The 57,512-nt window shown below is 63.8% G+C and carries 52 protein-coding genes (1 of these 52 running past the window's edge); 32 read left to right on the forward strand and 20 right to left on the reverse strand.

The genetic code is table 11. The features are described 5' to 3' along the window. The 7 genes from H7687_RS15190 to H7687_RS15220 form a co-directional block, all read left to right on the forward strand. Nucleotides 1-1,509: VCBS domain-containing protein (locus H7687_RS15190; protein ID WP_198424644.1), on the forward strand; the 1,509-nt coding region annotated here is incomplete at its 5' end. A 204-nt stretch (nt 1,510-1,713) separates the two neighbouring features. Beyond that, on the forward strand, nt 1,714-3,366 hold the full coding sequence (locus H7687_RS15195; RefSeq protein WP_183348884.1) for an AAA family ATPase: 1,653 nt from the start codon (nt 1,714-1,716) through the stop codon (nt 3,364-3,366). 1 nt (nt 3,367) lies between these two features. Then, nucleotides 3,368-4,090, forward strand: a complete 723-nt coding sequence (locus H7687_RS15200) for a general secretion pathway protein GspB (protein ID WP_183348886.1) — start codon at nt 3,368-3,370, stop codon at nt 4,088-4,090. Between the two features lie 86 nt (nt 4,091-4,176). Beyond that, nucleotides 4,177-6,366: an SF1B family DNA helicase RecD2 gene (gene recD2, locus H7687_RS15205; RefSeq protein WP_183348888.1), complete on the forward strand. Its 2,190-nt coding sequence runs from the start codon at nt 4,177-4,179 to the stop codon at nt 6,364-6,366. A 41-nt stretch (nt 6,367-6,407) separates the two neighbouring features. Further along, entirely contained in the window at nt 6,408-7,109 is a 702-nt protein-coding gene (locus H7687_RS15210; RefSeq protein ID WP_183348891.1) for an aspartate/glutamate racemase family protein, read from the forward strand. A gap of 33 nt (nt 7,110-7,142) precedes the next feature. Beyond that, complete coding sequence (locus H7687_RS15215; protein WP_183348893.1) at nt 7,143-7,685, forward strand: surface-adhesin E family protein; 543 nt, start codon at nt 7,143-7,145, stop codon at nt 7,683-7,685. 79 nt (nt 7,686-7,764) lie between these two features. Then, nucleotides 7,765-8,382, forward strand: coding sequence for a LysE family translocator (locus H7687_RS15220; RefSeq protein WP_183348895.1), 618 nt, complete (start codon nt 7,765-7,767; stop codon nt 8,380-8,382). A 4-nt stretch (nt 8,383-8,386) separates the two neighbouring features. On the opposite strand, the gene H7687_RS15225 is transcribed toward H7687_RS15220, so the two are convergent. From H7687_RS15225 to H7687_RS15240, 4 genes are all read right to left on the reverse strand, one after another. After that, nucleotides 8,387-8,656 (reverse strand): Txe/YoeB family addiction module toxin, encoded by a 270-nt coding sequence (locus H7687_RS15225; protein WP_183348897.1) that lies wholly within the window; start codon nt 8,654-8,656, stop codon nt 8,387-8,389. Next, a complete protein-coding gene (locus H7687_RS15230; protein WP_183348899.1) occupies nt 8,646-8,924 on the reverse strand; it encodes a type II toxin-antitoxin system Phd/YefM family antitoxin in 279 nt (92 codons plus the stop codon). Before H7687_RS15230 ends, H7687_RS15225 begins: the two co-directional genes overlap by 11 nt. Before the next feature lie 86 nt (nt 8,925-9,010). Continuing rightward, on the reverse strand, nt 9,011-9,439 hold the full coding sequence (locus H7687_RS15235; protein ID WP_183348901.1) for an FKBP-type peptidyl-prolyl cis-trans isomerase: 429 nt from the start codon (nt 9,437-9,439) through the stop codon (nt 9,011-9,013). 173 nt (nt 9,440-9,612) lie between these two features. Next, nucleotides 9,613-10,980: a 4Fe-4S binding protein gene (locus tag H7687_RS15240; RefSeq protein WP_183348903.1), complete on the reverse strand. Its 1,368-nt coding sequence runs from the start codon at nt 10,978-10,980 to the stop codon at nt 9,613-9,615. 248 nt (nt 10,981-11,228) lie between these two features. Between H7687_RS15240 and H7687_RS15245 the strand changes: the two genes are divergently transcribed. Both H7687_RS15245 and H7687_RS15250 read left to right on the forward strand, forming a co-directional pair. Then, on the forward strand, nt 11,229-14,900 hold the full coding sequence (locus tag H7687_RS15245; RefSeq protein WP_183348905.1) for a PAS domain S-box protein: 3,672 nt from the start codon (nt 11,229-11,231) through the stop codon (nt 14,898-14,900). After that, a complete protein-coding gene (locus H7687_RS15250; RefSeq protein ID WP_246404927.1) occupies nt 14,897-15,862 on the forward strand; it encodes a diguanylate cyclase in 966 nt (321 codons plus the stop codon). Before H7687_RS15245 ends, H7687_RS15250 begins: the two co-directional genes overlap by 4 nt. Here H7687_RS15250 and H7687_RS15255 read toward each other — a convergent pair. The 10 genes from H7687_RS15255 to H7687_RS15300 all read right to left on the reverse strand — a co-directional run bounded on the left by H7687_RS15255 (nt 15,856) and on the right by H7687_RS15300 (nt 24,890). Beyond that, nucleotides 15,856-16,437, reverse strand: a complete 582-nt coding sequence (locus tag H7687_RS15255) for a cob(I)yrinic acid a,c-diamide adenosyltransferase (RefSeq protein ID WP_183348907.1) — start codon at nt 16,435-16,437, stop codon at nt 15,856-15,858. The genes H7687_RS15250 and H7687_RS15255 overlap by 7 nt on opposite strands. A 172-nt stretch (nt 16,438-16,609) precedes the next feature. Continuing rightward, a complete protein-coding gene (locus H7687_RS15260; protein ID WP_183348909.1) occupies nt 16,610-17,281 on the reverse strand; it encodes a sulfite exporter TauE/SafE family protein in 672 nt (223 codons plus the stop codon). 91 nt (nt 17,282-17,372) lie between these two features. After that, complete coding sequence (ccoS, locus tag H7687_RS15265) at nt 17,373-17,642, reverse strand: cbb3-type cytochrome oxidase assembly protein CcoS (RefSeq protein ID WP_183348911.1); 270 nt, start codon at nt 17,640-17,642, stop codon at nt 17,373-17,375. Further along, nucleotides 17,635-20,046: a heavy metal translocating P-type ATPase gene (locus H7687_RS15270; protein ID WP_246404945.1), complete on the reverse strand. Its 2,412-nt coding sequence runs from the start codon at nt 20,044-20,046 to the stop codon at nt 17,635-17,637. Before H7687_RS15270 ends, ccoS begins: the two co-directional genes overlap by 8 nt. 5 nt (nt 20,047-20,051) lie before the next feature. Beyond that, nucleotides 20,052-20,507, reverse strand: a complete 456-nt coding sequence (locus tag H7687_RS15275; RefSeq protein ID WP_183348915.1) for a FixH family protein — start codon at nt 20,505-20,507, stop codon at nt 20,052-20,054. 143 nt (nt 20,508-20,650) lie between these two features. Beyond that, nucleotides 20,651-21,874 (reverse strand): 4Fe-4S dicluster domain-containing protein, encoded by a 1,224-nt coding sequence (locus H7687_RS15280; RefSeq protein WP_183348917.1) that lies wholly within the window; start codon nt 21,872-21,874, stop codon nt 20,651-20,653. Next, nucleotides 21,871-22,362 carry a c-type cytochrome gene (locus H7687_RS15285; RefSeq protein ID WP_183348919.1) on the reverse strand — a complete coding sequence of 164 codons (492 nt, stop codon included), beginning with the start codon at nt 22,360-22,362 and terminating at the stop codon, nt 21,871-21,873. The genes H7687_RS15280 and H7687_RS15285 overlap by 4 nt, the downstream gene beginning before the upstream one ends. 76 nt (nt 22,363-22,438) lie before the next feature. Beyond that, nucleotides 22,439-22,609, reverse strand: a complete 171-nt coding sequence (locus tag H7687_RS15290) for a cbb3-type cytochrome c oxidase subunit 3 (RefSeq protein ID WP_183348921.1) — start codon at nt 22,607-22,609, stop codon at nt 22,439-22,441. Nucleotide 22,610: 1 nt separating this feature from the next. Continuing rightward, nucleotides 22,611-23,474, reverse strand: coding sequence for a cbb3-type cytochrome c oxidase subunit II (locus tag H7687_RS15295; RefSeq protein ID WP_183348923.1), 864 nt, complete (start codon nt 23,472-23,474; stop codon nt 22,611-22,613). 12 nt (nt 23,475-23,486) lie between these two features. Further along, on the reverse strand, nt 23,487-24,890 hold the full coding sequence (locus tag H7687_RS15300; protein ID WP_183348925.1) for a cbb3-type cytochrome c oxidase subunit I: 1,404 nt from the start codon (nt 24,888-24,890) through the stop codon (nt 23,487-23,489). Between the two features lie 541 nt (nt 24,891-25,431). On the opposite strand from H7687_RS15300, the gene H7687_RS15305 reads away from it, so the two are divergent. Then, nucleotides 25,432-26,088 (forward strand): hypothetical protein, encoded by a 657-nt coding sequence (locus H7687_RS15305; RefSeq protein WP_183348927.1) that lies wholly within the window; start codon nt 25,432-25,434, stop codon nt 26,086-26,088. A 5-nt stretch (nt 26,089-26,093) separates the two neighbouring features. On the opposite strand, the gene H7687_RS15310 is transcribed toward H7687_RS15305, so the two are convergent. Next, entirely contained in the window at nt 26,094-26,261 is a 168-nt protein-coding gene (locus H7687_RS15310; RefSeq protein ID WP_183348929.1) for a hypothetical protein, read from the reverse strand. 167 nt (nt 26,262-26,428) lie between these two features. Here H7687_RS15310 and hcp point away from each other — a divergent pair, with 167 nt between their 5' ends. Next, nucleotides 26,429-28,075 carry a hydroxylamine reductase gene (gene hcp, locus H7687_RS15315; protein WP_183348931.1) on the forward strand — a complete coding sequence of 549 codons (1,647 nt, stop codon included), beginning with the start codon at nt 26,429-26,431 and terminating at the stop codon, nt 28,073-28,075. Between the two features lie 131 nt (nt 28,076-28,206). On the opposite strand, the gene H7687_RS15320 is transcribed toward hcp, so the two are convergent. From H7687_RS15320 to H7687_RS15335, 4 genes are all read right to left on the reverse strand, one after another. Beyond that, entirely contained in the window at nt 28,207-29,577 is a 1,371-nt protein-coding gene (locus H7687_RS15320) for a cbb3-type cytochrome c oxidase subunit I (RefSeq protein WP_183348933.1), read from the reverse strand. Beyond that, the gene (locus H7687_RS15325) at nt 29,574-30,290 is read right to left on the reverse strand and encodes a c-type cytochrome (RefSeq protein WP_183348935.1); all 717 of its coding nucleotides are present in this window, start codon (nt 30,288-30,290) and stop codon (nt 29,574-29,576) included. Before H7687_RS15325 ends, H7687_RS15320 begins: the two co-directional genes overlap by 4 nt. Nucleotides 30,291-30,731: 441 nt before the next feature. Further along, a complete protein-coding gene (ric, locus tag H7687_RS15330; RefSeq protein WP_183348937.1) occupies nt 30,732-31,463 on the reverse strand; it encodes an iron-sulfur cluster repair di-iron protein in 732 nt (243 codons plus the stop codon). A gap of 192 nt (nt 31,464-31,655) precedes the next feature. Then, nucleotides 31,656-32,075 (reverse strand): bacteriohemerythrin, encoded by a 420-nt coding sequence (locus H7687_RS15335; RefSeq protein ID WP_183348939.1) that lies wholly within the window; start codon nt 32,073-32,075, stop codon nt 31,656-31,658. 328 nt (nt 32,076-32,403) lie between these two features. Here H7687_RS15335 and H7687_RS15340 point away from each other — a divergent pair, with 328 nt between their 5' ends. After that, nucleotides 32,404-33,357 (forward strand): divergent polysaccharide deacetylase family protein, encoded by a 954-nt coding sequence (locus H7687_RS15340; protein WP_183348941.1) that lies wholly within the window; start codon nt 32,404-32,406, stop codon nt 33,355-33,357. A 159-nt stretch (nt 33,358-33,516) separates the two neighbouring features. Here the strand turns inward: H7687_RS15340 and H7687_RS15345 are convergent, their stop codons facing one another. Then, complete coding sequence (locus H7687_RS15345; RefSeq protein WP_183348943.1) at nt 33,517-34,890, reverse strand: ParA family protein; 1,374 nt, start codon at nt 34,888-34,890, stop codon at nt 33,517-33,519. 512 nt (nt 34,891-35,402) lie between these two features. Here H7687_RS15345 and xseA point away from each other — a divergent pair. The 20 genes from xseA to lon form a co-directional block, all read left to right on the forward strand. Then, nucleotides 35,403-36,779, forward strand: coding sequence for an exodeoxyribonuclease VII large subunit (gene xseA, locus H7687_RS15350; RefSeq protein WP_183348945.1), 1,377 nt, complete (start codon nt 35,403-35,405; stop codon nt 36,777-36,779). 76 nt (nt 36,780-36,855) lie between these two features. Further along, entirely contained in the window at nt 36,856-37,083 is a 228-nt protein-coding gene (locus H7687_RS15355; protein WP_183348947.1) for an exodeoxyribonuclease VII small subunit, read from the forward strand. Between the two features lie 49 nt (nt 37,084-37,132). Then, complete coding sequence (locus H7687_RS15360) at nt 37,133-38,017, forward strand: polyprenyl synthetase family protein (protein ID WP_183348949.1); 885 nt, start codon at nt 37,133-37,135, stop codon at nt 38,015-38,017. Then, nucleotides 38,018-39,955: a 1-deoxy-D-xylulose-5-phosphate synthase gene (gene dxs, locus H7687_RS15365; protein WP_183348951.1), complete on the forward strand. Its 1,938-nt coding sequence runs from the start codon at nt 38,018-38,020 to the stop codon at nt 39,953-39,955. After that, nucleotides 39,948-41,177 (forward strand): peptidase MA family metallohydrolase, encoded by a 1,230-nt coding sequence (locus tag H7687_RS15370; RefSeq protein WP_183348953.1) that lies wholly within the window; start codon nt 39,948-39,950, stop codon nt 41,175-41,177. Before dxs ends, H7687_RS15370 begins: the two co-directional genes overlap by 8 nt. Nucleotides 41,178-41,251: 74 nt before the next feature. Further along, nucleotides 41,252-41,629 (forward strand): holo-[acyl-carrier-protein] synthase, encoded by a 378-nt coding sequence (locus H7687_RS15375; protein WP_183348955.1) that lies wholly within the window; start codon nt 41,252-41,254, stop codon nt 41,627-41,629. Then, nucleotides 41,630-43,204, forward strand: a complete 1,575-nt coding sequence (locus H7687_RS15380; RefSeq protein ID WP_183348957.1) for an NAD(P)H-hydrate dehydratase — start codon at nt 41,630-41,632, stop codon at nt 43,202-43,204. Nucleotides 43,205-43,206: 2 nt separating this feature from the next. Beyond that, complete coding sequence (locus H7687_RS15385; RefSeq protein ID WP_183348959.1) at nt 43,207-43,656, forward strand: CBS domain-containing protein; 450 nt, start codon at nt 43,207-43,209, stop codon at nt 43,654-43,656. An 8-nt stretch (nt 43,657-43,664) separates the two neighbouring features. Further along, nucleotides 43,665-44,126, forward strand: a complete 462-nt coding sequence (gene tsaE / locus H7687_RS15390; RefSeq protein ID WP_183348968.1) for a tRNA (adenosine(37)-N6)-threonylcarbamoyltransferase complex ATPase subunit type 1 TsaE — start codon at nt 43,665-43,667, stop codon at nt 44,124-44,126. Nucleotides 44,127-44,403: 277 nt separating this feature from the next. Further along, nucleotides 44,404-45,621: an aspartate kinase gene (locus H7687_RS15395; RefSeq protein ID WP_183348970.1), complete on the forward strand. Its 1,218-nt coding sequence runs from the start codon at nt 44,404-44,406 to the stop codon at nt 45,619-45,621. Nucleotides 45,622-45,847: 226 nt separating this feature from the next. Continuing rightward, on the forward strand, nt 45,848-47,434 hold the full coding sequence (gene cimA / locus H7687_RS15400; protein ID WP_183348972.1) for a citramalate synthase: 1,587 nt from the start codon (nt 45,848-45,850) through the stop codon (nt 47,432-47,434). Further along, the gene (locus H7687_RS15405) at nt 47,434-47,988 is read left to right on the forward strand and encodes a ComEA family DNA-binding protein (RefSeq protein WP_246404931.1); all 555 of its coding nucleotides are present in this window, start codon (nt 47,434-47,436) and stop codon (nt 47,986-47,988) included. Before cimA ends, H7687_RS15405 begins: the two co-directional genes overlap by 1 nt. 153 nt (nt 47,989-48,141) lie before the next feature. Continuing rightward, nucleotides 48,142-48,297, forward strand: a complete 156-nt coding sequence (locus H7687_RS15410) for a hypothetical protein (RefSeq protein ID WP_012529698.1) — start codon at nt 48,142-48,144, stop codon at nt 48,295-48,297. A gap of 314 nt (nt 48,298-48,611) precedes the next feature. Beyond that, nucleotides 48,612-49,022 carry an RrF2 family transcriptional regulator gene (locus tag H7687_RS15415; RefSeq protein ID WP_183348976.1) on the forward strand — a complete coding sequence of 137 codons (411 nt, stop codon included), beginning with the start codon at nt 48,612-48,614 and terminating at the stop codon, nt 49,020-49,022. A 136-nt stretch (nt 49,023-49,158) separates the two neighbouring features. After that, nucleotides 49,159-50,502 carry a cytochrome ubiquinol oxidase subunit I gene (locus H7687_RS15420; protein WP_183348979.1) on the forward strand — a complete coding sequence of 448 codons (1,344 nt, stop codon included), beginning with the start codon at nt 49,159-49,161 and terminating at the stop codon, nt 50,500-50,502. A gap of 9 nt (nt 50,503-50,511) precedes the next feature. After that, complete coding sequence (cydB, locus tag H7687_RS15425; RefSeq protein WP_183348981.1) at nt 50,512-51,540, forward strand: cytochrome d ubiquinol oxidase subunit II; 1,029 nt, start codon at nt 50,512-50,514, stop codon at nt 51,538-51,540. Nucleotides 51,541-52,060: 520 nt separating this feature from the next. Beyond that, the gene (tig, locus tag H7687_RS15430) at nt 52,061-53,368 is read left to right on the forward strand and encodes a trigger factor (protein WP_183348983.1); all 1,308 of its coding nucleotides are present in this window, start codon (nt 52,061-52,063) and stop codon (nt 53,366-53,368) included. Nucleotides 53,369-53,376: 8 nt separating this feature from the next. Further along, complete coding sequence (clpP, locus tag H7687_RS15435; protein WP_183348985.1) at nt 53,377-53,976, forward strand: ATP-dependent Clp endopeptidase proteolytic subunit ClpP; 600 nt, start codon at nt 53,377-53,379, stop codon at nt 53,974-53,976. Continuing rightward, nucleotides 53,973-55,226 carry an ATP-dependent Clp protease ATP-binding subunit ClpX gene (gene clpX / locus H7687_RS15440; RefSeq protein ID WP_183348987.1) on the forward strand — a complete coding sequence of 418 codons (1,254 nt, stop codon included), beginning with the start codon at nt 53,973-53,975 and terminating at the stop codon, nt 55,224-55,226. Before clpP ends, clpX begins: the two co-directional genes overlap by 4 nt. A 9-nt stretch (nt 55,227-55,235) precedes the next feature. Beyond that, on the forward strand, nt 55,236-57,512 hold the 5' portion of the coding sequence (gene lon / locus H7687_RS15445; RefSeq protein ID WP_183348989.1) for an endopeptidase La. The gene runs 144 nt beyond the window's last position; the window shows 2,277 of its 2,421 coding nt (coding positions 1-2,277); the start codon lies at nt 55,236-55,238; its stop codon lies beyond the right edge, outside the window.

Genomic DNA, 57,512 nt, shown 5'->3' on the forward strand with positions numbered 1-57,512 from the left:
GCCGCCGACGGCAGCTACACCTACACGCTGAACAACGGTGCCGCCAATGTCCAGGCGCTGAAGGACGGCCAGGTCGTCCAGGACACATTCACCTACAGCGTCAGCGACGGTCACGGCGGCACTGCCAGTGCCACATTGACGATCAACATCAACGGCACCAATGACATTCCCATTATTGATTCCCATGGCGTGTATATGCCTGATGCTTCCTCTGAGATGACAGTGGATTATGCTGACGGCTATGCGCTCCATATTGCTGCACCGTCTGGTGTAGACTCTAATGGTTCCTTAACCATTACAGTCGACGACTTGCCGACTGTTGGTAAGGTTGGGTATATGGATGCTGGTTCTTTCCACACCGTACATTCAGGAGATGTACTCACAACATCTCAACTGCAATCTTTGTTGTATCAACCTGATGGTGTTGCTACATATAATCCCTCGAACGGGTTAGGCGTTACTGGTGCGGACAATGTCCAGTTCACCTATACGGTCTCAAACGGTTCTGTCTCCACCGAGGGAACTATAGATTTGCATACCCTGCTCGGCAGCGGCGGCTACATCGCTGAGGTGCAGGTGGGTAGCGCATCTCATCCTCTGACGTCAGGGAGCAACCAGTCTGTTCAGTTTGCAGTGGATCCCGTACTGGCATCAACGGCAGATTACTCACAGGCAGCCATTCAGCTCACCACAGACTTTAGGGACATGAACACCAAAACCCTGACTTCGCAGGTTGAGACCCAAGTCAATGTCAAACTGATCATTGACGGCCATACCTTCACGGTGGTTTCCGCTACCGACCCGGCCGTAAACTGGGAGAAAATTGCAGGAAGTGGTGGAAGCACCGACTACAATGTTGACCATGGAGCCTACTGGACCAGCGTCAACACTCATGCGCCTGCTGACGCCAATACTATTGAGAAGCACAGTATCTCATTCAACGACATCTCCGATGGAACGACTACGCTGGCGGACTACCTGACTTCTCATCCCCAGTCCCCCGGTTCCCTGTGGACTGTGGTGTACGACGACATCAAATCTGGTAACGAACAGGCCCGGTTCATGCACTTGTCCGTCGTCCAGGATGTGAGCGCTCAAAATGCTGTGACCACAAATGGGTCCACCGGCAATGATGTAATCTATGGCTCGACGTCTGATGGCGACACCCTTAACGGTGGCGCCGGCAATGACACCATTGTCGGTCGTGAAGGCAATGATGTTCTTTCTGGCGGCACAGGCCACAACACCTTGTCTGGTGGTGCCGGTGCCGACACCTTCAAAGTCTCCGGTGATGACACCATAAAAGACTTCACCGCCAATGAGGACAAGATCGTCATAGACCAGCCACATACTGATGTGCTGTTCCAGCACACAACCGGGGCCACTACTGCAAGCCTGACCATCACTAACAATGGGGCTCAGGTGGGTACGGTGACCTTTGAAAATGTCACCGATCCGACTGCTTTGCTGAACTCGTTGATCCAAGATGACCCGAAGATCCATAGCTAATCTTCAGTAACTGCTTCAGCTAAGCTGCCGCGAAAGAACTCTTTCGCGGCAGCTTTTTTGCCGGAGATCTGTCCACTTGGTAGCTGCCTTAGTGATTGTTCATTTCCGGCAGGATTCCCTTGACACTCCCGCCGCAAAAAACTATAGCTATAACCTCCACTTCACCCAACCTTCTCCCGCCCACGCCGGGCACATCGGGGAAACATGTACTGGGAATCTTTCGGCTTCAAAGAAGCTCCTTTCGCGCTTACTCCTAACCCGTCTTTCCTGTTCCTGAGCTCTCCGCACCAGGAGGCTTTCGCGCACCTGCTCTTCGCCATCGAAAACCGCGCCGGGTTCATCGAACTCTCCGGCGAGGTGGGCACCGGCAAGACCACCATCGTGCGCACCCTGCTGAACCAGCTCGACCCGCAAACCCACCGCACCGCGCTGATCTTCAACCCGATCCTCTCTCCCCTTGGATTCATGAAAGAGGTGAACGCCGAGTTCGGCCTTTCCACCGAAGGCACCGAAATCCGCGACCTGCACGCGGCGCTCAACGCCTACCTGCTCGAGGAGAACCGCGCCGGCCACACGGTGGTGCTGGTCATCGACGAGGCCCAGAACCTCTCGGTGGAGGTGCTGGAACACGTGCGGCTCATCTCCAACCTGGAGACGGAAAGCGACAAGCTGATCCAGATCGTGCTGGTCGGACAGCCTGAGCTGAACGTGCTGCTGGCCCGGGACGAACTGCGGCAGCTCGATCAGCGCATCACGGTGCGCTACCACTTAAAGCCGATGTGCTTCGAGGACACCTGCGCCTACATCCGGCACCGGATCCGGTTCGCCGCCGACGGCCGCGAGCCGCTCACGTTCTCCCCGGGCGCCTTCAAGCGCATCTTCAAGTTTTCCGGCGGCCTGCCGCGCCTGATCAACGGGGTCTGCGACCGCGCTCTGCTGCTCGCCTACACGCGCGAGTGCAAGGAGGTCACCCCGGCCATGGCGGCGCTCGCCATCGCCGACCTGCGCAAGGAATCGCCGCGCCGCAGACGGGCGCTGCAGGTCCGGGCGTTGTCGGCGGCCCTGGTGCTGTGCGTCGCCATCATCGCCGGTTTCTCGGTGGTCTCGTTCCATCTCCTCCCTGAGGAGAAGAAGGAGACCAAAGAGGTCAAGGAGTCGGTGCCGGAGGGAGCGAAACTGCCTCCCTGGTCCGCCGAGGCTGCACGCCAGGCGATCGCCGCCCAGCCCGAGCAGGACAACCTTTACGCGGCGGTGAACGCGGTGTTGGATGCGTGGCGGGTACAGCGGGTGGAGCCGGTGCCGGGACAGCCGGCCACCCTGCGCACGCTGGTCAGGCAGCGCGGCCTGGTCGCCGCCAAGTTTCCAGCCGATGTCGAGCTCTTGGGGCGGTTGGACGCCCCCGCGCTGCTCCACATCGTCCTGCCGGGAGGCGCTGAGCGGTTGGTGGCCCTGGTGGGGGTGGACAAGAACGAGGTCGAGGTCGTCCCGCAGGTCTCCGGGCGCACCAGGCTCACCCGCGCCGAACTGGCGCAGTTTTGGAGCGGCGGGACCACCGTCCTCTGGAAGGACTTCCACGGCATCGGCTCCCGGGCCAAGGGCGCGGAGAAGACCGCCGCCACCAAGGCGCTGCAGGGACTTCTGAAGCAGGTAGGCTGCTACGGCGGCCCGGTGGACGGAAAGATGAATGACCCCACCAAGGGGGGGCTGGCCGAGTTCCAGCGCCGGGAGCAGTTGACGGCGGACGGGAAGGTGGGGGCGCAGACCCTGATGCTGCTGTACCGCCGGGCCGGCGGCTACTTCCCGCCCGGACTGGCGCGGGTGCAGGGCGTGGACAGCAAACAGACGGGACGGATGTGACATGAGCCTGATACTCGATGCATTGAGAAAGATGGAGCAGGAGCGCAGGAGCAGGCGCGGTGCCGACCAGGACCTGCGTCCCGAGGTGCTGCGCTACCGCCTGGCCGCACAACCCAAGGAGCCGCGCCGCTACCCCGTGGCCGTGATCGGGGGTGTCGTCCTGCTTCTGGCCGGCGTGGGCGCGGGGTTCCTGCTCAAGGGGCATGCCCCGCAACCGGTAGCCGAAGCCCCCGTCGCCGCCCCGACACCGCAGGCGCCCGTCGCCGTGGTACCGGTGGCCCCTGCGGCGCCGGCCGCCGTGGCGCCCCCGGTGGCCGCCGCCACCGCCGCGCCGCCGGTTCCGGCACCCGTTCCGGCTGCAGCGCCCACGGTCGCACCGGTCGTTGCCGCTCAAGCTCCGGCCGCAGTTCCCCAGCCGGTTGCGCAGCCCTCGCGTAAGGCCTCCCGGGCCGCCGCGGCCCCGTCCGCGCCGGCCGACTTGCCACAGGGCGCACTCCACGAACCTGCGGCCGTCGCAGGGGGTGCCCAGGACATCACCATTTCCGGCATCGCCTACCAGGACGAGCGGCGTATGAGGCGCGCGGTCCTGAACGGCATGCTGGTCGGTGAGGGGGCGGAAGTCGGCGGCGCCCGCGTGCTCGAGATCAAGGAAACGAAGGTGAAGCTGTCGCGCGGCGGCCGCGTCTTCGAGGTCCCCTTCTCCTCCGGCCTGCAGTCCCGTTAATCCCGACATGCACCGGCCGGAGCCCTGGTAGCGTTCCGGCCTGCTATCCCTGTTCCCAATCCCCCAACGCACCACCGGGAGCCCCGATGAAAGAAAGATCACCTGCTGAGCACCCGGTCGAACGGATCGCCGGCTCGCTGGAGAGGGTTACCTTCCACAGCGAGGAGACGGGCTTTTGCGTGCTGCGGGTGAAGGTTGCCGGGCACCGCGAGCTGGTGACGGTGACGGGGAGCGCCGCCACGGTGACGCCGGGGGAGTTCCTGGAGTGCACCGGTTCCTGGCACAACGACCGCACCCACGGCATGCAGTTCAAGGCGGAGCACCTGAAGGTGGTGCCCCCCACGACGCTGGAGGGGATCGAGAAGTACCTCGGTTCGGGCATGGTGCACGGCATTGGCCACCACTTCGCCAAGGTGCTGGTGCAGGCCTTTCGCGAGGAGGTCTTCGACGTCATCGAGAACCGTCCGGAGCGCCTTCTGGAACTCCCCGGCATCGGCCGCAAGCGCATGGAATCGGTGGCGAGCGCCTGGGTGGAGCAGAAGGCGATCCGCGAGATCATGGTCTTTTTGCAGTCCAACGGCCTGGGCACCGCGCGCGCCGTGCGCATCTACAAGTGCTACGGCAACGAAGCGATCTTCAAGGTCACCGAGAACCCGTACCGGCTCGCCCTCGACATCCAGGGGATCGGCTTCAAGACCGCCGACGCCCTGGCCGCCAACCTCGGCATCGCCCGCGACTCCCTGATCCGCGCCCAGGCGGGCGTGAGACACGTGCTGCAGGAGCTCTCCGGGAGCGGCCACTGCGCCGCGGCCCGCGCCGAACTGGTGCAGAGCGCCGCCTCCCTGCTGGACATTCCCCCTGCCATCATCGAAGCCGCCATCGACGCGGAGATCGCCGAGCAGAACCTGGTCGCCGAGCCCATCGGCGGCCGCCCCTGCCTGTTCCTCACGCCGCTGCACCGCGCCGAGGTGGGCGTCGCCGCGAGCCTGTCGCGCCTCTCCGGAGGGGAGCCGCCGTGGGGGGGCGTGGTCGCCGAGGAAGCCATCCCCTGGGCGGAGAGCCACAATGGCATCACCCTGTCCGAATCGCAGCGCGAGGCCATCCGCCTTGCCCTGAAGAGCAAGGTGGTCGTGGTGACCGGCGGCCCCGGGGTGGGCAAGACCACGCTGGTCAACAGCATCCTGGCCATCATCCGCTCGCAACACCTGAGGGTTACCCTGTGCGCCCCCACCGGTCGTGCGGCCAAGCGGCTCACCGAATCCACCGGCATCGAGGCCAAGACCATTCACCGCCTGCTGGAGTTCGACCCGCAGAGCTTCGGCTTCAAGCGCGACCGGGACAACCCGCTCGCCACCGACCTCCTGGTCATGGACGAGGCCTCCATGGTCGACGTGGTGCTGATGCACAAGCTCCTCCCCGCCGTCCCGGACCACGCCGGGCTGATCATCGTGGGGGACGTGGACCAGCTTCCTTCGGTCGGCCCCGGCTGCGTCCTCGCCGACATCATCGACTCCGGCGCCGTCGCCACCGTGCGCCTCACCGAGATCTTCCGCCAGGCCGCGGGCTCCAGGATCATCGTCAACGCCCACCGCATCAACCGCGGCGAACTGCCGCTGCAGGACGAGGGGAAGGAACTGGCGGACTTCTACTTCATCCCGGCTGCGAGCGCCGAGGACATCCACGGCAAGCTGCTCCAGGTGATCACCGAGCGCATCCCCAAGCGTTTCGGCTTCGACCCGGTGCGCGACATCCAGGTGCTCACTCCCATGAACCGCGGCGGCCTGGGCACCGCGTCGCTCAACGCGGAACTGCAGGGGGTGCTGAACGGCAAGGCGGAGCCGCGGGTGACCCGCTTCGGCACCGGGTTCGCGCCGGGCGACAAGGTGATCCAGACGGTGAACAATTACGAGAAGGAAGTCTTCAACGGCGACATCGGCCGCATCGTGGAGGTGCGCCAGGAGGAGGGGACGCTGAGCGTCGATTTCGACGAGCGGCTGGTAGAATACCAGTTCGGCGAACTGGACGAGGTGAGCCTCGCCTACGCCACCAGCATCCACAAGAGCCAGGGTTCCGAGTACACGGCCGTGGTGATCCCGCTCTCCATGCAGCACTACACCATGCTGGAGCGCAACCTGATCTACACCGCGGTGACCCGGGGCAAGAAGCTGGTGGTGGTGATCGGCGAGCCCAAGGCGCTCTCCATGGCGGTGCGCACCAACAAGTCGCAGCGCAGGATGACCGACCTGGCGCGCAGGATCGGCAGCGCACCGGCGTGAAGTGCGCGCCCGATGAACATTGACATCGAAAGGAGGACGTGATGAAGACCATCGGCATGATCGGCGGACTGGGCCCCGAGTCCACCGTGGACTACTACCAGCGCATCATCGAGGCCTTCCGTGTGCCGGGGAGCCTGGCCGCACCGGAGATGGTGATCTACAGCGTGAGCCTGCAGGAGGTGATGGACCTCGCCGCCAAGCGCGAGTGGAACCATCTCGTGTACCTGCTGGTGCAGAAGGTGAGGGCGCTGCACAAGGCCGGCGCCGACTTCGCCATCATCACCGCCAACACGCCACACGTGGTCTTCGACGAGGTCCAGGCCAAGTCGCCCATCCCGCTCATCAGCATCGTCGCCGCCACCTGCGAGAGGGCGAAGGAACTGGGGGTGAAGAAGGTCGGCCTTTTAGGGACCCGGTTCACCATGGAAGAGAACTTCTTCGCACCTCCTTTCGCCGCCGCGGATATCTCTGTGGTGGTCCCCTCTGCGGAGGACCAGCGCTACATTCACGACAAGCTGATGACCGAGATCGAGTTGGGCATCATCAAGGACGACACGAGAAAGGGTTTGATCGACATCATTGCGCGGCTGGTACGTGACGAGCAGGTGGAGGCGATCATTCTCGGCTGCACCGAACTGCCGCTGATACTCAAAGACGGCGACTTCGACACGACCTTCCTCAATACCACGGCCATCCACGTCGAAAGTGTGGTGCGCTATTGCAGGGAAGGGAGGAAGTGGTAAAAGGAGCAGGGCTGCATTAATCATGGGGGGAGTATGAAATCATTATTGATCCTGGCGCTGGTACTCATTGCCTCGACCTCGTTCGCCGGGGAGAAGAAAAAGACGGCCAAGGATGCGCCGACCTCGCAATCGTTGCAGGAAAAGTGGGATGCCGACTCGTCACTGCTGAAGCTTGACTGCAGCGACAGCATGTGCGTGTACGGCGTCAAGGGCTCGGCGCAGATCGTCGACGCCGACAGCAACATCCGCTCGGCGTGGGTCGCCTTTCTCTATACCGACGAGGGGCGCAAGGCGCTCACCGGACCGCTCAAGGGGAGCTACTACAGCAAGGAAAAGTGGAATATCAACTGCAACGAGGCGACCATGAACGTCTCGTCGGTGCACTACTACGACGCCAAGGGGAGCCCGGTCAGCTCCTACGGCAACGACGAGCAGTGGAGCGACATCGTTCCCGGCAGCTTCGGAGAGACGGTCGCTGCCATCGTCTGCACCCTGGAGGATGACGGGTCCGGGGAGGACGCCCCCAGTCAGGATGTGCCGGGAGAGTCGCCTGCCCAGGAAGGCACCCCACTGTAGACCATGCCCCTCGCCGGTGCGCCAGCGAGTACGCTACTTGATGCCTTAGTATCAACCAAGCTCAGTCATTAATGGAAATATGATCGATTTTCTCACGGCAGGTCTTGTTCTGGGATGCTCGGCGGGGTTCTCGCCGGGGCCGCTTTTGATGCTGGTCATCTCCGAGACGCTCACCCACGGCACCCGCTCCGGGGTGCGGGTGGCGCTCTCTCCCATCATCACCGATTTCCCCATCATCGCCGCCACGCTGCTTTTGTTGATGAACCTGTCCGGTTATCACGGCATCCTCGGGGGACTGTCGCTGGCCGGCGGCCTCTTCGTCCTCTACACCGGCTACCACTCGCTGACGGCGCGGCCGGTGCAACTGGACCTCCCCAAGGAGCCGCCCAAGTCGCTCAGGAAGGGTGTGTTGACCAACCTGCTCAGCCCGCACCCCTACCTGTTCTGGATCACCGTGGGCGCCCCGCTTTTGACCCGGTCGCTCAAGGTCGGACCCGCCGCCTTCGTCGCCTTCATCGGCAGCTTCTACCTCTGCCTGGTCGGCGCCAAGATCGTCCTCGCCCTCGCCGTGGGGAGGTCGCGCGCCTTCATGGGGAGCCGTGCTTACCTCTGGATCATGCGCCTGCTCGGCGCACTCTTGACCTTCTTCGCGCTGCTGCTGTTCCGGGAGGGGCTCAAGCTGCTGGGGGTGGGGTAGGGGATCAGTAGTGGTAGCGTGCCTGGAGGAAGTCGATGCGGTCGTCGCTGACCAGGTACACCAGCCGGTGTTCCTGCGTGAGGCGGCGGGACCAGACGCCGGGAGAAAGATATTTGAGCGGTTCGGGTTTGCCGATGCCCTGGAAGGGGTCCCGCAGCACCGCTTCCACCAGTGACAGCGCCCGCAACGCGGTCTTTCGGTCCACCTCCACCCAGTGGCGCAGGTCTTCGCGAAACTCCGGGTGAAACACCGCCGCGCGCAGCTTAGCCGCCAAGGCCCAGCTCCGCGCGGAGAGCGTCGGTGCTTTCCGGCTCGCCTTCCCGCTTCAGGGCGCGCTCCAGCGCGGTCAGAAGCCGCTGCGCGTTCTTCGGCGAGCGCATCAGGTGCGCCGTCTCCACCAGGCTTGCCAGTTCGTCAGCCGCGATCATGGCGACGCTCTCACCGCTGCGGCGATCGATGATGACGATCTCACGGTTCTTGGTGACTTCATCGCAAAGCCCGGCGAGGTTGGCCCGGGCGTTGGTGTAGGTGGTCTTCAGCATCTCTTTCCTCCCTCGCGAGTTGTACAGGCGTACTGTACGGCAACGCCTTCCTTTTGGCAAGGGGCAAGAGGGGGGCACCGCCCCCCTCAGGTGTTCTCAATTTCCACCACGTCGATCTGCAACACGATCTCTTCGCCGGCCAGGTGCGGGTTGCGGTCCAGGTTCATCCCGCGGTCCGTGGTGACGATGCTGAATTCCGCCGTGGTCCCCTGGTTCACCACCTCGTGCTGCATCTCGGTCGCGCTGCCGCCGATGGGGGCGGCCGAGTCGCGGGAGAAGCGGGACACGGCGGAGGGGTCACGGCGTCCGTAGGCCTTGTCCGGCGGCACGGTCACCCGCTTCGATTCCCCCGCCGACATCCCCTCCAGCGCCTCCTCCAGCCCCCGCATCACCTTGCCCGCACCGACCGTGATCCGCAAGGGGTCTCCCCCCGCCGTCGATTCGACCACCTCGCCGTTTTTGCGCAGCGCCGTGTAATGCACCTGCACCGTACTGCCGTACTTTACCGTTGGCATGTGCCACCTCCGTTGGTTGTATCTTGTCACCCCCTCGGCAAAGGAGGGGACTGGCTCCGCCAGGTGCCTGTCCCCTTAGTGCTTGGAAGCTGGCTGAGCTGAAAGGTGCGTTCCGCTAAAGGGACTGGCACCTCGCGGAGCCAGTCCCTTTTGCCGACTGTCCCTTACTCGTGTCACGAGAACCGGTCCACCTCGACGTGCTCCAGCAGCCGTGCCAGGTAACGGGACTTCAGCTGCTGGCTGGCCATGACCCTCTTTACCGGCGGCAGCTTGAGGATGGCCCCGAGGATGGCCGCCATGGCGCGGTGGCTCAGGTAGGCCTGGTTGTCGAAGATGAGGTTTTGCAGCTTGCCGCGTTCGATCGCCATCAGCACCAGGCGGTGCGCGGTGTTAACCGGGGTCAGGACGCGCCGGGCCCGGCTGGTGAGCCGGATGGCGCCGGCGGGGCAGGCGCGCACGCAGACCCCGCATCCCAGGCAGAAGTCGGTGGCGACCCGCGCCCTGGGGCCGCCCCTGTCGCGACCTCCCCCCTCCGGGAAGAGGAGTTCGCCGTCGGAAATCCCCGCCCCCGGAGGGGGAGGGTCAGGGAGGGGGGAGGGGGGCTCTTCGGCATCCATGGTGATGGCGTCCACCGGGCAGACGGCGGCGCACTTGCCGCAGCCGGTGCAGCGTTGGACGGCCGTCGCCTGCACGAAGTTGGTGCTGTACATGGCGTTGGGGATGGCCAGCCTGCGGGTGGCGATAAGCCCCTCGCAGCAGCAGCGGCAGCAGTTGCAGATGAAGTTCACCCGTTGCTGCACGTTATCCGCACACTGCACCAGGTTCAGGTCGCGCGCCTTTTGCAGCAGGTCGAGCCCCTCGGCGCTTTCCACCCGGCGCGCCACGCCGCGCCGCAACAGCGACTGTGCCGCCAGGTTCAGGGTGAGACAGATGTCCAGCGGCGCGTCGCAGGCGCGCTCCACGTGCGCCATCTTCTGGCGGCAGTAGCAAAGCCCCACGGCGATGTGGCTCGCGCTCTTGATCACCTCGCTGGCCCGCTCGTAGTCCAGTACCTGGCAGGCCTTCTCGTCGGGAATGGCTTCCTCGTTCACCAGCACCCGCCCCAGTGATGTCTCGCCCCCGGCGAAGAGGTCGCGGATGAAGGCGTCCTCCACGTTGATGTAGTGGAAAAAGAGGCGGGACAGTTCCTTCTGGTCCAGGTCCGGACGCAGCCGCATCAGCGAGAACTCGAAAAAGCCCGCCATCGGGGGAGGGAGGATGTAGACCATCCTCCCCTCGCGCTCGATGTCGAGCAGCAGCGAGCGCGAGGCAAGCGTCTCCAGCCGCGCGCGTGTCTCTTCGATGGAGAGATTCCACACCCTGGCTGCCTTGGCCGCGGAGAAAGGGCGCAGCGGCAGCATGCTCATCAGCGTCGCCTCCTGCTCGCTGCACAAAAGGGAAAAGATCCTGAGCAGGAGATCGGAGTCGGGGGCCCCCTGGGGAAAGAGGTTCACCCGCCGCATCAGGCGGTGATAGCCGTCGTTGCCTCGCTGTTCTGACAAGGTGTTGCTCCTTTTATTAAAAAACGACAATGTGCCAGTATAGCAGGGTGGCAACCGCCGGCAACCTCACCCAAAGGGCCGGGCCTCCCCAAGGCTTTCCGCCAAGTTACCTTCGATATTCCTGACATCACTAATTAAAGATCCCCCCCAAGGTGCCGAATAGGAACAAAGCGGGTAACGCGGTGCCGGGCTCGAAGGCCCCGGCCGTTTGATTCGGTCCGCGTGCCGGCGAGGAGCGCTCTCTGACCATGAAGAAACTGAGCCTGACAACCAAGATGAGCCTCATGGTGTCCCTGCTGGTGGCCCTGGTGCTCTCCTTGATGACGCTGTGCGCGGCATGGTTCCTGGAACAGCAGTACCAGGAGACCGTATCGGAGCAGCAGTTTTCCATGGTCAGCTCCATGGCCGGAGAGATCGACAGCAAGATGCGCATGACCCAGCTCCAGCTCGAGGCCCTCGCCAGGAGCATTCCCCCCCGCCTCTTCACCAGCCAACCCCTGGCGCAACGCTTCCTGGAACAGCGGCCCGAGGCGCTGGCCCTCTTCGACAGCGACATCTTCATCTTCGACTCCAGGGGGAGACTGCTGGCGGTCAATCCCCTGGAAGAGCAGCTGATCGGCCGCGACTACTCCTTCCGCGACTACTTCCGTGACGCCGCCCGCAGCAAAAAGCCGGTCATATCGGAACCCTTCATCTCTACCCAGGCCCACCGCCACCCCACCGTCGCCTTCGTCGTCCCGGTGCTGGACGGCAAGGGGGAGATGCTGGGGATGATCGGCGGCATGATCGACCTGTACAAGGACAACTACCTGGGCAAGCTCGCCCACGCCCGGGTCGGCAGAAACGGTTATCTCTACCTGTTCAACGCCCAGCGCATCATCATCATTCATCCTGAGCAGCAGCGCATCCTGAAGGGCGATCTTCCCCCGGGGGGCAATCCCCTGCTGGACCGGGCCCTGGCCGGGTACGAGGGGGCCGGCGAGACGGTGACCTCGCGGGGACTGCCGGCGGTGGCCGCCTTCAAGCGCCTGAAAACTACCGGGTGGATACTCGCCTCGACCTTCCCGCTCACCGAGGCGTACGCGCCGGTGCGGGAGGCCAAGGTGCTGCTGGCGGCCGGGCTGGTGGCGGCGCTGGCAGGGAGCGTGCTGGTCTGCCTGTTGTTCATGAGACGGCTGACGGCGCCCCTGTTGACTTTCATCCGCCACGTCGAGGGAATCAGCGATGGCGATCAGGAACTGGAACCGGTAGCGATCAGGACCGGAGACGAGATCGGGACGCTGGCGCGGGCCTTCAACCGCATGATCGAGGAGTTGCGCCGGCAGAAGGAATCGGCGCGCGAACTGCGCCTGGCGATAGACCAGGCGCCGGTGACGGTGATGGTCACCGACCGCAACGGCCACATCGAGTACGTCAACCCCCACTTCACCAAGGTGACCGGTTACAGCGCCGAGGAGGTGCTGGGGCAGAATCCGAGGATCGTGAAGTCGGGATGGCATCCCCGCGAGTTCTACACCGAGATGTGGCAGACCGTCCTCTCCGGCTGCAAGTGGCACGGCGAGATGCGCAACCGGCGCAAAAACGGCGACCTCTACTGGGAGAGCGCCTCGATAGCGTCGGTCACCGGCGACGGCGGCGAGATCAGGAACTTCGTGGCGGTGAAGGAGGACATCACCGAGCGAAAGCGCGCCGAGGAAGCGCTGATCAGAAGCGACGAGCGCATCAGGCTGCTGTTGGAATCGACCGCGGAGGCGATCTTCGGCATGGACCTGCTCGGCAACTGCACCTTCGCCAACCGTTCCTGCGCCACCCTGCTCGGCTACCCCGGCACCGAGGCCCTGCTGGGCAAGAACATGCACCTGCTCATCCATCACACCGCTCCCGACGGCTCCCCCAACCCGGTGCAGGAGTGTCCGCTCTACCGCGTGCTGCGCGGGGAGCACGGCCTGCACAACGACGACCAGGTGTTCTGGCGTGCCGACGGCACCAGTTTCGCCGTGGAGTACTGGTCCTACCCGCAGCTGCGCGACGGGGAACTGGTGGGCGGGGTGGTGACCTTCTTCGACATCACCGAGAGGAAGCGGGCGGAGGAGGAACTGCGCCGCGCGACGGAGGCAGCCGAGGCGGCTACCCGCGCCAAGAGCGAGTTCCTGGCCAACATGAGCCACGAGATCCGCACCCCCATGAACGCGGCCTTGGGCATGCTGTACCTGTTGCGGCAGACCGAGCTCTCCGACCAGCAGAAGGATTACCTGGACAAGGCGCAAAGCGCTTCGGCGGTGCTGTTGCGGGTCATCAACGACATCCTGGACTTCTCCAAGATCGAGGCGGGCAGGATGGAGCTGGAGCACATCCCGTTCCGGCTGGAACAGGTGCTTGCCGACCTGCACAACGTGGTGGGGGCGATCCTGCGCGACAAGGAGATCGAACTTACCGTGGCGGCCGAGGCGGGCATCCCGGAACTGCTGGTGGGGGACCCGCTCCGGCTCGGGCAGGTGCTGCTGAACCTGACCGGCAACGCCATCAAGTTCACCGAGCGGGGCAAGGTCGAGGTCGGGGTGGCGCTGGTCGCCGTGGAAGAGGGGAGCGCCACGCTGCGCTTCTCGGTCTCCGATACCGGGATCGGCATGGACGCCAGGCAGCGCGAGGGGCTCTTCACCCCCTTCACCCAGGCGGACAACTCCACCACGCGCCGCTACGGCGGCACCGGGCTTGGGCTCGCCATCTGCCGGGAGCTGGTGCAGCTCATGGAGGGGCAGATGTGGGTGGAGAGCGCGCCCGGGCGCGGCAGCACCTTCAGCTTCATGGCCCGATTCGGACTGGCCGAGGCGGGGCAGGCCCCGCTGACCGAGGCGGAGGGCGCGGAAGATGGCGCCCTGGGCGCGCCCGGCATGCGCATCCTGTTGGTGGAGGACAACCCGATCAACCAGGAGGTGGCCCGGTTCATCCTGGAGCGGGGAGGCGTCACGGTGGAGCTTGCCCGTAACGGCGCCGAGGCGCTGTCCATGGTGCACGCCCCGGGGCCTGGGTACCACGCCGTACTGATGGACGTGCACATGCCGGTCATGGACGGACTGGAGGCGACCAGGCGCATGCGGCTCGACCCCGCGCTGGAGCGGCTCCCCATCATCGCCATGACCGCCAGCGCGCTGCCGGGGGAGCGCCTGCTCTGCCGCGAGGCGGGCATGAACGACCAGGTGGACAAGCCGATCAACGTGCCGGCGCTGTTTGCCACGCTGCGGCGCTGGGTCGGCCTCCTGCCGGGGGAAGCGGAGCCCCCGGTCGCGCAGCCGCTCCCCGCCGGCGAGGAGCTCCCCGACCACCTCCCCGGACTGGACCTGCAGCGGGCGAAGCAGCGCCTCCAGGAGGACCGGCTCCTGAAGAAGCTGCTGGTCACTTTCCACCGGGACAGCCGGGAGCTGGTGCGGCGCATCGCGGCGGCCGCCGGAGCGGGCGACCTGAAAGAGGCCCGGCGCCTGATCCACACGGTCAAGGGGAGCGCGGGGAACCTCGGCGCCATCTGGCTCGGGAGCGCCGCCGCCTCCCTGGAGCTTGCCATGCAGGGCAACGACGCCAGCCAGGTGCACGAGACCCTGGAACGGTTCTCCGAGAAGCTGGAGGAGGTGATGGCCTCCATCGAGCAGCTGGCACCGGAGCTGGGCGGGGCAGCGAAGCAGGGGGGGGCGGTGCCGGTGCGCATCGAGTGCGACGACCCCGAACAGGTGCCGGCCCTGGCCCGCACCCTGACCCGCCTGCTGGCAAGCCAGAACATGGGCGCCCTGGCGGTGTGGGAGGAGATGCGCCCCCTGTTGTCGGGGGAACTGCCGGAACGGTTGGACGCCACATTGCAGTCGCTTGATTTCGGCGATGCCGGCGCCATCCTGCGCGAGATTACCGAACACCTGGAGCTAAGGACATGAGCATGGAGGGAGCGGAAGAAGCAGGGAAAGGCAGGATTTTGATCGTTGACGACACCACGGCCAACATCGAGATCCTGTACCAGATCCTCAAGGGGGAGTTCGATGTCCTCTTCGCCAAAAGCGGTGCCGACGGCATCCGCATGGTGCGGGAGCATAGCCCGGACCTGGTGCTGTTGGACATCATGATGCCCGACATGGACGGCTACCAGGTCTGCCGCGTCCTGAAGCAGGACCCGGCCACGGCGCAGATCCCGGTCGTCTTCGTGACCGCCATGGGCAACGACGAGGACGAGACCCGGGGGCTGGAAGAGGGGGCCATCGATTACCTCACCAAGCCGATCCGTCCCGCCATCGTGGTGGCGCGGGTGCGCAACCACCTGGAGCTGAAGCACCGGGGGGACCTGCTGGAAAAGCTCAGCAGCGAACTGACGAGGAAAAACGCCGAGCTGGAGCAACTGGCACGCCAGGACGGACTTACCGGGGTGGCCAACCGGCGCCACTTCGACGAGTCACTGCGCTCGGAGATCCAGCGCGCCGCGCGTAACGGACGCAACCTGTCGCTCATCATGTGCGACATCGACCACTTCAAGAAGTTCAACGACCTCTACGGTCACTTCGCCGGGGACAAGTGCCTGCAACTGGTGGGGGAACTGCTCAGGAAGAGCTTCAAGCGGGCCGGGGAGGTTGTGGCGCGCTACGGCGGCGAGGAGTTCGCCGTCATCCTGCCCGACACCAGTGCCGAACTTGCCGGGCACCTGGCCGAGCGCTTGCGGCTGGAACTTTTGGCGCAGGCCCTGCCGCACGCCGACTCCGAGTTCGGCATGGTCACCATGAGCCTCGGCGTGGCGGGCGTACTGGTGACCCGGGAGCACGACCAGGAGTGGTTCATAACCTGCGCCGACGATGCCCTGTACCGCTCCAAGGCGGCGGGGCGGAACCGGGTTACCGTCTGGGATCAGTAGTCCACCCCGGGCTGCGGTTCGATCTCCTTGCGGTAGGCGTGCTTCACTTCCACCACCTCGCTCACGGTGTCGGCAAGCTCGATGACCACGGGATGGGCGTCCCGCCCGGTGAGCACGAGGTGCATGAGCGGCGGTTTGCGCGACAGGATGTCCAGGACCTGTTCCAGGTCGACCAACTGCAGCTGCAGGGCGTTGTTGATCTCGTCCAGGATCACCATGTCGAAGGCGCCCGAATCGATCTTTTCCAGGGCGAGCCGCACCGCGTCCTGCGCGTTGGCCCGGTGCTCGCTCCTGGGATACGGGTTGCCCAGGATGCCGCAGAACCCCTTGCCGGTGGTGTGCAGTTCCACCAGGTCGCCCAAGAGCTTCACCCCGTCCCATTCCCCCGCGTACAGGTCTCCCTTCATGAACTGGATGATGCAGACCCTCATGCCGTGCCCGCAGGCGCGCAGCGCCATCCCCAGCGCCGAGGTGGTCTTCCCCTTGCCGTGACCGGTGATGACCACGGTCAGTCCCCGTTTCAGCTTCGGTTCCAGTTTGTGAATCTCTAGCGGCGGGCTCCCCTGATTTTTCATGATGACGCCTCCCCGGCTATTCTAACCCTTTTTAAAGCAGTTACGCAAAGCACGCACAAGCAGGCGCGAAGTTCCCGAAGAAGGGTTTTATATTTACCCCCGTCTTCTCTTCGTGTTCTCAGCGGATCCTCGGCGCTCTTTGCGCAACCGATTTTAGGGTTTGGGGGGAAGATCAATGACAGCAGGCCTTGGCGAAGATTTTCCAAAGGCCGGCCACGCCCATGAGGGCGATGGCGATGCCGGCGGCGCGCAGCATGGCGTTTTTGAGGGCGCCGGAGACGGCGCTGGAGGCGGTTCCGAAACCGAGCATGACCGGGACCGTGCCCAGTCCCATGGCGGCCATGGTGGCGGCGCCGGTGACCGGGCTCCCGGTGCCGGCGGCGACCAGGAGCGGCGCATAGACCAGGCCGCAGGGAAGCAGCCCCAGCACGAGGCCCAGCGGCAGCGAGGCAACGGGGGAGGGGGCGGCGAGGGCGCGGCGCACCGGTGCGGTGAGAAAGCGCGCGCCCGTTCCTTCCAGGGTGGAGAGGTTGAGGACGCTCAGCCCCAGCGCCGAGGAGAGGCCGACCATGATCACCATGACGTTGGCCACGACCATGAACCAGCGGAACACCATCTTCATGGCCATCAGGTTGAGCGACGAGCCGATCAGCCCGGCCAGCGCGCCCAGCAGGGTATAGGTGACGATGCGGCCGGTGTTGTAAAAAAAATGGGATTTGAGCCGCGACCCCAAGGCCCCTTCCTTGTCCTTCAGGGAGATGGCGGCCACGATGCCGCCGCACATCCCGATGCAGTGGAAGCTGCCGGCCAAGCCGGCCACGAACGCCAACCAGATCTGTAGCATAGGGGGCTCCTGTAGCGAGTGAGGATGTTGGGACTGGCTCCGGGGATGGGGACTGGCTCCGCAGGTGCCTGTCCCCTTATGCCTTTAGCTGTCATCGCTGCGGCGCCGTCCTCACCGCTTCCTGCGGGGACTCCGGGTGACGGTGCGACAGGGTGAGCTCGTGCCCGTCGGCAGCGGGGACGGGCGGGTCGGGGGCAGCCTCCACAGGGGAGGGGATCGGGGTGTCGTCGTCCAGCATCCGGTGCTTGGGGCGCTCCATGTCCGTGAATTCGCCCTTCTGCACCCCCCACAGGAAGAAGAGCCAGCAGCCGCAGCCCAGGAAGAAGGAGAGAACGATCAGTGCGAAAAGGGAGTTATTCATCGGGAGTCCTCATGAGCCTGAGCGAGTTGCCCACCACGCAGACGGAACTGAGCGCCATGGCGGCCGCGGCGTAGATCGGGGTCAGGCGCCCGGTCATGGCGAGCGGGATGCCGATCAGGTTGTAGAGAAAGGCCCAGACCAGGTTCTGCCGCACCACGGCCATGGTGCGCCGCGCCATCCGGTGGGCCAGCGACAGGCGCTCCAGGTCGGGCTTGGCGAGCACCAGGTCGGAGGTCTCCAGGGCGATATCGGTCCCTCCGGCCACGGCGCAGCCGACGTCGGCGGCGGAAAGGGCCGGGGCGTCGTTGATGCCGTCGCCCACCATCAGCACCGTCGCCCCTTGCGCCTGCAGCTTCGTTATCTCCTCGGTCTTGTCCGCCGGCGAGAGCGACCCGATCCCGCGGGCCACCCCGGCGCTCCTGGCCACCTTGTCGGTGCACTCCTGGCGGTCGCCGCTTAGCAGCAGGGTGTCGATCCCCTTGCGCCGGAAGTAGGAGACCATGCCGGGGGCGTCGTCGCGCATGCGGTCCTTGAAGGTGAGGGTGCCGCAGTACCGCCCCTTGTGGGCCACCCCGACCAGCATCCCTCCCTCCGGCGACTCCAGCTCGGCGGGAATCCCCGAGACCCCCAGGCGCTCCAGGAACGGTACGCTCCCCAGCGCCACCGTCTCGCTCGCCACCCGGCCGGTGACCCCGGCTCCGGCCAGCGTCACCAGTTCGGTCCCGGCGGGATACTCGATGTCGTGCCGGGCGGCGTAGTCGCGCACCGCCCTGGCGATGGGGTGCAGCGAACCGCATTCCACCGCTGCGGCCAGCGCCAGCACCTGGCGCGGCGACATCCCGCTGCCGGCCTGGATGTCGACCAACATGGGCGCGCCGCGGGTGAGGGTGCCGGTTTTGTCGAAGACCGCGATGCTGACGCGGCTCAGTCCTTCCAGCACGTCGCCCCCCTTGAAGATCACGCCGTGCGCCGCGGCGGCCCCGGTGCCGGCGAGGATGGCGGTAGGGGTGGCCAGTCCCAGGGCGCAGGGACAGGCGATGACCAGCACCGCCAGCGCCACCATGAGGCTTGCCCCCAGCGACCGCCCCTGGCTGTAGTGCCAGCAGAAGGTGGCCACGGCGAGGGTGAGCACGGCCGGGACGAAGTAGGCGCTGACCCGGTCCGCGATGGCCTGGATGGGCGCGCGCCGGCTCTGGGCCTCCTCCACCAGCTGCGCCACCCGTGCAATGAAGCTGTCCCCGGTCTTCCTGAGACAATGCACCCGCAGCGCGCCAGTCAGGTTGGAGCTCCCCGCGATAACCTGGTCGCCCGCCTTTTTCACCCGCGGCAGCGGTTCACCCGTGGCAGCCGATTCGTCCACGTCGCTCATCCCCTCGGTCACCGTCCCGTCTACCGGAAACCGTTCACCCGGCGCCACCAGGATCAGGTCTCCCGGCTTCAGCTCCGAGGGCTCCACCGTCTCCAACTGCTCCCCCACGAAGCGCTGCGCCTGTCCCGAGCAGAGCTCCAAAAGCCTGCCGATGCCGCTGGAGGCGCGCCGCTTGGCGCCGTGCTCCAAAAGCCTCCCGGCCAGGATCAGGGTGACGATCATGGCCGCGGTCTCGTAGTAGACCTCGCCCCCGGTAAAGGTCGCGTAGACGCTGTAGCCGTAGGAAGAGAGCGTGCCGATGGCGATCAGGAGCTCCATGTTGGGCGCGCCGTTGCAGATGCCGCGCCACGCCCCGGCCAGGAAGGGCCAGCCGCAGTAGAAGATCACCGGCGTCGTGACCAGGAGCGAGAAGAGTTGCAGGTACGCCTTCATCTGCGGCTCGATCCCCTGGAAGTACCCGGCGTACAGGGCGAAGGCGTAGGCCATGAGCTGCATGGTCAGGAAGAAGGCGGTGCCGAAGCGGACCAGCAGGTCCTTGTGCACCCGCTGACCCGCCTGGCGCGCGGCGTCCTCGGTGTAAGGGCGCGGCACGTAGCCGATCTGGTCGATACGGTTGAAGATGGCGGCGGGGGTGATCCTGTCCGGGTCGAAACGGACCCGGGCCCGCCCGGTGGCGTAGTTGACCCGCGCGTCGAGCACGCCGGGTATGGCGCCGATGATCTTCTCGTTGAGCCAGACGCAGGAGGCGCAGCGGATGCCGTCGATGATGATGTCGATGACGCTCCCCTCGGTTGCGGGATAGACGAAGCGGGAGAGGTAGGCGTCCCGGTATTCCCCCTTGAAGGCCTGCGGGATCAGCCCGGTTTCCTGCCAGTCGCGCCGGCGGTAGTAATCGGCCAGCCCGGAGCCGCTGATGAGGAGGTAGGCGCCGTGGCAGCCGTGGCAGCAAAAGGAGAGCACCGCGTCCGGCATGCGCTCTTCGACCAGCATCCCCGGCGGGATGTCGGCACCGCAATGAAAGCAGGGACCGGACACGCTTCTCAATTGAAGAACACCACTTTCTGGGAGGCGACCGACTCTCCCTTGGTGAAGAGGAGTTCGCCGCGCAGTTCGCCCTGGCCGGTGACGGGCCAGGGGGCGACGAAGACCCCGGGTGCGGTTTCCGACAGGGGCAGCACCTCTTTCTCGTTGCCGTGCCTGGTCTGGAACAGCAGCTTGCCGCCGCCGACCGGGGTCCCTTTCTCGTCCTGCACCCGGACCTGCAGGTCCCTGCCGGCAAGCGAGGCCGACATGACCCAGTCCATGCCCGCGTTGTAGGCGCCGGTCTTGCTCTTGGCGTAGTCGAGCCCGTGCTGGTAGTAGTCCGGGTCGGTGACGGAGCTGCCCCGCTCGATGGAGATGAACACGGTGGTCCCCATGCCGAGCAGGAAGGTGGCGAACATGAGCACGATGGCGAGGCGCCAGCGGCAGGGAAATTTGGTTGACGGTTTTTGCATGGTTACTTCCTTCATTGAAAAGCCCCTCACCCGGCCTCCGGCCACCCTCTCCCGAAGGGCGAGGGTATGGACATGCACCTTTTCTATGATTCCAGGGGGGAAGTTACCCCTCGCCCTCCGGGAGAGGGGCAGGGGTGAGGGCGCTACTGCAGTGCTACCGGCAGCGGGCTTGCCGCCACCACTTTCCCTTCCGACACGAGCCTCAACTCCACCTGGGTCCCCGGCGGCGGCGCCGCGTTCAGCTTCAGCGCGAAGCCGATCTTCCTGTTGGCATTCGCCTCCAGCGTTATCCCCCGCACCGGCCCCACCAACTCCACCCGGTAGCCAGCAAGCGGCGCCGCTTGCAGCGAAAAGGAGCGCGCTCCCCCGCCGCGGTTCTCCAGGAAGGCGGAATAGAAGTTGACCAGCGAGCCGTCCGGCAGGCGCTTCACCTCGCCGCTCCCGGCGCGCTGCACCTTGAGGGTCGCCTCCCGGCGCGTGGTCACTCCGACCACCAGGAGCGCCACCAGCAGCAGGAGCACGCCGCCCAAAAGAAGCGCCTTCCTGTTCACCGGCCGCGACCCGTCGGCGCCCACCGGCCCGAACGTGTAGTGGATCAACCCGCCGGTGCCGCGCTTGGCGAAGACGTCGCGGCAGGCGTCCAGGCAGCGTCCGCAGTTGATGCACTCGATCTGCAGCCCGTCGCGGATGTCGATGCCGGTGGGGCAGGCTTTGACGCAGGCCCCGCAGCGCAGGCACACCCCCTTGAGCTCCGGGTCGAATTCCAGGGTGAGCGTGCCGCGCTCCATGGTCATCAGCTGGATGCGCCCGTAGGGGCAGACACTCTTGCAGAACCGGCGCCGCACGAAAGCGAGGTCGAGGTAGACCACCAGCGCCGTTGCCGCCAGCGAGATGCCCGCCACGGCCCCCAGTTGCCCGGCCGCAAGCCGCGCCAAAAACTCAGGCGGCGCGACGAAGTACCAGACCAGGTTGGCTCCCACCAGCGCCGAGAGGGCCAGGAAAGACGACTGCCTGAGCGCGGCGCGCAGCGGCGCGGGGAGGTTACGGGTGCGGCGCTCGATCCAGTCGGCGAGGTCAGCCAGCGTAGTCTGGGGACAGAGCCAGCCGCACCAGACCCTGCCAAAGAGCATGGTCACGAACAGGAAGGCAAAGACCAGGATCAGCACCACGATGAGGAGCAGGTAAAACTCCTCGATGCGCAGCTTGGCCCCGAAGAAGAGGAGCGTCCTGGAGCCCGCGTCCAGCCGCAGCAGCGACTCGCCGCCGGGACGGATAAACGGGAGCCCCAGGATGAGCAGGGTCACCAGCCACTGTACGCCCTTGCGCCAGGGGGCGATGCGCCGCCTGGTAAGCGGAACCGGTTTCAAAGCGACAGGACGTACTGGACCAGCCCCTGGATCTTGTCGCCGGAAAGCTCGTTCTTGAAGCCGGGCATGCCGCCCGGGCGCCCGTCACTGATGCTCGCGGTCACCTCGGGAGCGGTCCTGCCGTACTTGTACTTTTTGGCGGTCAGGTCGGGACCGATGCCCCCCTTGCCGTCGGCGCCGTGGCAGGAGGCGCACTTCTCGGCGAACTCCTTCTTCCCTGCCGCAGCGAGGTCGGTGCTCTTGATTTCCTTGCTGGTCGGAACCGCCTGGCCGGCGCTTCCTTTCTCCTGCTGGACGGCGAGGCGCGCCTCCTTGGCCTTCTTGATCTGGTCGAATTCCCCGTAGGAAGTCCAGCCGCTGAACAGGTAGTAGGCCATGAAGATGATCCCCCAGGTCCACAGCCCGAAGTACAGGATCCTGAACACCAGCGGAGAGCTTTTCTCCGCGCGGTACCTGATGCCGTCGTACTCTTTATTTTCGTCGGACATCGCGTCCTCCTTTGCTCACTTTTTGTTCATCCCGGCATGGGGACTGGCTCCGCAGGTGCCTGTCCCCTTCATCTTCCTAATTTTCAGGATGGTCATCCTTTTTCGGCTTGTCGTCGTCCATCATGCGGAACTTGGGCTCTTCCCCCTTGTCCCGGTGCCTCTTGCTGTAGGTGCGCGCCACGATGGCGGCGAAGGCCAGGAACAGGATGAGGGTCACCCCCAGGTAGTAGATGCTGGCGCTGTCCATATCAGTGCTTGTGCACGGACTTCAGGTAGGTGACCACCTTCCAGGTCCGCTCCTTGCCCAGCGTGTCGCCGAAGGCCGGCATGCCGCCCGCGGCGATGCCGCTGTAGATCGTGGCGAAAACCTTGGAGTCGGGCTGATCCATGTCGCGCAGGTCCGGCCCCACCTCGCCCTTCAGCTCGATGCCGTGGCACTGGGCGCAGTGTTCGGCGTAGAGCTTCTGCCCCTCGGGGAGCACGCTCATGTTGTCCTGGAACGGGTTCTTCAACTCGCCCAGCACCTCGGTCTTGCCTGTCTTTCTCCAGGGGATGTCGTTGCCCACCTTCTGCATGTAGGCGATGATGGCGTCCATCTCGCTCTTGCCCTGCAGCGCCTGGATGTCGGCCGGCGTGTAGGGGAACTTGAGCGCCTTCATCTTCTTCTCGGAGAGGCTCGTGTCAAGCGGCCGGTTCAAAAAGTCGTAGGAGGGCATGTTGGAGCGCGGCACCATGGCGCGCGGGTCCTTCATGTGCTTCACGTGCCAGGCGTCCGGGTACTTGCCGCCGATGCGGGCGAGATCGGGGCCGTTTCTGCGCGAGCCCCACAGGAAAGGCTGGTCGTAGACGAACTCGCCGCTTTTACTGTACTCGCCGTAGCGCTCGGTGTCGGAGAGGAGCGGCCGCACCGTCTGGGTGTGGCAGTTGTTGCACCCCTCGCGGATGTAGATGTCCCGCCCTTCGAGCTGCAGCGGGGTGTAGGGCTTCACCGAGGCGATGGCGAGCTTCGGGTCGTTGATCCACCGGAAGGGGAGCACCATGGTGATGATGGTGCCGACCAGGATGGTGGCGGTGGCCAGGAGCAGGAATATGATGGGCTTTTTCTCGATCATGGCGTCTCCTCCCTAGGCTCTTTGCGCCACGGCCTGGGTCTTGGCGCCGGCGATGGTCTGGTAGATGTTGTAGAGGAAGACGAGGAGCCCGGCGAGATAGATCACCCCGCCCAAGGCCCGCATGTGCCAGTAGGGGTAGAGCTCCACCATGGTCTCGATGAAGCTGTAGTGGAGGCTCCCATCCGGGTTGGTGGCGTTCAGCATGGCCGCCTGCTGCACCCCGGCGATCCACATGGTGATGGAGAAGATGAGCTGGCCGGTAAGCACCAGCCAGAAGTGGACGTTGGCGAGGCCTACGCTGTAGATCTCGGTGTGGTACAGCCTGGGGATGGTGTAGTAGATGGCGGCAAACAGCACCAGCGACACCCACCCCAGCGTCCCCATGTGCACGTGACCCGGCACCCAGTCGGTGAAGTGGATGAAGGCGGAGAAGGTGCGGATCGACTGCGACGGTCCCTGCAGCGTCTGCAGGCCGTAGAAGGTGATGCCGAATATAAGGAACTTGACCAGGTAGTTCTCACGCATCTGGTGCCACTGGCCGTTCATGGAGAAGTAGCCGTTGAAGACCGCGGCCCAGGAGGGGGCGATCAGCATCACCGAGAAGGCCATGGCGAGGGTCTGTACCCAGTCCGGCACCGGCGCCCACAAGAGGTGGTGCGCCCCGGTCCACAGGTACATGAAGATGAGGCTCCAGAAGGCGATCACGCCCATGCGGTGGCTGTAGATGGGAACCCCGGTCGCCTTGGGGAGGAAGTAGTAGAAGATGGCCAAGGGCGGCGTGGTGAGGACCATGGCCACCGCGTTGTGCCCGTACCACCACTGCACGTTGGCGTCGTTGGCGCCCGCGTAGGCGGAGTAGGACTTGGTGAGCGACACGGGGATGGAGGCGTTGTTGACCAGGTAGAGGACGGCGACCCCGACCAGGGTGGCCAGGATGTACCAGAGCGAGATGTACATCTGCTCCTCGCGCCGCTTCACGATGGTCATCACGATGTTGACCGCGAAGATGACCCAGAGCACCACCACCAGGCTCGCCACCGGCCATTCCAGCTCGGCGTACTCCTTGGAGCGGTTCATCCCCATGGCGAGCGTCACCGCGGCGAGCGCGATCACCACGTTGAAGAGCCAGAGCTGGGCCTTGGCGAGCCCCGGGCTCCACAGGCTCGTGCGCGTCAGGCGCTGGGTGATGTAGATGAAGAAGGCCATGAAGCTGCCGATGCCCCAGCCGAAGATGCCGGCGTTGGTGTGGATCGGGCGCAGGCGGCCGTAGGTGAGGTAGGGGGGGAAGTTGAGCTGCGGGAAGGCGATCTGGAACGAGATGAAGACGCCGACCAGCACGGCCACCAGTCCCCATACCATGCTCCAGATCACAAACCCTTTGACGATGTCGTCAGCGTACCCTTCCTGTTGGTTCATGCCGTCCTCCTGGAGATGAATGGATCAGTGCCGGCGGCATGTGAACGACGGGTGGTGCTGTGTCGACACCCGTCGCTCAGTCGCCGCGAGCCTATGACATAAATATCGGAACTGCCGTGATTTTGTCTGATTGAAGCAACGGGTCTGCCAGAGTAACGTCCAATGATGGTGCAATAACAAAGTGTTAGTTTAAGTTGTTATCGCCGTTTAGCAAGCGTTCCTCCTGTATACGGAGTCACTTTGGCCCAGAGGAAGGGACAGGCTCCGTCAGGTGCCTGTCCCTGGTTCCCAAGCTCCAGCTTGGGAACCACATAACGCTCCTTTCAGCTAAGCAACCTTCTCAAATCAAAGGGGACAGGCACCTGGCGGAGCCAGTCCCCCATCTCCCTTTGCGAGGGGGGGGCAGGGGGGATTTCAGAAACCTGCGCATATGCCGATAAGCAATGTATCGGGATGCCCTGTTTTGACTAAAAGTCTGTTCCCTTATCTTTGTCGATGGCGCCGGCCTCCCCTTACAGTGGCGGCCGGCCCGGAGGAGTCTATGAGTGAGGTGATTTACTACGTGGCGGCTGGAGCCACGCTGCTCGTCGTCTGGCTGGGCGCCACCTTTTGGGCCGTCAACTTTTTCATCAGGCAGGTCACCCAGCAGAGTTGCCAGGATTTCCGGGTGCGCATGCGGGGCGAGACGGAGCGCGCCCTGAAGCTGTTCCGTGAGGGGCTGTGCGAGCAGATCGTGCAGCAGGAGAACAAGTCCGACGCGCTGGCCAGGCTCTACGCCAGCCTGATCGACCAGCTGCGGCTGGGGCGGGAGTTCCTGGCCTCGCTGGGGGAAGGCGAACGCGCCCAGGCGGAGAAACAGCTGAGGACCATCAGGGGGACCGGCGAACATTTTACCGACACCTTCCAAAAACAGGGGCTCTTCTTCTCCGAGGAATTCACCAGGACGGTCAAGGACCTGCTCACCCAGCAGAAAACGGGGCAGGAGCGACTCGAAGAACTATTGCGCCGGGTGCAGCGGGAGCCGCACAACGCGCACGCCCTCGACGACCTGAAGAAAGAATGGGGGCTGTTCGAGGACCTGTTGAACAAGCTCATGGACTACGTGCGCAACGAGTTCCGCAGGCGCAACCCGGTGAGCGGCATGATGATGAAGTGGCTCAACGAAGGCCCGGCCCCCGCCGAGTCGCACGGGGGCTAGCGCTGCTACTTGTCCAGAGGTTCCGGTTTGCACAGGTGTTCCTCTTTCTTCGCCGCCCGCCCGCATTTCTTGCAGACGTAGCGCGGCTCCGCGACGATTTTCTTGAGTTCCTTCAGGTTGTCCTTTATCTCGTCCTTGTCCCACTTGCATAGCGTCTTGCTGTCCTTGCCCATGACCAGTACCTCCCTGACATTGAGAGCTATCTCTCTGTCTCAATTGTTATGTTAACTTGATTTAATTCGATTTTTGGCAGTCCCACTATTGAAATGGAAATCTTTCCAGATATAGTAAAACAGTTTTCGAAATTTCCTAGTAAGTTCAATAGAAAAGGGGGATTCATATGTCGATGTTTTGCCGTCAATGTGAGCAGGCCGCGAAGGGGACGGGATGCGAAGTAGTGGGGGTATGTGGGAAAAATCCCGAGGTTGCGGCGCTTTTGGACCTGATGATGTACGGTCTGAAGGGACTGGCTATTTACGCTGACAAGGCAAGGGAATTCGGCGCGAGCAGCATGGTCGCCGACATGTTCCTCATCGAGGGCCTTTTCACCACCGTCACCAACGTCGACTTCGATCCGGTCCAGTTGGCCGGCAAGCTGAGGAAGTGCTACGACCAGAAGGAGCAGGTCAAGGCGATGTACGAGAGTGCCTACCGCGCCAAGAACGGCGCCGCGGCTCCCGCCATCACCGACGGCCCGGCCGCGTGGGTGATCGCCGACAACCTGGAGGGGCTGGTGGCCCAGGGGCAGGCGCACGGGGTGAAGAGCCAGCACAGCGACCCCGACATCCTCTCCGCCATCGAGATCATCATCTACGGCCTGAAGGGCATGGCCGCCTACGCGAACCACGCCTACATCCTGGGCAAGACCGACGAAGAAGTGTTCGCCTTCTTCCACAAGGCGCTCGCCGCCACCACCGACGCGAGCAAGGGGCTCATGGACTTCGTGGGCATCGCCATGGAGTGCGGCAAGCTGAACATCAAGGTCATGGAGATGCTGAACACCGGGCACGTGGAGCACTACGGCCACCCGGTCCCGACCAAGGTCCAGCTCGGTACCCGCAAGAACAAGGGCATCCTCGTTTCCGGTCACGACCTGCGCATGCTCGAGGAGCTTTTGAAACAGACCGAAGGGAAGGGGATCGACATCTACACCCACGGCGAGATGCTGCCGGCGCACGGCTACCCGGGGCTCAAGAAGTACTCCCACCTCTACGGCAACTTCGGCGGCGCATGGCAGGACCAGGCCAAGGAGTTCCCGAACTTCCCCGGCGCCATCATCTTCAACACCAACTGCATTCAGCGTCCGGCCGACAGCTACAAGGACCGTCTCTTCACCTGGGGCGAGGTAGGCTGGCCCGGCGCCAAGCACCTCACCGGCTACAAGTTCGACGAAGTGATCAACAAGGCCCTGGAGTGCCCGGACCTTCCCGACGCCCCCGGCCAGGAGATCCTGACCGGCTTCGGTCACAACGCGGTGTTGGGTGTGGCGGACAAGGTCATCGAGGCGGTCAAGGCGGGAGCGGTAAAGCACTTCTTCCTCATCGGCGGCTGCGACGGCGCCAAGAGCGGTCGTAACTACTACACCGAGTTCGCCGAGAAGGTGCCCAAGGACTGCGTCATCCTGACCCTTGCCTGCGGTAAGTTCCGTTTCAACAAGCTCGAGTTCGGCGACATCGGCGGCATCCCGCGTCTTTTGGACGTCGGTCAGTGCAACGACGCCTACTCCGCGGTGCAGATCGCGCTCGCGTTGGCCGGCGCCTTCAACTGTGGCATCAACGACCTGCCGCTGTCCTTCATCCTCTCCTGGTACGAGCAGAAGGCGCACGTCATCCTGCTGTCGCTCCTTTACCTGGGCGTGAAGAACATCAAGCTGGGGCCGGCGCTTCCGGCGTACCTGTCGCCCAACGTATTGCAGTTCCTGGTCGACAACTTCAACATCGGCCAGATCGGCAGCGCCGACGCCGACCTGCAGGCGAGCCTCGCGTAGCAAACGAAAGTGGGGGGGGACCGGCTCCGCAGGTGCCGGTCCCCTTTGCAGTAGCAGCACGCAGCACCAGAGCAGATGTAGCTCCTTTAGCGCCAGGTCCGGGCAGACCTGGCGCCTTTTTTTTGCCTGCGTCAGATATTGGAGGCCGGCGTCACCACGGGTTCGGGCGCCGGGATGCTGGAGGGCTTGATGGTGAAGAGGTGGTACACGGTGATGATGACGCCGGCAAGGAAGACGAGACCGACACCGAAGGCGACCCGAAACCAGAACATCATGGTGAGGTGCGCGGTGCTGTAACCGATGTCCAGGAACCGCTCGAGATACGTCTGCAGGATCCCGGCGATGCCGAAGACGAGCCCCAGGACGAACATGCCGATGGTGGTGATCCAGAAGCCCCACTTGCCCAGCCGGTCCTGGTACTTGTTGATCCCCTTCAGGCGCGGCATGGCGAAATAGAAGATGGTCAGGTTCAGCAGGGCATAGGCGCCGAAGAAGGCGAGATGCCCGTGCGAGACGGTGATCTGGCTGCCGTGGGTGTAGTAGTTGATCGGCGGCAGCGTGTGCATGAAGCCCCAAAGTCCCGCGCCCACCAGGTGATAGATGGCGAGCCCGATGATGTAGTACCAGGTGAGCGGGTTCACGATGGGGTTTTTGCGCTCGCGCACGTGCATCCAGGTATCCACCACCATGAGCACGATGGGGAGCGGCTCCAGGGCACTGAAGATGCCGCCCCACCAGAGCCAGTAGTCGGGGGCGCCGATCCAGTAGTAGTGATGGCCGGTGCCGACGATGCCGGTGAAGAGGAACAGGCCGGTCTCAACGTAGAGCCATTTCTCCACCACCTTCCGGTCCACCCCGGTGACCCTCATGATGATGTAGGCGACGATGGACGCCGTCACCACCTCCCAGGCCCCCTCCACCCAGAGATGGATCACCCACCACCAGTAGTAGTAATCAGTGTTCAGGTTCTGGTAGAAGGGCATGCCGAACAGGTACATGAGGGCCAGAAAGGTGACCCCTCCCAGGAGCATCCACTGCAGTGCCGTGCGCACCTCGGCTTTGATGATGGTCATGGCCACGTTGGCGATGAAGATGAGCGCGGCGACCACGATGACAAAGTCCAGAGGGAGCGGGATTTCCAGCAAGGGTTTTCCCTGGGTCCAGCCGAAGAGAAAGCCCACCACGGCCGTGACCGCCGCCCCGACGAAGAGGGCGAGCTGCAGGTAGGCGAGCTTCTCGCTGAAGAGATCCCGCGCGCACTCAGGCGGCAGGATGTAGTAGGTGCCGCCCATGAAGCCCAGCAACATCCAGGCGACCAGGAGGTTCGTGTGCAGTGCGCGGGCGGTGGAAAAGGGGAAGACGTTGACCAGGTCCTGCGGCAGCGTGAAGGCGTAGTTGATGGAGAGCCACAGCCCCATGACCACCTGCAGTATGAAGAGCACCAGGGCGAGGCGGAAGTACCACAGCGATACCCGCTGGCTTTGGTATTCGACTAGCATCATTTGCTCACCTCCTTGGTCGACTTAAGGCTCAGGATGAAGTCGGCGATGATCCCCGCTGTCTGCGGGCTGACGTCCTGCGGCGGCATGGCAACCCCCGGTCGAACCGACTGAGGATTGATCATGTAATTGATGAGAGTCTGGCGGTCGTAGGTGATCCGGTTGGCGATGGTGGTGAGGTCACCGCCGACGTTGCGCCCCTGGTTTTCGAAGGTGTGGCAGCCGCCGCAGGCCTGCAGCACCAGGTGCACCTTGTCCAGCTTCTGCGGCTGGGACTCTCGCAGCTTGTAGGCCTCTACGAACTTCTCGTCCTGGGGCGGCCAGTGCCGGTTCTCGATATCGCCCACCCAGCGCAGGAAGGCGACCAGCTGTCTCGTCTCCGTCTCGCTCACGTTGAGCTGGGGCATCTTGCGGAAGGAATTTTTGTACATGACGTCGGGGTGCTGCACGATGGAGGCGATGTTGTTTTCCCCGAGCCGGTAGAACGCCTTGGTCATGTCGGGCGCGTAGTAGCCGCCAAAGCCCAGAATGGTGTGGCAGTCGTTGCAGTTGTACTTATGCCAGACCTTCTTGCCGGCAACTACTTGTTCGGTGAGCTTGTCGGTGTGGGTGAACTTGGGGGTCTGCATGTGGAAGTCGTAGGTTTGCCAGAGGAAAATCGCTGCCGAGGTGAGAGTGCCCACCCAGAAGATCAGCCGGGCTGTTTTTCCGGTCATACCGCCCTCCTTTTTGCCGTCGTTGATGAGAAAAGTTAATTTACTCTAATGATCGACAACAGGAAGGATACCGTCAGGAGGGGGTATGTCAACCGCACCGAATTAAATAAGGCCCCGAAAGGATTGTTGTCATCCGGTTTCGGAGCCTTCGGCCTAGGGGCTTTTTTGGGGGGGGGACGCTAATGTGGAGCCGGCTGCAGCGCGTTAATCATCCTTGCGCTGCCTGAGGGGGCAAAGCGAAACGGCCACCAGGGCCAGCCAGGAAAAGGCGAACATTGCTACTACGACGGTCATACGTGGGCTCCTTGGTTCACAATTCCCTCTCCCTCCGGGAGAGGGGCAGGGTGAGGGGATGCAGTTCGAGAAGCATCCCTCACCCGCCCTCCGGGCACCCTCTCCCGGAGGGAGAGGGAACCATCGGAGCGACGGTGGTAGTGAGTGCTACAGCCTGGCGGCCTTCGGGAACAGGATGTTGTTTTCGAGGTGGACATGTTTGTGCAGATCGTCCTCGAACTCTTTCAGTTTCTGATAGGTGACCATGAAGGTGTTGCAGGCGTCGGCGGGCACGGCGTAGTTCTTGGAGAGCCGGCGGATCTCGTGCACCGCGGCGCCGACCTCGTCATGCTCGTGGCCCAGTTCCGCGAGGACTGCCTTCAGCTTCCTGATCTCTTCAGGGTTGGGAGCTCCACCTTCCTTTTTCAGTTCAGTGAGCTTCCTGATGGCCGGGAACAACTGCCCTTCCTCGTTTTCCAGGTGCTGCATCAGGTCGGCCGCCACCTTTTCAAAGATTTCGGCGATCTGCACCACCTCGGGGTGGTTGGGGCCGTGCACCTGCGCGATCTTGTTGGCATAGGCGGTAATGGTCGGGACGCTCTCCTTCAGGTAGCCGTGGTGCGCGTTGACGATGTAGTCGGCCAGGAAGGGGAGTTCCCAGGCGTCGTAGTTCTGGCTGCGCTCCAGCGGGCGGGCCGAGGTCTCTTCCAGGTCGCGCTGCAGCGTTGCAAGGTCAATCCCTCTTTCGCGACAGGCCTGCGCAAGCGGCAAGTTGCCGCCGCAGCAGAAGTCGATGCCGTATTTTTCAAAGACCTGGGCGGTGCGAAAATCCCTTGCGACCACCGAGCCTACCGTTTCCACGTTGGTTTTCTCTGCAGGTTCCGGAGTTGTTTTTTCCATGGTGTCGCTCCCTTGGCGGCTCTTGTCGGAAGAGCGGCCGGTTCAGACGTTGCGGGGCGTTTTGTGCCCCTTTGAGCCCATGGTAGCACTATCGGGAGTTTAGCGTATGATCCAGATCAAAAAGTGAGAGGTTATGCGGGGTGGGTGCGCGAGCGCCGGATTGCCGGCGCTGCCGCGGAAAGGGAGCGCCGGTCAGATCCCGGGGGGGACTGCCGAGTTGATGACGAAGCGGCCGATGGCGCGGTCCATGGTGGAGATATGGTCGATGAGCCAGCTGGTGATGAAGGTGGTCATGGTGTTGACCACGCCCTGGGTGAGTCCCTCCGCCTTCAGGCGCTCTTTGAGTTGGTTGATCTGGTCGATGAAGGCGAGGTGTTTTTCGCGGTGCGCCGCGTAATCCGGGAAGCGGACCTGCTGCATCAGCTTCTCCTCTTCCTTGAAGTGCGTGACGGCGTACGCTTCCAGGAACCAGAACATGCGCATGATCTCGTCCGTATCCTGGTTGGACTGGTAGGCGTTGACGAAGGCGTTGAATTTGTCGAAAAGAAGCTTGTGTTGAACGTCGATCTCCAGCATCCCGATGCTGAGATCGTCTCTCCACTGGACCAGCATGTTCATCCTCCTGAGACAGTTGAGGGTTTTTTATACATCCTATGTATGGCTTAATCAATCTCTTTAATGTTGAGGATGGAAGGGCAGCCGACGGGGCTCCTTCCAGTTCAGCCACCTTCCCCAAGCACGAGGGGGACAGGCACCTGGCGGAGCCAGTCCCCTTTTCCCCCCTTTCTCTGTCACTCCCTTTTTGCAAAGTAATTGCAATGTCGCAGCGCATCATGCTATCTCACATTAAAACGTGCCGGCCGGCTGAAAGAGCCGGCACTGATGTCTTGGGGCGGTCGCGGCAATGCCATCTCGCGGCGACGTCCCGGTGGAGGTAGTTTTGGCAAGAAAAGGCAAGGCGGTAAACAGGCGCAAGCCTGCCCCCGGCGGCGGTGGACGCAAGCCGCTCATGGCACTACTGATTGTCGCGGTACTGATTGCTGCCGCGTTTTTCCTTCTGGAGCAGTTCAAGAAACCTGCTCCCCCCGCTCAACCTGCGCCGAAGGTGGCGACCGGCGCCACCAGGCACCAGCCGATGCCGGAGAGGCCGGCCCCGGTGCAGCAGCAGCTTTCCACCGCCCAGGCTCCGGCCGCCAAGCCGCATCCGGCAGCTCTGCCCAAGGCAACAGGTCCCGGCCGTCTCGCCATCATCATCGACGACATGGGAACCAGCATGCAGGAGTTGAAGACGCTGCAGTCGATCGGGCAGCCGCTCACGTATTCCGTCATCCCGAGCCTGGCCCATGCCAAGCAGGTGGCCGAAGGGGCGCATGCCGCCGGGGCCGAGGTGATGGTGCACATGCCGATGGAACCGGAGGGGTATCCGAAGCAGAAGATGGAGTCGATAGGGGTGCTGGTCGCCATGGACGACGGCGAGATAGCGAGCCGGATCAGGAGTTATTTCGCCACGGTCCCCCATGCCGTCGGCGCCAACAACCACATGGGATCGCGCTTCACCCAGGACGCGGGCAAGATGAAGGTGGTGCTGCAGATATTGAAGGAGAAGGGGCTTTTCTTCGTGGACAGCAAGACCTCGCCGGCCTCGGTCGGTTACCGGGAGGCGAAGGCGCTGGGGATGAAGAGTGCGGCGCGCCAGGTGTTTTTGGACAACGTGCAGGATGAAAGTGCCATCGGCAAGCAGTTGGCGCAGGCCGCCGCCGTAGCAAGAAAAAAGGGTGCGGCGATAGCAATCTGTCATCCGCACCCTGCAACCATGCGAGCCCTGAAGCTCTATATGCCCGAGCTGGCCAAAAGCGGCATCACCTTTGTCCATGCGTCGGAACTGACAAACTAGAAGCCGTTCAACGTTCGACGTTCAATGTTCGAGTGACTGCAGCGCCTTCGGTTCACCTTTATTGCTACGGCACCTGGAACGTGCAGTAGCGAGGTGGTGCTCGAAGAGGAAAACCTCCGTCGAACGTTGAACGTTGAACCTTGAACCGTTTCTGCCTCTCTAAAGCTGTGCCGCGATCCTCTTCTTGAGCTTGGCCACTTCCCGGTACTTGTCGTCCACCAGGATGGAGGCGGGGTTGTCGCCGTTCACGGGGTGAACCATCAGGAAGGCGTCGCGCAGCTGGCCTTCATACCCGGCCAGGGTCTCGGTCATGATCCCGGAGAAGCCGTCGCGCTCGGGAGCGCGGGCCAGCGGGTACTTCTTCTTCAACAATTCGCTTCCGGCCAGGTCGAAACGGTGGAAGTCGATGCTGCCGGCCTCGTCGCCGACGCCCGGGTTCAGCACGAACACCGACTCCAGCGCGGTCTGGTGGATCATCTGCCTGGTCGGGTCGTCCTGCGGCAACTGGCGCTCGATCTTGAAGATGGTCGACACCAGGAAGCCGGTAAAGCAATCGGCTTCCATGTAGCCGCTGGCGGCGCCGTCGGAGCTCTCGCAGTAGTAGGAAACCTGCGACTCCTGGCTCAACTCCTTCCCGCACACCAGGCACTGGCTCTTCAGCCCGGAAAGCCTGCCGAAGTATTCCTCTTTCTTTCTCTTGTTCTCCTCGTGCTGCCACTTGTCGTAGAGCATGGCCCGCGGCTCTTCGGTCTCGTAGAACTCGTTGAGGCAGGTCTGCCCCAGCGCCGCGAACTGGCCGTAGACGTCGGTGCCGCGCCCGTGGGTGAGGATCGGGTAGATCTTCCCTTCGGGGTTGGTGTTGAGGCTCTCCACCTTGGGGCTCTTGGAGATGAATATGTCGGAGCAGCGGAAACCGCGGTTGATGGCGAACGCCTTCAGGAGCGTCTTCTGGTCCTTGAACATCCCTTCGAACTTGATCCTCTCGTCGATGAGGCAGGGGATGAGCGACAGGCTCTTTCTGTCCAGTCCTCTCTTGTCGAACAGTTCGAAGATGTTGCGGCAGTTGTCCATGCTGGCCATGTCCTTGATGGGGACCAGCACCCGGTCCGCGGCGTAGAGCGCGTTCTGGGTCATCACGTCGAGGTCCGGGCGGGTGTCGACGATCAGGATGCCCGGGATCTCTGACATCGCCAGCAGCCGCGCCAGCACCATAGGCCCCTTGAGCGAGCCGCGCAGTTCCGGAAGGGTGGTGGAGGAGGGGATGTAGTTGACCCCGTATTGCCCGGTGTGCAGCAGGTCGCGCCCGCGGGTCTCCAGCAGGAGGTCGGCCACGGTGCCGTTCAGTTTCTGCCCCTTGATGGAGAACATCTTGTCGATGGTGAAGTGGTTGTCGAAGGAGAAGATCGACACCGGCAGATTTTCGTCCAGGGCCTTCAGGAAGATGGCGAGGTTAGTGGCGAGAGTCGTCTTGCCGACGCCCCCCTTTTCCGAGGAAACAGTTATTACATAAGGGTAATTTTTCATGGCGCGCATACTAACATCGACACGGCCGGACGGTCAACCCGTTTGACAGTGGGCGAGGGGGAGCGAAGGCGGAGGGAGAGAGTGGGAGAGGGGGACAGTGGGAGAGGGGGACAGGCACCTGCGGAGCCAGTCCCCTTTGATCTCGTTCCCAAGGTCCACCTTGGGAACGCAAAGCCTCTCGGAAGCTCCGACTTCTTTCGGATGCAAAGCTGGAGCTTTGCGCCATATGGGGTTCCCAAGCTGGAGCTTGGGAACCAGGAAATACCAACAGCATTCGCTAATACAGCCTTTGACAATGGGAAGGGGGCGAAGTCGTAGAGGGGGACAGGCACCTGCGGAGCCAGTCCCCTTGCTGGGTGGTCAAGGCGTTTGACAGTGGCGAGCGCCACGTGCTAGAAAAACTCCACAGTTATTTTCCCGCCCCCGGAGGGGGAGGGTCAGGGAGGGGGCGCGCAGCGCCTGGCACCCACTTCCCCCCACCGAGCCTCCCCCTCCGGGGGGAGGGGCGAGAAGGAGGCAAGGTGCAACTTTTCAAAGAACGCCGTGTCCTGACGGTGAGCGCGCTGACGGCGCTGGTGCGCGGCCTCCTGGAGGAGAACTTCGACCAGGTCTGGGTGGAAGGGGAGATCTCCAACCTCGCCTGCCCCACGTCCGGGCACTGCTACTTCACCCTCAAGGACCCCGGCGCCCAGATCCGCTGCGTCATGTTCCGGGGCGCCTTCCGCACCCTCAAGTTCACCCCCCGCGACGGGATGCGCGTGCTCGTGCGCGCCCGCATGACCCTGTTCGAGCCGCGCGGCGAGTACCAGCTCTCGGTCGACAGCATGGAGCCGCAGGGGATCGGCGGGCTGCAGCTCGCCTTCATCCAGTTGAAGGAGCGTCTCGCCAAGGAGGGGCTCTTCTCGGAGCTGCACAAGCGCGCGATCCCCAAACTCCCCCGCAAGATCGGCGTGGTCACCTCGCCGACCGGCGCGGCCATCCGCGACATCCTCACCGTGCTCTCGCGCCGCTTCGCCAACGTGGAACTTTTGATCGCGCCGGTCCGGGTGCAGGGTGAGGGGGCGGCCCAGGAGATCGCGGCGGCGATCGCCGACCTGAACCGCGCCGGCAACGTCGACGTCATGATCGTCGGCCGCGGCGGCGGCTCCCTGGAGGACCTGTGGGCCTTCAACGAGGAGGTGGTTGCCCGCGCCATTCATAAATCCACGGTTCCCGTCATCTCTGCGGTGGGGCACGAGATCGACTTCACCATCGCCGACTTCGTCGCCGACCTGCGCGCCGCCACCCCGTCCGCCGCGGCGGAACTGGTGGTGCAGAGCAAGCAGGAATTGACCGCGACGGTGGAGGCGCTGGACCACCGGCTCCAGGTCGCGCAACTGCGCCGGCTGGAACGCTCGCGCGCGCTGGTGACGGCGATGAGCCGCGCCATCACCGACCCCAGCCGCATCCTGGGCCACCTGGCGCAGCGGGTCGACTCGCTGGACGCCCGCCTGGTGCGGGAGGCGGGGCTGATCCTCGACGACGCCTCGGAGCGGATCGTCACCCTGTCGGCGCGCCTGGCCCGCCAGAGCCCCGCGCTCACCCTGCAGCGCAACGCCGAGCGGCTCTCGACGCTCTCGCTGCGCCTGGACCACGCCATGACCCGGCGCCTCGCCTGCGCCGCCGAGAGCGTCGGGCTCGCCACCGGGACTTTGAACGCGGTCTCGCCGCTGGCCACCCTGTCCCGCGGCTACAGCATCGCCCGCAAGCTCCCCGGCCGCTCGGTGGTCACCTCGTTCCGCCAGCTGGCCCCCGGCGACCGCCTGGAACTCTCCCTTGCCGCCGGTTTCGCCCTTTGCACCGTGGAGGAGGCTCGCGGGCAGAGTGAATCCTTGACGGCTCCAGAGCGATCGGTATAATAGGCGATCACTTTTTAATAATTAAACGCGGCGGCGCTTCTAATCCGTCGCGGCAGTACCCGGACACGAGGTTGGCATGGCCGTAGAGAAGTTCGAGACCGCACTGAAGAAGCTCGAGGACGTCGTGAAGAAGCTGGAAGGGGGCGAGCTCTCGCTCGAGGATTCCCTGAAGGCGTTCGAGGAGGGGGTGAAGTATTCCGCCTTCTGCTCGAAGAAGCTCAACGAGGCCGAGCGGCGGGTGGAACTGCTCATCAAGCAGCGCGACGGCAGCCTCGCCACCAGGCCCTTCGAAGAGGTGGAGTAGACGAACTCCCGCAAGGGGAGGGTGGATCACGATTACAAGGAAACCTGACATGGATCTTAAGGAATACCTGAAGCAGAAGTGCCAGCTGGTCGACCAGGCGCTGGAGCGCTACCTTCCCGATGCCAAGGAGCTGCCGGCATCCCTGCACAGCGCCATGCGCTACTCCGTGTTCGCCGGCGGCAAGCGCGTCCGGCCGGTGCTCATGCTGGCGGCCTGCGAGGCGGTCGGCGGCTCCGCCGATGCGGTCATGCCCGCGGCCTGCGCCATGGAGATGATCCACACCTACTCCCTGATCCATGACGACCTCCCCGCCATGGATAACGATGACTTCCGCAGGGGGAACCCGACCAACCATAAAGTATATGGTGAGGCGACCGCCATCCTGGCCGGCGACGCCCTGTTGACCGAGGCCTTCATCCTGCTCTCCAACGGCACCGGCGGCGACCCCGCGGCACGGCTCAGGGTGATCCAGGAGATCGCCGTCGCTTCCGGTTCGCGTGGCATGGTGGGCGGTCAGGTGGTCGACATGGAAAGCGAGGGGCGTCACGACGTCGACATTGCCACGCTCTCCTACATCCACACCCACAAGACCGGCGCCCTGATCCGCGCCTCGGTGCGCTGCGGCGCCATCCTGGGGGGGGCGAGCGAGGAGCAGTTCAAGTCGCTCACCCGCTACGCCGACGCCATCGGCCTCGCCTTCCAGATCGCCGACGACATCCTCGACGTCGAGGGGACCACGGAGGAACTGGGCAAGGACGCCGGTAGCGACCAGGCGAGAGGCAAGGCGACCTACCCCGCGCTGATGGGACTCGAGGCTTCCAAGGCCCGCGCCCACGAGCTGGTAGAGATCGCGCTGGACGCGCTCGCCTCCTTCGACGAGCGGGCCGAGCCGCTGCGGGCCATAGCCTCGTACATCGTGAAAAGGAAATCGTAAATGCCCAGCATCCTTGACGGCATCACCGACCCGGGTCAACTGAAGTCGCTCTCGTTGCGCGAGCTGGAGACGCTCGCCGAAGAATTGCGCGCGCGCATCATCGACACCTGCGCCGCCAACGGCGGCCACGTGGCTCCGAGCCTCGGCGTGGTGGAACTTACCATCGCGCTGCACCGGGTCTTTGATTCCCCCAAGGACAAGATCGTCTGGGACGTGGGGCACCAGGCCTACGCCCACAAGCTTTTGACCGGCAGGAAGGAGCGCTTCGGCACGCTGCGTACCCAGGGCGGCATCAGCGGCTTCCCCAAGCGGGCCGAGTCGCCGCACGACTGCTTCGACGTCGGGCACTCCTCCACCTCCATCTCCGCCGGCGTCGGCTTCGCCGTGGGGCGCGACCTGAAGAAGGGGCGCAACAAGGTGCTCGCGGTGATCGGCGACGGCGCCATGACCGGCGGCCTCGCCTTCGAAGGTCTCAATCACGCCGGCGAGTTGAACAAGGACCTGGTGGTGATCCTCAACGACAACGAGATGTCCATCTCGGAGAACGTCGGCGCCCTCTCCAACCTCCTCTCCCGCACCATCACCAGCGAGTACGTGCACCGCGCCAAGAAGGACCTGGAGGCCTTCCTGGAGGGGCTCCCCATGTTCGGCAGATCGGTGCTGAAGATCGCCAAGCGCGCCGAGGAGTCGCTGAAGACCCTGTTCACCCCGGGGATGCTCTTCGAGGCCTTCGGCTTCGAGTACATCGGCCCCATCGACGGCCACGACATCCCGAAGCTCTTGGAGACGCTGGAGAACGTGAAGCGTTTCGACGACGCGGTGCTGATCCACGTGCTGACCAGGAAAGGGAAGGGGTATCCCCCCGCCGAGGCGAATCCCTCTCTGTTCCACGGCGTGGGGCCGTTCGACGTCAAGACGGGGAAGGTGCACAAGGGGAAGGGGGGCGCCGCCTCCTACACCGGCGTCTTCGGCGAGACCATCAAGCGGCTGGCCCAGGAGGACGAGCGCATCGTCGCCATCACGGCCGCCATGCCCGACGGCACCGGCCTCACCCCCTTCGCCAAGGAATTCCCCGAGCGCTTCTTCGACGTGGGGATCGCGGAGCAGCACGCGGTCACCTTCGCCGCCGGGCTCGCCGCCGAAGGTTTCAAGCCGGTGGTGGCTCTCTACTCCTCCTTCCTGCAGCGCGGTTTCGACCAGCTCTGCCACGACGTCTGCCTGCAGGACCTCCCGGTGGTGTTCGCCATCGACCGCGCCGGCGTGGTCGGCAGCGACGGCCCCACCCACCACGGCGTCTTCGATCTCTCTTATCTGCGCGCCATCCCCGGGCTGACCGTGATGGCGCCCAAGGACGAGAACGAGCTGCAGCACATGATGGTTACCGCCCTTTCCCTGGAGGGACCGGCGGCCCTGCGCTACCCGCGCGGTAACGGCCTCGGCGTGCCGATGGACCAGATCCTCACCCCCCTTGCCATCGGCAAAGGGGAGCGGTTGCAGGACGGCAAGGACGGCGCCATCCTCGCCGTGGGCGCCATGGTCGAGCCGGCCCGTCAGGCCGCGGCGGCCCTCGCCGAAGAGGGGATCGAGGTTGCCGTCATGAACGCCCGCTTCGTGAAGCCGCTCGACACAGAGCTCATCCTCGACCTGGCCCGCACCGGCCTCCTGGTCACGGTGGAAGACAACGTGGTGCAGGGGGGCTTCGGCACCGCCATCCTGGAACTCCTCGAAGAGCACGAGGTGACCGGGGTGCGGGTGGTGCGCCTGGGCTATCCCGATGCCTTCGTGGAGCAAGGGGAACAGGCCGATCTGAAGGCCGCCTACGGCCTCGATGCCGCCGGCATCGCCCGCGCGGTCCGCGCAGCCTGCGAGGGACGCCGCGCCGCCGCGCCGGTCAAGCGCTCCGAACTGCCGGCCGTCCCGGAACAACCGCATGCTTGATCGCGCGCTGCTGCTCGCCCTGCTGTTTTGCGCCGGCACCGCCCTCGCCGCCGATCCTACCACCTATGGCACCAAGGCCCAGCAACTGATCACCAAGGGGGACTTTCCCCAGGCGCTCGAAGAGCTGAAGGCGGCGACCTCGCGCTTTCCCTATGACCTGGAGCTCAAGCGCCAACTCGCCTTCACCTACAGCGAGCTTGCCAAGCGCGACCTGCAGGCCGGCCGCTACGCCCAGGCCGCGGAAAACTTCAAACAGGCCCACGAACTGATACCCGACAGCAAGGAACTGGTCCTCATGCGCGGCATCGCCTTGTACCTCAACAAGGATTACGCCGCGGCACGGGAAGAGCTGATCCAGGCGGGGGAGGGGAGCGAGTCGCTGGTCTACCAGGGGAAGATCAGCTACGACACCGGCGACCTTCCCGGCGCACTGGAGCTGTGGCGCCGCGCCAAGGAGCTGGACCCCGCCAACAAGGTGCTGACCGGCCTGATCGAGAAGGCAGAGCGCGAGCTGCCGGTGGAATCCCGGATGGACAAGGGGTACAGCTCCATGTTCGACCTCGCCTTCGACGCCGAGCTTCCCCCCGGTCTCTCCGCCGAGGTGCTGGACGCGCTGGAAAGCGCCTACAACACGGTCGGCGCCGACCTCGGAGTGTTCCCGACCACCCGCATCCCGGTACTGCTCTACACCAGGAAGGATTACAGCAGCGTCACCGCCGGGCCGGACTGGTCCGGCGGGCTCTACGACGGCAAGATCCGCCTCCCGGTGGGCGGCATCACCAGGCTCACCCCGCAACTGCGCGCCATCATCTTTCACGAGTTCACCCACGTCGTGGTGGCCGAGCTCACCCGCGGCAACGTCCCCACCTGGTTCAACGAGGGGCTGGCCGAGATCGAGGGGCGCAAGGAGCACGTCCCCCGGTTCCCGGAAGTGCGCGGTAACCACTTGATCCCAATGGCCACGCTGTCCAAGGGCTTCACCGGCATGGCGGGCGCCGAGGCTGGGCTCGCCTATCAGCAGAGCTACCTGATGACCCGCTTCATGGTGGACCGCTACGGCTGGTACGCCGTGCAGCAGGTCCTCAAGTACCTGGGCCAGGGGAACAACATGGACGCTGCGGTCGCCAAGGCATTGTCCGATTACTCGCTGGACCTGAACGGGGTGGTGCGCGAGTGGCGCGAGTCGCTCCCCGGAGCTGTTTCAGGCGACGCGTCGCAGTGAGTGGTATAGTATCAGTAGGAGCGGCGCAACTGACTGACGAGCGCCAATCCTGAGCAACAACAGGGGAGTCTTTCTTGATTTACGGTACCGGCGTTGACATCGTGGAGATCGCGCGCTTCGACAAGTTCCTGAAGCAGGGGAACGACGCCCTGTTTCAGCGCATCTTCACGCAGGGCGAGATAGAATACTGCTCCTCGAAGAAGTTGTCGGCCCAGCACTATGCCTTGCGTTTCGCGGCGAAAGAGTCCTTTTTGAAGGCCCTCGGCACCGGGCTGCGCGACGGGCTGTCCTGGCAGGACATGGAAGTGGTCAACGATGCGCTGGGCAAGCCGACGCTGCGGCTTTCCGGGCGGGCCGAGGTGCTGTTCCGGGAGGCGGGACTTAGCTCCTGCTTTCTGTCGCTTTCGCACGACGCCGGCTGCGCCGTGGCCATGGTGGTACTGGAGCGTTAGATGAAGGTCGTGAGCGGACAGGTCATGCAGCTTATGGATCGCCGGGCCATCGGCGAGTTCGGCGTGCCGGGGCTGGAGCTCATGGAACGGGCCGGGCGCGGCTGCGCCGACGTCATCGAGGAGGCCTTCGGTGAGGGTGAGGCGAGGCGCGCCGTCATCGTGGCGGGCAAGGGTAACAACGGCGGCGACGGCTTCGTGATCTCCAGGCTGCTCGCGGAGCGCGGTTGGGAAGCGCCGGTGCTCCTTTTGGCGGCCCCCGAGGCGGTGGCGGGGGACGCCGCTGCCAACCTGGCGCGACTGGATCCCGCGACGGTGCAGAGTATGCCGCAGGGGCTCGCCGGGGCGGAGGTGTTGCTTCAAGGCGCGACGGTGATCGTGGACGCCCTGCTCGGCACCGGTATGAACAGCGAGGTCACCGGGGTCTATGCTGAGGCCATCGATCTGATCAACGCCGCCGGGGCGCCGGTGGTTTCGGTCGACATCCCCTCGGGCGTGGACGCCGCCACCGGCAAGGTGTTGGGGCGCGCGGTGCGTGCCGACATCACCGTCACCTTCGCCCTGGCCAAGTTGGGCAACGTGCTCTATCCGGGTGCGGAGTTGTGCGGGCGGCTGGTGGTGGCGGAGATCGGCATGCCCGACGCGGTCGTCGCCGAGGCGGAGGGTGCCCACTACGTCGACCTCGCCTGCGCGGCCGGGCTCTTCCGTCCTCGCAGCGTCACCGCCCACAAGGGAAGCGGCGGCCACTGCCTCATCGTCGCCGGCAGTACCGGCAAGACCGGCGCCGCGGCCATGGCCGCCAACAGCGCGCAGCGCGCCGGGGCGGGGCTGGTGACCCTGGCCGTGCCGGCTGCCTTGAACCCGGTGCTGGAACAAAAGACCACCGAGGCGATGACCATCCCGGTCGGGCCGGAGCGGGCCGGCTACCTGAGGGCGGGATCCCTGACCGAGATCGTCGCCGCCGCGGCCATCCGCGACGTGGTCGCGCTGGGACCGGGCATCGGCACCGCCCCCTCTACCGTTTACCTGGTGCATTCGCTTCTGGCCGCGCTCGACAAGCCGCTGGTCCTGGACGCGGACGGGCTGAACGCGGTGGCGCTCGAGCCGGAGCTCCTCCTGACCAGGAAGGACCGCATCACCGTGCTCACCCCGCATCCGGGGGAGATGGCGCGCCTGGTGGGGTGCACGGTGCCCGAGGTGGAGGCGGACCGCATCGGCTGCGCCCGCGCCTTCGCCGTCACATACGGTGTGCACCTGATCCTCAAGGGAGCGCGCAGCATCATCGCCGCGCCGGACGGAAGCATCGCCATCAACGGCAGCGGCAATCCGGGCATGGCCACCGGCGGCATGGGCGACGTCCTGACCGGCGTGGTCGCCGCCTTCCTCTCCCAGGGGTATCATCCTTTCGCCGCCTGCCAGTTGGGCGCCTTCGTCCACGGCCACGCCGCCGACTTCCTGGCGGAGCCGATGGGCACCCAGGGGATGAGCGCCAGCGACGTGCAGGAGATGCTCCCCGTGGCGCTGGCGAGCCTGGCCGCGTCCCGAACCACCGCAACGAACCATCAACAGGGAGAATGACCATGATGAAAGCAAAAGAGATCATGACCACAGACGTCATCACCGTGCACCGCGACACCACCGTCAGGGATCTCGCCAAGCTCTTCGCCGAGCGCCGCATCTCCAGCGTCCCGGTGGTGGACGACGAGGGGCTCCTTATCGGCATCGTCTCGGAGAGCGACCTGATCGAGCAGGACAAGCCGCTGCACATCCCGACCGTCATCTCCATCTTCGACTGGGTCATCTACCTGGAAAGCGACAAGCGCTTCGAGAAGGAGCTGCAGAAGATGACCGGGCAGACCGTGGGGGATATCTTTTCCGAGGACGTCGCCAGCGTGGGGCCGGAGGCGCCGGTCTCCGAGGTGGCCGAGATCATGACCGAGAAGAAGGTCCAGGCCGTGCCCGTGGTGGAGGGGCGCCGCGTGGTCGGCATCATCGGGCGCATCGACATGGTGCGCACCATGATCGCCTAGGCGGCCGGATGTCCTGCGTGCTGACCAAGAGCCAGGAAGAGACGGTAGCGCTGGGGGCGAGGCTGGGGCGGCTGCTGCAGCCGGGCGATTTCGTCGCCCTGGTCGGTGACCTGGGCGCCGGCAAGACCCAGTTCGCCAAGGGGATCGCGCTCGGGCTGGAGGTGGACCCGGAGACCCCGGTGACCAGCCCGACCTACACCATCCTCAACATCTACGACGGACGCATCCCGCTGTACCATTTCGACCTGTACCGGCTGGAAGGGGCGCACGACGTGGAGGCCCTGGGCTTCGAGGAATACTTCTCCGGTGATGGTGCCTGCGTGGTGGAGTGGGCCGAGCGGCTCGAGGACGATCTCCCCGCCGACCTCCTCACCGTGACCCTGAACCACGCCGGAGTCGATGAGCGCTCCGTCTGCTTCGAGGCGTCGGGGCCACGAGCGCGGGCCCTTGCCGAAACGGTGCTGGCATAGTGACAGGAACAGCGCCGCGGCCGATTCAAACAGCGGGCTGCGCGGCCGTTGCAATCAAGACCACCTTATGAACCAAACGCCCCTCTCTCTCAACGAGCAGGGGCGTTTTTTTATACTGTAAACAGGGCGCCGCGGAAAAATGAAGAAATAGGCTATCTTGGCCGTGATTACTTAAAAAAATGTTTTGACCGTACACGCTAATGTGCTAATAAAGTGGTTCCTACCGCCGGGATTACGCTCCGGGTGGATCAATCAGTAGAGTACAAGGAGGACTGACATGGCTTTGGTGGTCCAAAAGTACGGCGGCACCTCGATGGGGTCCGTCGAACGAATTCGCAACGTCGCCAAGAGGGTGGCAAAAACCTATGACGCCGGCAACGACATGGTGGTGGTTGTCTCCGCCATGGCAGGCGAAACCAACAAGCTGGTCGCGCTTGCCAACGAGGTGTGCGAGTTCCCGGACAACCGTGAATATGACGTGCTTGTTGCGGCCGGGGAGCAGGTCTCCATCGCGCTGCTGGCCATGTGCCTGAAAGCCATGGGGTACAAGGCGAAGTCCTACCTCGGCTTCCAGGTGCCCATCGTCACCGACACCTCCTACAGCAAAGCCAGGATCGAGAGCATCGACGACAAGAAGATGCGCGCCGACCTGAAAGAGGGGACCATCCTGATCGTGGCCGGTTTCCAGGGCGTCGACGAGTCCGGCAGCGTCACCACCTTGGGGCGCGGCGGCTCCGACACCTCGGCGGTTGCCCTCGCCGCGGCCCTCAAGGCCGACGTCTGCGAGATCTTCACCGACGTGGACGGCGTCTACACCACCGATCCCAACATCTGCAAGGACGCCAAGAAGATCGAGCGCATTTCCTACGAGGAGATGCTGGAGCTGGCCAGCCTCGGCGCCAAGGTGCTGCAGATCCGCTCCGTGGAGTTCGCCAGCAAGTACAACGTCGACGTCCACGTCCGCTCGAGTTTCAACGAAAATCTCGGAACCATGGTTACCAAGGAGGATAAAGAAATGGAAGCAGTGCTCGTCTCGGGTATCGCCTACGCCAAGGATGAAGTGAAAATCGCCGTCATGCAGGTACCGGACAAGCCGGGGATCGCCGCACAGATCCTCTCGCCGCTTTCCGACGCCAACATCTCCGTCGACATGATCGTCCAGAACGTGAGCGAGGCCGGTTCCACCGACTTCACCTTCACCGTGCCCCAGGCCGACTTCAAGAAGGCGCTCTCCATCACCAAGGAAACCGCCGAGGCGATCCACGCCAAGGAAGTGCTCTCCGACGAGAACGTCACCAAGGTCTCCATCGTGGGCCTGGGCATGAGGAGCCACGCCGGCGTCGCCACCACCATGTTCCAGGCGCTCGCCAAGGAGGGGATCAACATCCAGATGATCTCCACCTCCGAGATCAAGATCTCGGTCGTGGTCGATGCCAAGTACACCGAGCTCGCCGTCCGCGTGCTGCACGACGCCTTCGGCCTGGCCGGGAAATAAGAACCCGTTCAACGTTCAACGTTCGACGTTACCAAACGCCCCGGCTTAGGCTTGGGCGTTTGCGTAACGGCGGATGCGGAGCTGCGAGCGGCGAAAGGGGACAGGCAGCTGCGGAGCCAGTCCCCAAGGGGAAAGGGGGCTGGCATCTGCGGAGCCGGTCCCAAAACTGACTTTAGAACGTTGAACGTTGAACGTTGAACGTCTTTTGTTGAAGTTCGGGGGGGATATGAGCCTGGTGAAACTTTACGATACGACGCTTAGGGACGGGACGCAGGCGGAGGATATCTCTTTCCTGGTCGAGGACAAGATCCGCATCGCGCACAAGCTGGACGAGTGCGGCATTCACTACATCGAGGGGGGATGGCCCGGCTCCAACCCCAAGGACGTCGCCTTCTTCAAGGACATCAAGAAGGAAAAGCTCTCCCAGGCGAAGATCGCGGCCTTCGGCTCGACCCGCCGCGCCAAGATCACCCCGGACAAGGACCAGAACCTGCGCACCCTGGTTGACTCCAAGGCCGACGCCGCCACCATCTTCGGCAAGACCTGGGACTTCCACGTGCACGAGGCGCTCAGGATCCCGCTCGAAGAGAACCTGGAGCTGATCTTCGACTCGCTGGAGTTCCTCAAGAAGAACATGCCCGAGGTCTTCTACGACGCCGAGCACTTCTTCGACGGCTACAAGTCCAACCCCGAGTACGCCATCAAGACGCTGCAGGCGGCCCAGCAGGCCGGCGCCGACTGCATCATCCTGTGCGACACCAACGGCGGCTCGATGCCGTACGAGATAGCGGCGATCGTGGACGAGGTGAAAAAGAGCATCAAGACCCCGCTCGGCATCCACGCCCACAACGACGGCGAGTGCGCGGTGGCCAACTCAATCATCTCCGTGCAGCAGGGGATCGTGCACGTGCAGGGGACCATCAACGGCTTCGGTGAGCGCTGCGGCAACGCGAACCTCTGCTCCATCATCCCGGCCCTGAAAGTCAAGATGCAGCGCGACTGCATCTCGGACGGCCAGATGAAGACCTTGCGGGAGCTGTCCCGCTACGTCTACGAGCTGGCCAACCTGGCCCCCAACAAGCACCAGCCCTACGTCGGCAACTCCGCCTTCGCCCACAAGGGGGGCGTGCACGTCTCGGCCATCCAGCGCCACCCGGAAACCTACGAGCACATGCGGCCGGAACTGGTGGGCAACACCACCCGCGTTCTGGTCTCCGACCTCTCCGGGCGCGCCAACATCCTCGCCAAGGCGACCGAGTTCAACATCAACCTGGACAGCAAGGACCCGGTGACCCTCGAGATCCTGGAGGACATCAAGTCCATGGAGAACCGCGGCTACCAGTTCGAGGGGGCCGAGGCCTCCTTCGAGCTGCTGATGAAGCGCGCCCTCGGCACGCACCGCAAGTTCTTCTCCGTGATCGGCTTCCGCGTCATCGACGAGAAGCGCACCGAGGACGACCAGCCCATCTCCGAGGCGACCATCAAGGTCAAGGTCGGCGGCAAGATCGAGCACACCGCCTCCGAGGGGCACGGCCCGGTCAACGCCCTGGACAACGCCCTCAGGAAGGCGCTGGAGAAGTTCTACCCGAAGCTCAAGGACGTGAAGCTGCACGACTACAAGGTCCGCGTGCTTCCGGCAGGGCAGGGGACCGCTTCCTCCATCCGCGTCCTCATCGAGAGCGGCGACAAGGAAGCGCGCTGGGGCACCGTCGGCGTCTCCAGCAACGTCATCGAGGCCTCCTACCAGGCCCTCGTGGACGCCATCGAGTTCAAGCTGCATAGAGACGAGGAGACGGCGGCACCGAAGAAATGATGCCCGGGAGCCAGCGACTCACCCTGTGGTGCCTCGCCCTGCTCCTCTCCCTCGCGCTGTATCTCAAAGGCCGCGTTCCCACCCCCAGGGGTGAGGGCGCGGCCTTTTTCCGTTATACGGGGCAGGGGATCACGGTGCGGCTGGCCGGAAGTGTCGCACGTCCGGGTGTTTACCGCCTGCCGGTTGGCGCGACGGCAGGCAGCGCCATTAAAATGACGGTGCCGGACGCGGCCGCGCCGGCAAGCGTCAGAGGAGCCGACAGTCGACGGCTGATGAACGGCGACGTGGTCACGCTGGAGGTGGATTCAGCCGGTAATACTGTGATTTCAGTCACTAAAATGGGAGCCAAAGAGATGATGCTCCTGGCAATACCGCTGCATCCGGACCGGCTCACGGAACAGGAATGGGACCTCTTGCCGGGTATCGGACCGGCACTTTCCCGACGCATCATCGCCGACCGTCAGGAAAATGGCGCTTTTGGTTCCGTCGAGGGGCTGCTGCGGGTGCCGGGGATCGGGGCAGGGAAGCTGGCGGCGATTCGAAAGTATTTCTAATCAGCGCTAAGGGGGCCTTTTTGCGTAGGTTCCTTCCAAAAGGAGTACGGTTTACATTACAACTTGTTCAGATTTCCGATCTTGGCATGTCGCGTGAATTATACGATCCCACATGAAGTTCTTTAATCAACTTTTTGTTGGGAGGTACGGCTTATGAAATGCCCTAAATGCAAAGGTAGAATGTTTGCCGAAAAATATTACGACTTCGTGAGATCGTTCGATGCCTGGAAGTGCACCTGCTGCGGCGAGGTGCTCGATCCCACTATCCTCGCCAACAGAGCCAGGAACTTCAACAGCCTCCTGGGTTGATCCCCCATCATAAACGACACCGAGGGGGGACGTCTCCGACGCCCCCTCTTTTTGTCACCCTCCTTTACAGTTGAGCTTTTGCCACAACGCCCAGCCCGCTTCATCGGATCTGCTTGTTGCATCTGATGCGATGTGTAGGGTAGCGTTGCTGCGCTCTCTGCGTCTGTAGGCTTGCCCTGTCGGTACCGGTTCTCACCGTCTTGCCTTGACTGGACCAGCTACTGCCCGGAGAAAATTTTCCTACCATATTTTGTCTTGACAGGACCAGGGGGGTCGGTTATAAAAGGGATCAAATTGGTCCTAAAGGTGTTTTTATGATGGAACTGACCCGCAAGGGCGAATACGCAATCCGTGGCATCATCTACCTGGCCCAGCAGCCGCCGGGGCGGGTTTCTCTGATCAGCGAGATCGCCGCTGCCGCGGAGGTGCCGCAGACCTTCCTTGCCAAGATCTTCCAGAGCTTCGCCAAACTCGGCCTGGCCACTTCCTCGCGCGGTACCGGCGGGGGCTTCGTGCTGGCGCGCCCGGCATCCGCCATCACCCTGCGTGAGGTGGTCGAGGCCGTCGAAGGGCCGATTCTTCCCAACCGCTGCCTGCTCGGCAGCGCCTGCGACAGGGGAGGCCCCTGCCGCGTGCACGCCGTTTGGAAACAGGTGCAGACCGAAGTTGTTCATATTCTCGACGGTGTCACTATCGACACCCTGGCCCGGAACACCGAGTCCTGAGTCGCAGCGTCTAAAATTTTTTGTCCACAATTAAGATAAAGAAGGTCCTGTTGGTCTTTTGTGACCGCTAATATCAAGTACGGCTGGAAAACGGCCCCAAGGGCCAAACTGTTCAATTTTATCTAAGGAGCGAATCATGGATGTACTAACCCTGAGCAGGCTGCAGTTTGCCATCACCAGCATGTTCCACTTCATTTTCGTCCCCCTCACCCTGGGGCTGTCGGTCCTGGTGGCGATGATGGAGACCCGCTACGTGATGACCGGCAACGAGATGTACAAGAGGATGACGAAGTTCTGGGGCAAGCTGTTCCTGATCAACTTCGCCCTCGGCGTGGTGACCGGCATCACCATGGAGTTCCAGTTCGGCATGAACTGGGCCGAGTACTCGCGCTACGTCGGCGACATCTTCGGGGCACCGCTGGCCATCGAGGCCACCGTGGCCTTCTTCATGGAAAGCGTGTTCATCGGGGTCTGGGCCTTTGGCTGGGACAAGGTGGGCAAAAGGTTCCACGCCGTCTCCATCTGGCTGGTGGCCCTGGCGACCAACCTCTCGGGACTGTGGATCCTCCTGGCCAACGGCTGGATGCAGCACCCGGTGGGTTACGTGCTCAGAAACGGCCGCGCCGAGATGGTGGACTTCATGGCGCTCATCACCAACCCGTTCGGCCTGCTGAAGTTCGGGCACCAGATCGTCTCCGGTTACACCGTGGCCGGCTTCTTCGTCATGGGCATTTCCGCATACCACCTGCTCAAGGCGCGCAACCGCGAATTCTTCAAGGCCTCTTTCGGCATGGCCGCCGTCTTCGCCCTGGCCGCCTCCATCATGGTTGGCGTCATCGGCGACTTCCACGCGGCGGACGTCGCCAAGACCCAGCCCGCCAAGTTCGCCGCCATGGAAGCGGTCTGGAACTCCTGTAACAACGCTCCCATGCACCTGATCGCCTTCCCGGACGAGAAGAACGAGTGCAACCTGGTCACCGCGCTCCCCGTGCCGGGCCTGTTGAGTTTCCTCGCCTTCCACGACACCAACGCCCAGATCCGCGGCATCACCTCCTTCCCCAAGGATGAGCGCCCGCCGGTGCTGCCGGTATTCCTGAGCTTCCGCCTGATGGTCGGGCTGGGCACCCTGTTCATCCTGCTGTCGGCAGCTGCGCTGTTCCTGTCCAAGAACGGCCTGCTGGAGAAGTACCCCCTGTTCCTGAAGCTGCTGGTGCTCTGCATCCCGCTCCCCTACATCGCCAACCAGCTGGGCTGGATCGTTTCGGAAGTGGGCCGCCAGCCCTGGATCGTCTACGGCATCATGAAGACCTCGGATGCGGTCTCCAAGTCCCTGGAGTTGTCGCAGGTGATCGGCTCGCTGTTGGGCTTTACGCTGCTCTACGGGCTTTTGGGTTTCGTGGATATCTACCTGTTGGCCAAGTTCGCCCGCAAAGGGCCTGAAGAAACTCACGTCGGCGCTAGCAACGCCTTCAGAAACTAGGGGGGGACAATGGATCTGCATATCGTATGGTTTGTACTTTGGGGTGTTCTGTGGGCGGTCTATTTCATGCTGGACGGCTTCGTGCTGGGGGCGGGGATGCTGCACCGCGTGCTGGGCAAAAGCGACCTCGACCGCCGCGTCGTCATCAACAGCTTCGGCCCGGTCTGGGACGGTAACGAGGTCTGGCTGATCACCGCCGGTGGCGCCACCTTCGCAGCCTTCCCGACCACCTACGCGCTCATGTTCAGCTACCTGTACACGCCGCTTCTGCTGCTGCTCTTCGCGCTCATCGTGCGCGGGGTCTCCTTCGAGTTCCGCAGCAAGGAGGAGGGGGCCACCTGGCGCGGCTGCTGGGACTGGGCCATCGTGCTCTCCAGCTTCGTGCCGGCGCTCCTCTTCGGCGTCGCCTTCGGCAACATCTTTGCGGGGCTCCCCATGGACCAGGCCGGTTACCACGGTTCCCTGATCGCCCTTTTGAACCCCTATGGCATCGTGAGCGGGCTGCTTTTCGTGATGCTCTTTTTGGAGCACGGCGCCCTCTACGTGGCGGTCAAGACCACCGGCGACCTGAGCCGGCGCGCCGAGTCGCTGGCCCGCACCCTCTGGGTCCCGCTGCTCGTGGTCGCGGTGGCCTTCCTGGGCTACACCAACTTCGCCACCAAGCTCTATGACAACTACCTCAAGGCCCCGGTCTTCCTGGTGGTGCCGCTTGTGGCGGTGGCGGCCCTGGTCGGCGTGCGCCTGCTGCTGGGCGCCGGCAACACCCTGGCCGCCTTCGCCTCCTCCTGTGTCGCCATCCTGGGCGTGGTGGGGACCGGCGTCATCGGGCTGTTCCCGAACCTGATCCCCTCCAGCATGGACGCCCTGTCCAGCCTCACTATCTACAACAGCTCCTCGTCGGAGTACACGCTGCAGATCATGACCGGGGTGGCCTTCACCTTCGTCCCGGTGGTGATCCTGTACAAGATCTGGGTGTACCGGGTGTTCCGGGGGACGGTTACCGCCGAGGCGGTGGCCGCCGACCACGAGGCCTACTAATTCCTTTCCTGATCGACAATCTTCCGCTAATGCCCTCTCCCTCCGGGAGAGGGTGCCCGAAGGGCGGGTGAGGGAGGTGCCACGAAGCGGCATCATTGCCTATTGCAGCGCCCTCACCCCGGCCCTCTCCCCGGAGGGCGAGGGGGATGGGGCATCTTGGCGGAAGGTCATCGCTAATCACGATTCCTTTTGCCTGCCGCCGCCCCCATCCGGGGCGGCTTTTTCATGCTCCGGTGCTCGGCCCCGGTACCTTCACCACTGGCCCCGAAGGGGCGGCGGACGCCCCTAAGCGATTAAAGCGAAACCAATTCTATATTGACAAGTTCCCTTCCTCTTTGCTACTTTACCCTCTTGTCGCGCGCGCTAAGCGAACAGCGCCGGTGCCATAGCCCTTCCGGGAGGCAGCTTTTCCAGCGGATGCCCCGACAGACCCGTCACCACAACCCCCGCCCAGACAATCATGCACGAGGCATTACGGCAGAGAGCCTGCCATATAAAGTGAACAAAGAGAGGATTTTCCATGCAGATTAGTGTTGAAACGGTCAACAGCATCAAGAAGAAGTTGAACTTCGAAATTCCGGCGGAGAAAGTTTCTGCTGAAGTTGACAAGGCGTATGCCGAAATAAGGAAGCATGCCGCCATAAAAGGGTTCCGCAAGGGCAAGGTCCCGATGAGCCTGATCGAGAAACACTACGGCGAGAAGATGGCCGAAGACGTGGTCAAGAACCTGGTTCACGAGAGCTACTTCAAGGCCGTCGAGGAAAAGGGGCTCAACCCGGTATCCTACCCGGTCATCGAGAGTGACCTGCTCAAGAAGGGCGAGCCGTTCAAGTACTCCGCAGTCATCGAAGTATTCCCGGAAGTCGAACTGAAGGAATACCTCGGCCTCGAGGTGCAGAAAGAGCAGCTGGTGCTCGACCCGGCAGCGGTCGATGCCCGCCTCAAGGAGATGCAGGAGCGCATGGCGCAGTTGGTGCCGGCTCCGGAAGGCCACGCCGCGGCGCTGGGCGATTTCGTCACCTTCGACTTCAAGGGCTCCATCGACGGCGTTCCCTTTGAGGGGGGTGCCGCCGAGGACTTCCAGCTTGAGCTGGGTTCCGGCCGCTTCATCCCGGGCTTCGAGGACCAGATGGTCGGCATGACCGTCGGGACCAACAGCACCATCAAGGTGACCTTCCCGGAGGGTTACGGCTCCGCGGAGCTGGCCGGCAAGCCGGCGGACTTCGAGATCACCGTGAAAGAGATCAAGATCAAGGAACTCCCCGAGCTGAACGACGACTTCGCCAAGGAGTTCGGCGAGGAGTTCGAGACCCTCGACCTGTTGAAGGCCAAACTGGCCGAGATCAACCAGGCCCAGGAAGAGTCCCGCATCAACCACGACCTGCGTGAGAACGTCTTCAAGGCGCTCATCGAGAAGAACCCGGTCGAGGTCCCGGAAGCCCTGGTCGACCGCCAGGTGACCATGATGCTGGAGAACACCAAGCAGCGCCTCGCCTCGCAGCGCATGTCCCTGGAGATGATGGGGATGACCGAGGAGAGCTACAAGGCCCAGTTCCGTGACGTCGCCCGCGACCAGGTCAAGGGGTCCGTGATCGTCGACGCCGTGGCCGAGAAGGAATCGGTCGAGGTGACCGAGGAGGAGTTCCAGGCGCAGCTCGGCCAGATCTCCGCCCAGACCGGCCAGCCGCTGGAGAAGGTGGCGCAGATGTACAAGACCAACGAGCGGGCCAAGGACAGCCTGATGGCCCAGATGAGGGAAGACAAGGCGGTGCAGTTCATCACCGAGCGCGCCAAGGTGACCGAGGTTCCCAAGGCGGAAAGCAAATAGGAGATTCCATGCTGGTACCGATAGTAGTGGAGCAGACTGGCCGGGGCGAGAGGTCGTACGACATCTATTCGCGCCTTCTGAAGGACAGGATCATCTTCCTGGGTGGCGGCATCGACGACAACGTCGCCAACCTGGTGATCGCGCAGCTCCTCTTCCTGGAGGCCGAGGATCCCGACAAGGACATCCATCTCTACATCAACTCCCCCGGCGGTGTGGTCACCGCCGGGATGGCGATCTACGACACCATGCGCTACATCAAGGCTCCGGTGTCGACCATCTGCATCGGGCAGGCGGCCTCCATGGGCGCCTTCCTGCTGTCGGGCGGTGAGAAGGGTAAGCGGTATTCCCTGGCCAACTCGCGCATCATGATCCACCAGCCGCTGGGAGGGTTCCAGGGGCAGGCGACGGATATCCACATCCACGCCAAGGAGATCCTGCGCATGAAGGACCAGCTCAACGAACTTCTGGCCGAGCACACCGGTCAGAACGTGGAAAAAGTGGCCGCCGACACCGAGCGCGACTATTTTATGTCGGGCGAAGAGGCAAAGACATATGGTATTATAGATGCCATTGTGACTAGAAACGTTGTCACCGGAGGTGCCAATTGAGCAGAAGAGATGACCGTTCCGATACGCTGATCTGTTCCTTTTGCGGGAAGAGCCAGGAAGAGGTGAAGAAGCTTATTGCGGGGCCTACGGTCTACATCTGCGACGAGTGCATCGAACTTTGCAACGACATCATCGCGGAGGAGTCCAAGCTTGAAGACACCTCCGGTCCGGACGTCCGCAAGCTCCCCAAGCCGCAGGAGATCAAGGAGGTCCTGGACGAGTACGTCATCGGGCAGGCCCGCGCCAAGAAGGTCCTGGCCGTCGCGGTGTACAACCACTACAAGCGGGTCGAGGCGCCCACCAAGCCGGGCGACGTCGAGATGCAGAAGAGCAACATCCTGCTCTTGGGCCCCACCGGCTCGGGCAAGACGCTGCTGGCCCAGACCCTGGCCCGCATCCTCAAGGTCCCCTTCGCCATGGCGGACGCCACCAACCTCACCGAGGCGGGCTACGTGGGCGAGGACGTCGAGAACATCATCCTGACCCTCCTGCAGGCCGCCGACTACGATGTGGAGAAGGCGCAGAAGGGGATCATCTACATCGACGAGATCGACAAGATCGCCAGGAAGTCGGATTCCCCCTCCATCACCCGCGACGTTTCCGGTGAAGGGGTGCAGCAGGCGCTCCTGAAGATCATCGAGGGGACCATCGCCAGCGTGCCGCCCAAGGGTGGCCGCAAGCACCCGCAGCAGGAGTTCCTGAAGGTGGACACCACCAACATCCTCTTCATCTGCGGCGGCGCCTTCCCCGGGCTGGACAACATCATCCAGCAGAGGATCGGCGTGAAGACCCTGGGCTTCGGGGCCGACGTCAAGAAGAAGGTCGAGAAGAAGGCCGGGGAACTTTTGGCCGGCGTCACCCCCGAGGACCTGCTGAAGTTCGGCTTCATCCCCGAGTTCGTGGGCCGTCTCCCCATGCTCGCCTCGCTCTCCGAGCTGGACGAGGAGGCCATGGTGCAGATCCTCAAGGAGCCCAAGAACGCCTTGATCAAGCAGTACCAGAAGCTGTTCGAGATGGAGCACGTGAAGCTGAAGTTCACCGACGGCTCCCTGATCGCCATCGCCCGCGAAGCGCTCAAGAGAAAGACCGGCGCCCGCGGCCTGCGTTCCATCCTGGAGAACGCGATGCTCGACATCATGTACGAGATCCCGTCCCAGAGCATGGTCAAAGAGGTGGTCATCAGCGAAGAGGTGATCTACAGCAAGGAAAAACCGATCATCGTCTATGAGAACGTGGCCGAAAGCGCCTAACAGGGACATATGACTGAAGAAACCAGCAGCAGACGCAAGAAGAGAGGGAATCCGGAACGGTTCCCTCTCTTTCCTTTACGGGACATAGTGATCTTCCCGCACATGGTGATCCCTCTGTTCGTGGGGCGTGAGAAGTCGGTGCTCGCCCTCGAGGCCGCCATGACCCAGAACGACAAGCTGATCCTGCTTGCCACCCAGAAAAACGCCAAGACCGAGGACCCGGAGCCGGGGGACATCTACACGGTGGGGACGCTGTGCCAGGTGATCCAACTCCTGAAGCTCCCCGACGGCACGGTCAAGGTGCTGGTGGAAGGGAAAAGGCGCGGCTCCATCGTCTCCTTCAGCGACCGGACCGACTACTTCGAAGTCGAGGTGGAGACCCTCGCCGAGAAGAACGCCAACGTGACCGAGGTCGAGGCCCTGAAGCGCGGCGTGCTCGCCTCCTTCGAGAGCTACGTGGAGCTGAACAGCTCGGTGCCGGCCGAGATCCTGCAGTCGGTGCAGGGGATCGCGGACGCCTCGCGCATGGCCGACACCATCGCCCCGCACCTGAACCTGAAGGTGGCCCAGAAGCAGGAACTCTTGGCCGCGGTGCAGCCGGCGCGGCGCATGGAGCGCCTGTTGTCGCTCATGGGCGCCGAGATCGAGATCCTGCAGATCGAGAAGAAGATCCACGCCCGGGTCAAGAAGCAGATGGAGAAGACCCAGAAGGATTACTACCTGAACGAGCAGATCCGCGCCATCCAGAAGGAGCTTGGGGGCAAGGACGAGTTCAAGCAGGAGCTTAGGGGGCTGGAGGCGAAGGCCGCCAAGCTGCCGCTGTCGGCCGAGGCCAAGCAGAAGGTGCAGGCCGAGATCAAGAAGCTGAAGTTCATGTCCCCCATGTCCGCCGAAGCGGCCGTGGTGAGAAACTACGTGGACTGGCTGCTGGCCCTCCCCTGGGGCGCCTACGCCGACGAGAACCGCGACATCCAGCAGGCGCGCGCCCGCCTGGACGGCGACCACTACGGCCTGGAGAAGGTGAAGCTGAGGATCCTCGAGTTCCTGGCGGTGAACGCACTCGCCCCGGACATGAAGGGGCCCATCCTCTGCCTGGTCGGCCCTCCCGGGGTGGGCAAGACCTCGCTGGCGCGCTCGGTGGCCAAGGCGACCGGCCGCGACTTCGTCAAGATCTCGCTGGGCGGGGTGCGCGACGAGGCGGAGATCCGCGGGCACCGGCGCACCTACGTGGGGGCCATGCCCGGCCGCATCATCCAGTCTCTCAAGAAGTGCGGCTCGTCCAACCCCGTGTTCCTTTTGGACGAGATCGACAAGATGAGCTCCGACTTCCGCGGCGACCCCGCCTCGGCGCTCCTCGAGGTGCTCGACCCGGAGCAGAACGCCTGCTTCAACGACCACTTCCTCGACCTCGACTACGACCTTTCCAAGGTGATGTTCATCACCACGGCCAACTCCAGTCACTCCATCCCGCGGCCGCTGCTGGACCGCATGGAGGTGGTGCGGCTGGACGGCTACACCGAGCGCGAGAAGCTCGCCATCGCCCGCCAGTACCTGATCCCGAAACAGGCCGATGCCAACGGCCTGGCCGGCAAGGGGATCAGCTTCACCGACGCGGCCCTTTTGGAACTGGTACGCCGCTACACCCGCGAGGCGGGGGTGAGGAACCTGGAGCGCGAGATCGGATCGATCTGCCGCAAGATCGCCTTCGCCGTGGCCGAAGGGGGCAAGCTGCGCCGCACCGTGCAGCCCAAGCAGATTGCCGGCTACCTGGGACCTCCCCGCTACAAGTACGGTGAGATCGGCCAGGAAGACGCCATCGGCCTCGTTACCGGCCTGGCTTGGACCGAGGTGGGGGGGGAACTGCTCAACATCGAGGTGGTCTCGCTGCCGGGCAAGGGGAAGCTCACCGTCACCGGGAAGCTGGGCGAGGTGATGCAGGAGTCGGCGCAGGCGGCCATGACCTACGTCCGCTCGCGCGGCGAGCTCTTGGGCTTTGCCAAGGACTTCTACCAGCACCTCGACATTCACATCCACGTCCCGGAAGGGGCGATCCCCAAGGACGGCCCCTCGGCCGGTATCGCCATGGCCTGCGCGCTCACCTCGGCGCTGACCAGAAGGCCGGTGCGGCGCGACATCGCCATGACCGGCGAGGTGACCCTGCGCGGCACCGTGCTTCCCATCGGCGGCCTGAAGGAGAAACTCCTGGCGGCAGGGCGGGGCGGCATCCGCACCGTCTTGATCCCCAAGGAGAACGAGAAGGACCTGGCCGAGGTGCCCAAGGAGATC

The sequence above is a fragment of the Geomonas paludis genome (genome assembly GCF_014193585.1).
Lineage (GTDB): Bacteria > Desulfobacterota > Desulfuromonadia > Geobacterales > Geobacteraceae > Geomonas > Geomonas paludis.

Excerpts from the sequence above, each read along its gene's own strand:
- ccoS (WP_183348911.1), bottom strand. The coding sequence starts at position 17,642 with ATGAATAACTCCCTTTTCGCACTGATCGTTCTCTCCTTCTTCCTGGGC.
- H7687_RS15360 (WP_183348949.1), top strand. The coding sequence starts at position 37,133 with ATGGATCTTAAGGAATACCTGAAGCAGAAGTGCCAGCTGGTCGACCAG.
- hcp (WP_183348931.1), top strand. The coding sequence starts at position 26,429 with ATGTCGATGTTTTGCCGTCAATGTGAGCAGGCCGCGAAGGGGACGGGA.
- recD2 (WP_183348888.1), top strand. The coding sequence starts at position 4,177 with ATGAAAGAAAGATCACCTGCTGAGCACCCGGTCGAACGGATCGCCGGC.
- H7687_RS15300 (WP_183348925.1), bottom strand. The coding sequence starts at position 24,890 with ATGAACCAACAGGAAGGGTACGCTGACGACATCGTCAAAGGGTTTGTG.
- H7687_RS15230 (WP_183348899.1), bottom strand. The coding sequence starts at position 8,924 with ATGCTGAAGACCACCTACACCAACGCCCGGGCCAACCTCGCCGGGCTT.
- H7687_RS15285 (WP_183348919.1), bottom strand. The coding sequence starts at position 22,362 with ATGTCCGACGAAAATAAAGAGTACGACGGCATCAGGTACCGCGCGGAG.
- H7687_RS15420 (WP_183348979.1), top strand. The coding sequence starts at position 49,159 with ATGGATGTACTAACCCTGAGCAGGCTGCAGTTTGCCATCACCAGCATG.
- H7687_RS15200 (WP_183348886.1), top strand. The coding sequence starts at position 3,368 with ATGAGCCTGATACTCGATGCATTGAGAAAGATGGAGCAGGAGCGCAGG.
- H7687_RS15215 (WP_183348893.1), top strand. The coding sequence starts at position 7,143 with ATGAAATCATTATTGATCCTGGCGCTGGTACTCATTGCCTCGACCTCG.
- H7687_RS15335 (WP_183348939.1), bottom strand. The coding sequence starts at position 32,075 with ATGCTGGTCCAGTGGAGAGACGATCTCAGCATCGGGATGCTGGAGATC.
- H7687_RS15410 (WP_012529698.1), top strand. The coding sequence starts at position 48,142 with ATGAAATGCCCTAAATGCAAAGGTAGAATGTTTGCCGAAAAATATTAC.
- H7687_RS15255 (WP_183348907.1), bottom strand. The coding sequence starts at position 16,437 with ATGAAAAATCAGGGGAGCCCGCCGCTAGAGATTCACAAACTGGAACCG.
- H7687_RS15325 (WP_183348935.1), bottom strand. The coding sequence starts at position 30,290 with ATGACCGGAAAAACAGCCCGGCTGATCTTCTGGGTGGGCACTCTCACC.
- H7687_RS15195 (WP_183348884.1), top strand. The coding sequence starts at position 1,714 with ATGTACTGGGAATCTTTCGGCTTCAAAGAAGCTCCTTTCGCGCTTACT.
- cydB (WP_183348981.1), top strand. The coding sequence starts at position 50,512 with ATGGATCTGCATATCGTATGGTTTGTACTTTGGGGTGTTCTGTGGGCG.
- H7687_RS15210 (WP_183348891.1), top strand. The coding sequence starts at position 6,408 with ATGAAGACCATCGGCATGATCGGCGGACTGGGCCCCGAGTCCACCGTG.
- tig (WP_183348983.1), top strand. The coding sequence starts at position 52,061 with ATGCAGATTAGTGTTGAAACGGTCAACAGCATCAAGAAGAAGTTGAAC.
- H7687_RS15405 (WP_246404931.1), top strand. The coding sequence starts at position 47,434 with ATGCCCGGGAGCCAGCGACTCACCCTGTGGTGCCTCGCCCTGCTCCTC.
- H7687_RS15415 (WP_183348976.1), top strand. The coding sequence starts at position 48,612 with ATGATGGAACTGACCCGCAAGGGCGAATACGCAATCCGTGGCATCATC.
- H7687_RS15320 (WP_183348933.1), bottom strand. The coding sequence starts at position 29,577 with ATGATGCTAGTCGAATACCAAAGCCAGCGGGTATCGCTGTGGTACTTC.
- dxs (WP_183348951.1), top strand. The coding sequence starts at position 38,018 with ATGCCCAGCATCCTTGACGGCATCACCGACCCGGGTCAACTGAAGTCG.
- H7687_RS15245 (WP_183348905.1), top strand. The coding sequence starts at position 11,229 with ATGAAGAAACTGAGCCTGACAACCAAGATGAGCCTCATGGTGTCCCTG.
- H7687_RS15260 (WP_183348909.1), bottom strand. The coding sequence starts at position 17,281 with ATGCTACAGATCTGGTTGGCGTTCGTGGCCGGCTTGGCCGGCAGCTTC.
- cimA (WP_183348972.1), top strand. The coding sequence starts at position 45,848 with ATGAGCCTGGTGAAACTTTACGATACGACGCTTAGGGACGGGACGCAG.
- H7687_RS15290 (WP_183348921.1), bottom strand. The coding sequence starts at position 22,609 with ATGGACAGCGCCAGCATCTACTACCTGGGGGTGACCCTCATCCTGTTC.
- H7687_RS15380 (WP_183348957.1), top strand. The coding sequence starts at position 41,630 with ATGAAGGTCGTGAGCGGACAGGTCATGCAGCTTATGGATCGCCGGGCC.
- H7687_RS15385 (WP_183348959.1), top strand. The coding sequence starts at position 43,207 with ATGATGAAAGCAAAAGAGATCATGACCACAGACGTCATCACCGTGCAC.
- H7687_RS15275 (WP_183348915.1), bottom strand. The coding sequence starts at position 20,507 with ATGCAAAAACCGTCAACCAAATTTCCCTGCCGCTGGCGCCTCGCCATC.
- ric (WP_183348937.1), bottom strand. The coding sequence starts at position 31,463 with ATGGAAAAAACAACTCCGGAACCTGCAGAGAAAACCAACGTGGAAACG.
- tsaE (WP_183348968.1), top strand. The coding sequence starts at position 43,665 with ATGTCCTGCGTGCTGACCAAGAGCCAGGAAGAGACGGTAGCGCTGGGG.
- H7687_RS15345 (WP_183348943.1), bottom strand. The coding sequence starts at position 34,890 with ATGCGCGCCATGAAAAATTACCCTTATGTAATAACTGTTTCCTCGGAA.
- H7687_RS15310 (WP_183348929.1), bottom strand. The coding sequence starts at position 26,261 with ATGGGCAAGGACAGCAAGACGCTATGCAAGTGGGACAAGGACGAGATA.
- H7687_RS15295 (WP_183348923.1), bottom strand. The coding sequence starts at position 23,474 with ATGATCGAGAAAAAGCCCATCATATTCCTGCTCCTGGCCACCGCCACC.
- H7687_RS15395 (WP_183348970.1), top strand. The coding sequence starts at position 44,404 with ATGGCTTTGGTGGTCCAAAAGTACGGCGGCACCTCGATGGGGTCCGTC.
- H7687_RS15235 (WP_183348901.1), bottom strand. The coding sequence starts at position 9,439 with ATGCCAACGGTAAAGTACGGCAGTACGGTGCAGGTGCATTACACGGCG.
- H7687_RS15305 (WP_183348927.1), top strand. The coding sequence starts at position 25,432 with ATGAGTGAGGTGATTTACTACGTGGCGGCTGGAGCCACGCTGCTCGTC.
- H7687_RS15250 (WP_246404927.1), top strand. The coding sequence starts at position 14,897 with ATGAGCATGGAGGGAGCGGAAGAAGCAGGGAAAGGCAGGATTTTGATC.
- H7687_RS15355 (WP_183348947.1), top strand. The coding sequence starts at position 36,856 with ATGGCCGTAGAGAAGTTCGAGACCGCACTGAAGAAGCTCGAGGACGTC.
- clpP (WP_183348985.1), top strand. The coding sequence starts at position 53,377 with ATGCTGGTACCGATAGTAGTGGAGCAGACTGGCCGGGGCGAGAGGTCG.
- H7687_RS15370 (WP_183348953.1), top strand. The coding sequence starts at position 39,948 with ATGCTTGATCGCGCGCTGCTGCTCGCCCTGCTGTTTTGCGCCGGCACC.
- H7687_RS15220 (WP_183348895.1), top strand. The coding sequence starts at position 7,765 with ATGATCGATTTTCTCACGGCAGGTCTTGTTCTGGGATGCTCGGCGGGG.